We start from the raw sequence: 57,671 nt of genomic DNA on the forward strand, positions 1-57,671 counted from the left end.
TCTTCGCTTCGAAAGTGAAACTTTCAGACAAAGATTTCTTTGAAAGTTTGCCCATCAAAATATTATATTTTGATTCTTTTAATCCCTGATTTATATACCAATCTTTTCAACAAAAAAACCAATCTGGCTTATAAAATTGCGCTCTAACGGTTCGGGGCTTTGCGATGGTGGGGCAATCGAAGCACAAATCTTCAATTTTGCACTAAAGTTCAACCGAAGAACAACCGTTGAACTTTGCAGTTTCGCCCCACTATTGCAAAACCCTTGTTAGCGGCTGGCATTTTAGTGTGCTGCTGATTTTGAGAAAAAATTCATTACGATAACTCCTGTCACAATTAAAATAATTCCAATAATTGCTGGAATGTCTAACGATTGCTTAAATACCACAACCGAAATTATAGCTGTCAAGACAATTCCTAAACCACCCCAAATTGCATAAGCTATTCCCAAAGGAATGGATTTTAAAGCTTGCGACAAAAAGAAAAAGCAAGCAATATATGCCACAATTGTTATCGCTGTTGGCAATAATTTTGAAAAACCGTCTGATGCTTTCATAAAGCTCGAACCTACAACTTCAAGTACGATTGATAATGATAAAAATAAATATTTCATTGTTCTTTTGTTTTAACTGATGCAAAGATACAAAAATTAAAAAGTGCTTTTTTTGACAAATGTCAAAATCGTTATTTCTTTCTAATACGGCTCAATGTTTCTTGCGAAATACCCAAATAAGAAGCAATATGTCCTAAAGAAATTCTTTGCAAAGCTTCGGGTTGGTTTTTCAAAAGCCAATGATAACGCTGTTCTGCGGTATGTGTTTGTAATACAAAAGAACGTTCCTCTAAAATTTTACAATATTCTTCTGCCATTTTTCTACCAATCGTATTCATTTCCTGCGATGATTTGTAGAAACTTTCAAGGTCATTGCTTGAGATATAATATAAAGTGGTGTCTTCTAAAAACTGAATGTTTTCAATTGAAGGTTGGCTAAAAAATAATGGCATTACTGAACCTAAAATTCCGCTCTCAAAACCAAACCAAACATTAATTTCTCTTTCATTGATATTATAAAACGAACGAACAAGCCCTTTTTCAATTACGAATAAATTTGAAACAATTTGTCCTTCTTTGAGCAAAAAATCGCCTTTTTGTTTTATCAGACTTTTAATTTTTTCGTTAAGTTCTGTTTCGATTTCAGAGGTCAGATTTCCGTATTTTTTAAGTTGTTTTATGAGAGGGTTCATTCTTTGTACGGTGTTGGTTTATGCTTGCCGCTAACTCTCAAATATACGCAAGTTTATTAATGCGCCAAATCATTTTTTTCCTTTATCCAAACGACTTTTGAAATAAACTACAGTTTTGACTATTTAAAATGCGCAACAAAAAATATTCAAAATGCGCATATCGAATAAATTTGGCCAAGTCTACCATCACTCCCCCTCAATAATCTTCCGGATCGCCACCTGTGCCGCTTCCAATTGCGTGGGAGTCAGATCGCGGAACTCCTGCAGCGGAAAGGCAGTCGGGCGTTTTGTCCAGTCTTTTAGCGGGTGGTTTTGCAAAGTCGCATCGTCTTCCGGCAGATCAACACGCAGCAGTTCTTTCGGCGTGCAGTTCAGGTAGAAGCATAATTTATAAAGATGATCCGTTTTAATGCTTTTTGCCGTTCCGTTTAGGAAATGATAGGCAGAGCGCTCAGGAATTCCCAGCCGCATTAGTAAAGTAACTTTGGGTTTAATGCCTCTTTGCAAAAAACATTCTCGTATTTGAAGTATAAACATGGGGTAGTATTTCTATCAAAGATAAGCATTAATATCGAAATCTCCTATCTCATGCAGTAAATCTCCTATCTCATGCAGTAAACCTCCTATCTCATGCAGTAAACCTCCTATCTCATGCAGTAAATCTCATATCTAATGCAGTAAACCTCATATCTAATGCAGTAAACCTCATATCTAATGCAGTAAACCTCCTCTTTTATGCAAAAGTACGGCATCTGTACTTCATCAACCTTATGTCAAGGTTAGATAAGGCAAAAAGCTACCGAAGATGAGCCTGTCTAGAGCGAAGTCGGAGGATTCAACAGGTTTTATTTCTTTCTTTTTATTTGTATAAAGGACTTATTGATTATTCATTGATGCAGAGAAAAGCGCAAGTAAGAATAGATTAAAAAGAGATTTCTCTCTTGATTTCTCTACACTCCATTTCTTTCAGAATGACAAAAGTTTACTTGTAAAATATTTACCTTATCTTTGCACCATATTCAGCGGCATTCTTAAGCCATTTCAGTAATTCATTTTTACTCAAATAGAAAATTATTACCTCTACAAGGTTTGCGTTTTCAAGCCCAAAATGTAGAAGTAAAACACTTCATCCGCAATCATTTTTAATACAGAAAATATTGTTATTTACAGACTTAAAATTAATTAAGCCCATCCTTGATGCGCTTAAAACAGAAGGTTACACACAACCAACTCCTATTCAGGAAAAAGCAATCCCAAGCATTTTAGAAGGAAGAGATTTACTCGGAACCGCACAAACCGGAACCGGTAAAACAGCAGCTTTTGCCATTCCAATTTTGCAAAATCTTGCAGAAAAAAATTCACGAAACAATAACATCAAAGTTTTGGTTTTAACACCAACTCGGGAATTAGCGATTCAGATTGAAGAAAGTTTCAATGCGTACGGAAAAAATCTCAACATCAGAAACCTTGTAGTTTTCGGTGGTGTAAAACAAGCGGCTCAAGAAAAAGCATTGAGAAGAGGTGTTGACATTTTGGTGGCAACTCCCGGAAGATTACTCGATTTTGTTTCCCAACGAATTGTTTCCCTTCAAAACTTAGAAGTTTTCGTTTTAGACGAAGCCGACAGAATGCTCGATATGGGTTTTGTGCACGATGTAAAAAGAATCATCAAATTATTGCCTCCGAAAAGACAAACGCTTTTCTTCTCGGCAACTTTTCCCGATGAGATCAGTAAACTGGCGAATTCGATGCTTACAAATCCTGTTAAAGTAGAAGTAGCACCGGTTTCTGCAACAGCGGATACGATCAATCAAAAAGTATATTTCGTTGATAAAGACGATAAACTTGAACTGTTGACGCATATTTTGCAAAACGATATCAAAGAATCAGTTTTGGTATTTTCGAGAACGAAACATGGTGCCGATAAAATTGCAAGAAAATTGCAAAGTCACAAAATTTCGGCAGAAGCCATTCACGGAAATAAATCGCAGAATCAGAGACAAAACGCTTTAAGCAATTTTAAATCAGGGAAAACCAGAATTTTGGTGGCAACTGATATTGCAGCAAGAGGAATCGATATCGACGAATTAAAATACGTTTTAAACTTCGAATTATCTGATGTTTCCGAAACCTACGTTCACCGAATCGGAAGAACAGGAAGAGCTGGAGCAGAAGGAAGTTCAATCTCGTTCGTAGATGGTTTAGATTTATTAAACCTTAAAAATACAGAGAAACTGATTGGTAAAAAAATTCCGGTAGAAAAAGATCATCCTTTCCACACTGATAATTTGGTGGCTCAGAAAAGAGATTCTAACAATAAAGCTTTTACACCACGACCAAGAGTTCAGGGGAAAGACAATGCTGGAAGTAAAAAACCGAACAACAAAAGTAATTTCACGAGAAACAGATAAATTTCTCAAGCAGAATTTTTCACTCAAGTGAAGAAAAGAAAATAGACCGCAATAACCAAATATTGCGGTCTTTTTATGATCCCGAAATTCTTTCGAGGAAAATAAACTTTTTGATGGTCAGAAAATTAAATTAAATTTGCAAGCTATTTTAACAGCGACATTACTCCATGAGAATTATTACCAGAGAAGATTTTTCAGACATTTATATCAAATTTCATCAGCGAGGATTGTCTTTTTTGCTTTCTAAACTCAATCTAAATTCGTTCAAAAGAACACAAAGTGCTTTTAATGATCAAAATTTAGAAGGTTCTAGTTTTTGGATTGTTCCCGAAGTGCGAAAACGGTGGAACAAGCTGATAACAGGCAATGAAGACATGATGTACGAAAAATACCTCACCGAAAAATATTTTAAAGGAAAAGAAAAAATAAAAATTCTCGCATTGGGAACAGGAATTTGCAGTCACGAAATTCGACTTGCCGAATTGAATCCTAACTGTGAGATCGCATGCTATGATTTTTCTGACGATCTGCTAAAAAAAGCCAAAGAAATTGCTGATGAAAAGCAGTTGACAAACATTTCATTTCATGCAGAAAACATCATGAAATATGGTTTTGAAGAGCAACAGTACGATGTTGTTTTCTTTCATGCCTCTTTGCATCATTTTGATAACATTCCTGAATTTTTGCAGCAAGTGGTTATTCAAAATTTAAGACCGAAAGGTTTGCTTATTATCAATGAATTTGTAGGTTCAAGCCGATTGCAATATTCTAAAATTCAGATCAAATATATCAATAAAGCGATTTCGATCATTCCAAAAGAATACCGTAAAATATTTAAAACCAATATTTACAAGAACAACTATTATGGATCCGGAGTTTTGCGAATGATTATTGCAGATCCTTCAGAATGTGTAGATTCTCAATCAATAATCCCTGCAATCCACGAAAAATTTAATGTTGTAGAAGAAAAATTTTACGGAAATAATATTTTACAAAGCGCATTGAAAGACATCTCGCATCATTTTGTAATCCTCGACTCTACTAAAAGAGAAGTTCTGCAACAAATTTTTGCTTTAGAAGATGAGTTGTTAGAAAACCATCCCAGTGATTCTGTTTTTGGGATTTATGAATTGAAGTAAAAAGTATTTTTTCGCAACCCTTTTTTAGGGAGAAAAAATTTTACTTCGAAGCGGAAAACATGCTCATTGCATTCTCTGTTGTAATCCGATCTATTTCAGCAAAATCTTTCCCGTAAATATCGACCAATTTTCCAACCACCAAATCCAGGTAAGAACTTTCGTTTCTTTTTCCCCGATGCGGAACCGGAGCGAGATAAGGAGAATCTGTTTCTAGAACGATTTTATCTAATGGAATTTCATTTAAGAACTGATCAATCTTACCATTTTTAAAAGTGACTACTCCACCGATTCCTAAAATAAATTGTAAATCAATCGCATGTTTTGCCTGTTCTAAATTGCCAGAAAAGCAATGAAAAATTCCTCGCAATTTTGGGTGTTTTTTACGTTCTAAAACTTCAAAAACCTCATCAAAACTGCTTCTGGTATGAATCACGATGGGTAAATCTTTTTCAATGGCCCAATCAATTTGCTGTTCGAAAGCTTTGATTTGGATGTCTAAAGTTGTTTTGTCCCAATATAAATCGATTCCGATTTCTCCGATGGCTGGAAATTTTCTTTCATTCAAATATTTCTGCACCAATTTCAGTTCTTCTTCCCAAGTTTCTGGCTTTACATAACAAGGATGAAGTCCCATCATGGAGAAAATTTGGTTTGGATATTCCTTTTCCAAAGCCAGCATTTTTTCATGCGATTCGGAATCAATTGCCGGAAGATAAAATTTCGAAACGCCTTTTTTTAAAGCTCTTTCGATCATTTCTTTTCGATCTTCGTCGAATTCTTCGGAATATAAGTGAGTATGAGTGTCGATCATTTTTTTGATGTAAAATGTAAAATGTACGATGTAAAAAGTAGAATATTTTGTGTACTTTTTATAGGATACATTTTACAATTAAAAAAATATTTTATGTTTCACCTTTTTTTGCTGTGCCGCAATTCGTTGGCTTAATTTTTCTGCAAATTCCCGATATTTAGGACTATTTTCATCCAAAGAACGATGGTCCAAAGATTTTGCAATTTTCAAATTTTCCTCGATAAAATCCATGCTTTCATTAGAAAAATAAGCATTTCCAAACTTTTCCCAGATATAATTAATCGCCTGATTATTGGGATGAATTAAATCTTCTTTGTAGAATCGGTAGTCGCGTAAATCATCCATTAAAATTTCGTAAACCGGCAGATAATGACAGTTTTCGAATTGTGGCAGAATCTCGTGAATCGCCGTAATTAGTTTCGATTTGCTTAAATTATTTTCCACCATTCCGTCTTTGGTATGACGAACGGGCGAAACAGTAAACAAAATCTGAACATTTTCTTTCGCTATATCTTTTAAATTCTCAACCGTTTCATAGATAGAATCGGTTAATTCCAAATGGGTTAATAATCTTTTTTCAAAATACTTGGCTGGAATTTTATGACAGTTTGCAACAAGTTTCTTCTTCGGAAGAAAGTCATAAATAAAAGACGTTCCGTACGTCACCAGAACCCAGTTTGTCTGCTGCAGAAACTGATTTGCGTTTTCAATCTGGCCATTAATTTTCTCTAAAGTTTGATGAACAAACCGTGAGTTGAATGAAGAATGATGATCCAAGGAGAGAACATCTTCCCCAAAACTTACCAAATCTTCCTCTGTATACAACGCTGCGTTATGAATTTTTTTCACAGCATTATTGATCGAGAAAGGATTGAAAAGCGTGCCGAATGGATTATTGAAAGTCTGCAACTGTCCTGCTTTTAAAAGGTTTGTCATCTCCGTGGAGAAGCAGGAACCGATTGAAAACACGCGGTCATCAGTTTCAATTTTTTTGCCGGAATTTGGAATTTCTACGTCAGTTCTAAATTTCATTGATTGATTTGATGATTTGAAAATTTGATGATTGGTTGATTTGACGATGTGGCGATGTGGAAATTTGGGGATTGAGTTACTTAATAATTTGAAAAATGTTTTATAAAAATCTTACAAAATCTATGCAATAATTCTTTAGACCATTAACAAATTATCAAATCAACGAATCATCACATTGACGAATCATCACATTAAGGAATCATCAAATCAATGAATCAACAAATTAGCTTTCTCGTTGCAATAAATAATTTGCAAGTTCGATAAATGGTTTTTTCTTTGCGTCGGAAACGCTTATTTTATTTAAATATTTCTGGGCGAGTTCATTGTGTTCCTGGATTAGAAGCAATGCTTTTTCATCGACTTTGGTTCGGCGGAAAATCTTTTCTACGCTATAAACCTTATCCACATTATCGGTTTTTTTGGAGTACCAATATTCGAGTTCTTTTCGCTCTTCATCGGTTGCATGTTCTTTAGCTAAAAGATATAGCACGGTTTTTTTATTCTCATAAATATCTCCGGCGTGCTTTTTACCAATTTGCTCCTGATTTCCGAAGACATCTAAATAATCATCCATAATCTGAAAAGCGATCCCAACATGTTTTCCGAAATTAAAAATGGCTTTTGCATCTTTGAAATCTGCACCTGCAATCAAGGCGCCAATTTCGAATGAGGAAGCACTCAAAATCCCAGTTTTATAAGAAATCATTCGAATATAATCATTGAATGTTACCTCTTCTTGGGTTTCAAAATTTATATCATATTGTTGACCTTCACACAGCAATAATCCGGTGTGAATAAAAACTCTCATACAAGCTTTGTACAAATCAGGTTCTAAATTTTCGAAAAACTTTAGCGCTTTAAACATTAAAGCGTCCCCTGAAAGAATCCCTGTATTGATGCCATGTAAGGTATGAATGGTAGGTTTGTTTCTTCGAAGCGGCGCCTCATCCATAATATCATCATGGATCAAGGTGAAATTATGAAAAAACTCAATTGCTAAAGCGGGTTTAAGGGCTTTTTTCAAATTACCATCGAACATTTCGCATGCCATTAAAACCATCATTGGGCGAAGTCTTTTTCCACCGTGTGAAATGATATAATTCATCGGACCATAAAGTTCCTCGGGCTTATCTTTGAAGATATATTTGGTAATTGCATTTGCAACCGTCTCCTGATATTCGTCTAAAAACTGCATAAAATTTCTTGTTTGTGCAAAAATACGATTTATAATAATTATTTAAGTAGTAAAACGGTCATAAAAAAAGCCATTTCAAAAGGAAATGGCTTCATATTAAGGATTGAATTTTTTATTTCACAAACGTAAAAATCAAATAGGTAATTCCGGCAACCATTGCAGAAATCGGTATGGTTAAAATCCATGCCCACAATAAACTTACGGTGATTCCCCATCGAACAGCAGAAACTCTTTTGGTTAAACCAACCCCGATAATTGCACCCGTGATGGTATGCGTGGTCGAAACTGGAATACCGAAATGTTCTGTAATGAACAAGGTTATTGCTCCTGCACTTTCCGCAGCAACACCTTCCAACGGCGTCACTTTCGTAATTCTGGTTCCCATGGTTTTCACAATTTTCCAACCACCGCTCATTGTACCAAGCGCGATCATTAAGAATGAGGTAAAAGGAACCCAATAATAATGTTCTACAAAATAATTAAATTGTTGTGTACCATCTAAAGCTAGATATACAGGATCGTGCAAAGTCTGAACATGATGGAAAATGATGGCAGCACCAATAATCCCCATTACTTTTTGAGCATCGTTTGTACCGTGTCCCAAACTGAACAATGCAGAAGAAACGAGCTGCAATTTCTTGAAAATATGATCCGCTTTCCGAGGACTTGTTCTTTTGGAAATATTTACAATAATAAGTGTAATAATTATTGAAATGATCGAGCCAATAACTGGTGCCAAGAAAATAAACAAGAAAATGGGAATCACTTTCTCATATTTCACCACATTTTGGGTAAAGAGTTGCTTGAATGCGAGTATGAGTTTGTCGAATATTGATAAATCCGGCTGTGCTAAAGCAATAACGTGGTAGTCTGAAACCAAAGCAAACATGAGTGCAGCTCCTAAAAAACCACCAATCAAAGTGTGCGATGATGACGAGGGAATACCGAACCACCATGTTAATAAATTCCAGGCGATTGCAGCTACTAAACCAGAAAATATAACCTCGAGGTTAATAAAATTCTCATTGACAGATTTTGCAATGGTGTTACCAATTTTAAATTCACCGATCACATAAGCGGCGAGAAAAAATGCGGCAAAATTCCAAAATGCAGCCCAAAGAACTGCTTGGAAAGGTGTTAAAACTTTGGTAGAAACAATGGTCGCAATTGAATTTGCAGCATCGTGAAAACCATTGATATAGTCGAAAACTAAAGCTAAAACAATGATTATAATAAGTAAAATAGGTAAATCCATTTTTTTTCTAATACAAATTAGGGAATAGATTAAGCGTATTTGATCAAAATGCTGTCGATGGTATTTGCAACATCTTCGGCTTTGTCAGTCACGTTCTCCAAATACTCCAAAACAGATTTTACTTTCATAATCTTAATGGCATCATCAGTTTCAAACAATTTTACGATTGCCTGACTCAACACATCATCTGCCAAATTTTCGAAGGAATTTATTTTAATACAAGATTCTTTTACCGCCTTAGGATCTTTGAAATCATTAAGGTTAGTAACAGCAATCTGAATTTCAACACAAGACTTATGAATTAGGAGGGAAAACTCTGTATATGCAGGATCTAGAGGTGCTTTGTACAGGTAAATATATTTTGCAGAAGCATACATGAAATCTGCAATATCATCCAAGCGGCTCGCTAAATGACTGATGTCTTCACGGTCGAATGGCGTTATGAAATTTTCACCCAACTGCACAAATATTTCATGCGTCAAATCATCCAATCGGTGTTCGTAATCGCTCATGTGCTGTAACATGGTGTCGTCATTGATATCAAAATCAAGTAAACTCTCGTGAAATTCTTTTGACATGGCCACAAGTTCTTCTGCAACTTTTTCAAACAGTACAAAAAACACTTTGTCTTTCGGCTGGAACATTTTAAAAATATTTCCGATTCCCATTGTTGTTCATTTATTAATTAGTGGTGCAAATTTCCGAAAAACTCTACGAAGTTTGGTGATTTTATATTAAGTTTTATTAACATTGTGAAATTACTTCTCCACCAAAAAAAAATCAGTCCCATTACGAATAATGGGACTGAATATAAGTTAATAAGATCGAAAAATTATTTAGATTCTTCAGCTCTCATGTCTTTTCCTTTAAATTTCTGAGTTTGCAATCCTCTTAGAACTTCATCTTTGAAAGATTTTTCAACTTCAAAGAAAGAGAATTTCTCTAAAATTTCGATTTCACCAATATCTGGTCTTTTTCTAGATTTTTCTGTTGATTTGTTGATGATTTCAAGCATATCAATTTTCTTCAGATTGTCTCTTTTTCCTAAGTTAAAGAAAAATCGAACCATATCGCCATTGTTTTTTCTTGGCTTTCTTTCTCTGAATTCTCTGTTTCCACCATCACGGCTTCCACCATCTCGACTTCCACCATCTCTGAAACCTCCTTCTCGAGAATTTCTAGATCCGCCGTCTCTTCTGTCACCACCGCGATCACGGTCTCTACCGCCACGAGAATCTCTGTCACCTCTTCCTCTATCGCGACCTCCTCTATCACCTCGACCGTCATCAGCATTCAGTTTTTGATCTGCTAAATCATTTTTATCTAAATAATACAGAGCCATATCACGCAATTGCAACTGCAACATTTGGTGAACCAATTCTTCTTTGGTAAAGCCAGATAAATCAGGTATTAACGACGCATCAAATTCAAACAAATTTTCATGCTCTGTCAATAATTTATCAAAAACACCACCAACTTGAGCCGTTATGATCTCTTTTCCGGTTGGTATTTTTTTCTCTACAATATCAATTTTTGTTACAGACTTGATCTGTTTCAATTTTCTTGATTCTTCAGGTTTAATCAAAGAGATTGATATACCATCTTTTCCTGCACGACCCGTTCTTCCACTTCGGTGAACGAATACTTCAGGATCATCTGGTAAAGAGTAATGTACAACGTGTGTTAAAGAATCCACATCTAAACCTCTCGCTGCAACGTCGGTCGCAACTAAGATATCGATGTTTTTAAGTCTGAATTTCTTCATTACAGTATCACGTTGTGCTTGTGATAAATCACCGTGAAGTGCATCTGCTGCATAACCATTTTGCATGAGGAAATCTGCAACTTCTTGCGTTTCCATACGTGTTCTACAGAAAAGAATAGAGTATTGATTTGGATTGGCATCGATCAATCTTTTCAAAGCTTCTTTTTTGAAACGGTAACCCACGACGTAAAATTCGTGTTTAATATTTTTCTTCACTTCATTGATCGATCCAACAGAAATTCTATGTGGACTGGTCAAATAACTTTTAGAAATACGTTCCACCTCTTTATTCATCGTCGCAGAGAATAAATAATTGTGTTTCGTATCTGGAGTTTCGCGAAGAATTGTTTCCAAATCATCTTTGAAACCCATTGATAACATTTCATCAGCTTCGTCTAAAACGAGCCACTGAATTTCAGAAAAATCAAGTGCTTTTCTGTTAATAAGGTCGATCACACGTCCCGGAGTTCCCACAATAATTTGGGGTTTGTCTCGTAGAGAGCGGATTTGGTCGGTAATACTGCTTCCACCATAAACTGCTGTAGTCTTGATGTTGGGCATGTATTTCGAGTAATTTTTAATGTCTTTGGTAATCTGCAAACAAAGTTCTCTGGTTGGACAAAGCACCAAAAATTGGATTTTGCGACTCCCGTCGTCAATCATATCCAAAATCGGTAGCGAAAAAGCCGCTGTTTTGCCTGTTCCTGTCTGCGCAAGTGCGATGAGATCGCGTATATCTGTAGAGATAAAAGGAATAGTTTGTTTTTGGATTTCTGTGGGGCTTTCAAAGCCCAGTTCGCCAATTGCCTGCAAGATTGCCGGACTTAGATTGGTCTCCGTAAATAAATTCATGTAAAAGATCGTCTATAAATTGGGTGCAAAGATACGTTTTTTATTTTTGATAATAAAACAGGTGTTTTATTAAATTTCTGTTAAAGACCAAACGGATTCTCATGATCACCTTATCAAAATTAAATTTCTCTAAATTTGGAATCTAAAAATTGATCAATGGAACAATCTATAAAAACTTCAACTTTAAAATTTCTGAAAACGCTAGAAAACAACAACAACCGCGAATGGTTCAACGAAAACAAGCATCTCTACATCGAAGCGCAGGAAAATATGCTCGTCTTTATCGAAAAACTCATCGAGGAAATTTCAAAATTTGATGAAGAGATTTTAAAAATCGATCCGAAGAAAGCACTTTTTAGAATTTATAGAGACATTCGTTTTTCAAAATTAAAAATTCCGTACAAAACACATTTCGGTGCAAGTTTGGGCATGGGAAAAGGCAACAAAATTTCAGGCTACTATTTACATATCGAACCCGGAAAATCTTTTTTAGCAGGTGGCGTTTATCAGCCAGAACCTTCTGTTTTAAAGGAAATCAGAAAAGAAATCTCCATGAACAGTTCTGAATTTAAAAAAATTCTGGAGCAAAATGATTTCCGAAATAATTTCCGTGGATTGAGTGTTGAAAGCAAATTAAAAAGAGTTCCAAATGATTTTGAAAAAGACGATCCGATGGCAGAAATTCTTAAACTGAAAAATTTTATCGTCACGCATCCAATTTCAGATGAGCAACTTTTCGATAAAAATGCAGCGCAACATTTCGCAAAAATCTTTGAGAGCATTCAACCTTTGAATCAGTTTTTAGAAGCTCCTTTCCTTTAAAATTTTTTCATCTTCAGCTCATCAATAGTTTTTTGAATGGTGGGATCGTTCGGCGAAACAGCGTAATATTTCGCTATTTTTCCACTTTGGTCTACAATCAAAAATCTTGGAACCCAATTCAAATCGACGTAATTGTTGAAATTATTCTTCCAGCCTTCATCAAACCAATAATTTTCCTGATCTGTTAGCTTATGTTTCTCTAGACCTCTCGTCCACTGTTCATGGGATCGATCCAAAGAGAAATACACGAAATCGAGTTCCGGATTTTGCTCCTTTAAAATTTTGGTGGAAGGAAGTGCTTTGATACAATCCGCGCACCAACTTGCCCAAAAATCGATGATCAAAACCCGGCCTTTATGTTTTTCTATAATTTCGGAAACCGCTATTTTCTTTCCTTGAAAAGAAGAAATTTTCTGCGCAACAGCTTCTTTCGAAAATTCGGTTTTGCTGATTGCGGGAATTTTCTGAGCGAAAACTCCGATAGGTAATAATGCGATTGCTACTCTTAAAAAACTTTTCATTCCGGATATTTTTAGATCTGTTCTAGCAAAACGATAGATAATCCCGAGTCGATGGAAACCTTTCCATTTTCTACTGTTACTTTCTTGCCAGAATATCCATCACGCAATTCCGTGCCATTTTCAAAAATTTCCTGAACGGAAACTTCTTTTAAACCTGGTTTTAAATCTAATCCAATTACAACTTTATCGTTGTTTAAAGTTCGTGTAAACCAATAAGGAGAAGAAGAAATCATCTGATGAACTCCGGCTCCAACTGCGGGATGATTGGCTCTGAATTTTCCTAATTTTTGATAGTGAACTAACAATTTTTGGGTTTCAAGATTTGAAGAAATATCGCTCCAATTCATATTCGAACGCAAATTGGCATCACCTTCTGCTCCTTGAATTGTAAGTGATCGTGCAGATTCATCACCATAATAAACTTGAGAAATTCCAGGAGATAATAATAATTTTGTTCCTGCTTCGAAAGTTCTTTTTCGGTCTTTATCGAAAGGAGAACCATCATCATGCGAAGTCAGATAATTCATCACCGTTTTTCCGTTTAAATCGGATTGCAAGAGTTTTGAATAATTAGAAAAAAGTTCTTCGTACGATTTATTGGCATCCCCTTTAAAATCAAAATTAATGAGCGACTTAAATCCATTTTGGTAATAATTCACTTTTTTATCACCGAAATCATAGATTTGTTTTTGCGAAATTCCATAGCCATAAATTTCTCCTACGGTGAAAAACAAATTTTGATCTAGAACTTTCGAAGGATTATTTCTTTTATAAATATCAAAAGATTCCTGACAAACTTTTTGAAAATCTTTCCAAACATCTTCATTCGTATGTTTCACGGTATCAATTCGATAACCATCAATACCGAATTCTTTCACATAATCAGCGAGCCACTTCATGATGTAATATTTGGGTGCTTTTGGATATCCTGTTCTTACAAAAAATTCATTCAGAGACTTCATTTCTGCCTCATATTTCCCTTCATTCTTCCATTTTTCTACTAAGATTTGCGGAAGTTCTTCAGGTTCATCTGATTCTGTTAAAATATCGGGAAGATTAGCAACCAACGTACATGCAGTGGTATTTTCGTAATTATTATACTTGCATTGTGGCGAAGTTCTCACCCACGAATTTGGATAAACCGGATCGATCGGCGTAACTGGACCGGTGTGATTGATCACGGCATCTAAAACAATTCGGATTCCCTTTTCATGGGCTTTCTCTACCAGTTCTTTCAAGTCGGCTTTGGTGCCAAAATTTGGATCAAGATTCGTCCAGTCTTTTGCCCAATAACCGTGAAAAGCATAGGTATTTCCTGTTCCTTCATTGGTTGCGCTGTGAATCTGTTCTACCAATGGTGTCATCCAAATGGCATTGATTCCTAAATCTGAAAAATAATTATCGTCTATTTTTTGGATAATTCCGCGTAAATCTCCACCTTCAAAGCCACGCAAAGTAGCAGCTTTTTCAGTTCTTCCAAAATTGATATCATTTTTATTGTCGCCATTTTGAAAACGGTCGGTAAGCAGAAAATACATATTTGCACCTTCCCAATTAAAGGTCTGCTTTTTTGAATTGTGAAGTGAATTGCAAGAAGTCAGGAACGCAACGCTTAATAAAAAGAGAATTTTTTTCATAGTAAATTTTGAAGGATAAAGGTAGTGTAAATGGAAGTTTTGAGAGAGGAGAATCTTTTCATCGGTAATATTTTAACATTTATTTAACATATTTTTCTATCTTTGCTTCCCAACAAGAAAGTATGTCAATATACCACATCATTACCAATCAACTGCAGTTCATTACTCCGCGATTCTACAAAGAGAGGTATTTCAAAAACCTTAAAAATCTTACGAAAGATAATTATAGCCAAAAAAACATTGAACCTGAGTTAATGTGGATCAAAGATTTCTTGAATGCAGATTCAGTAATGCTTGATATAGGCTCAAATAATGGCAGTTTTCTTTATCAACTCGAAGGTAAACTTTCGCCGAAAAACCTATACGCTTTTGAACCGAATGAGAAATTATACAATCGGTTACGACGAATTTTTCCCAAAATAAAATCATTTTGCATTGCACTATCGGATCAAAACGGAACCGCAGCTTTTAAAATTCCCATTATTAAAGGAAAAAATTATGATTCGCGCGGAACTTTACAAATTGGTTATCGAGAAGAAGACGAAGAGAAACATGTGTTGCATCAGGTGAAAATGCTTACACTTGACGATTGGCAAAAATCTGAAAACCTTACCAAAATTAACTTTATCAAAATTGATGTAGAAGGAAATGAAATGAAAACGTTGGAAGGTGCAAAACAAGTGATCGCAAAATTTCGTCCTACTTTAATGGTTGAAATGGAGCAACGTCATCACTCTGAACCTATTTGGGATTTAATTACACAAATTGAAAGTTGGGAATATGCCGCTTATTTTCTAAACCGAACCACTTTTAACTTGGAAAGACTCAACGAAAACATTATTTTAGAACAAAATAATAACCGTTTGATTAACAAAACTGCCTATATCAACAATATTATTTTTGTCCCAAATCCTCCAAAAACTTTCTAAAAATGAGTGTAATTGCGCGACAAGGATTAAAATATTCGTTGATTGGATATTTCGGTTTTTTACTCGGAACGGTTTCTGCAATTTTTATTTTTCCGTACGATATGGAGTTTTACGGAAAATTGCGATACGTAATGCCTACTGCAGAAATGCTTTTGCCTATTGTTATTTTCGGATTGTCATTTTCTAACGTGAAATTTTTTCATCAAACTCAAAAAGATGGCAAGAATCAAAATATTCTGTCGCTTTCTTTGGGCGGAATTGTTTTTAATTTCCTCGTCTTTTCCCTGCTGTTTTTTCTTTTTTTCCAATTTTTCCCTCAATTCAAAAGCCTGGAACTTTGGAAAATGAAGCGCCTCATTCTTCCGCTCATATTGATTATGGCTTTATCGGCAATTTTCAATAAATATCTTTCCAACTTCAAAAGAATTGTTGTTCCCAATATTTTTGAAAACCTATTTCCCAAAATTGCAAATATTGGTGCATTTTGTCTTTTTTACTTTTTAGGAGTTTCGGAAAAAGGTTCTTATGCGTTTTTCTTAGGAATGTTTGTCCTCGCCTTTTTAGGATATCTTTTTTATGCGAATAATCTCGAAAAAATAAAACCTGATTTCAGTATCGATTATGTAAAAAAAGACCAGCTTTGGAAAGAAATCCTGAACTATAGTTTCTATGGATTCTTAGGAAACATCGGTAATTACATTGCTTTTCGAGTAGATAATTTCATGATTGGTGAATTTTTAAATTTCGAAGAAAACGGAGTTTACAGCATTATTTTATCCATCCTTTCTTTTATTCTCATTCCACAAATGGGATTGTTTAATATTTCTGCACCCATCATCAATAAAACCATTGCAGAAGGCGAATTCGAAGAACTCGATTGTTTTCATAAAAAAACTTCACTCACCCTTTTCTTTCTCGGAGCTGTTTTGTTTTCCTGCATTTTGGTAGGATTTCCTTATTTAACCAATATCATAAAAAACGGAGATCAGCTGAGACAAGCAGAACCTGTAGTTTGGATTTTAGGTTTCGCCATGATTTTCGATTTGGCCACCGGATTTAACGGACATATTATTTCGCTCTCGAAATATTACCGATTTAATATCGTGATCATGCTATTTTTAGCGGTTACTACGATTGTTTTGAACTATCTTTTCTTAACCAAAACAGAATTAGGAATCATCGGAATTGCGATGGCAACCGGAATTTCACTTACGCTTTTCAATATGATTAAAATTTACTTTAATTATTTGAAATTCAACGTTTTCCCATTAACGATTGAGATGATGTATATTTTGATTATCTGCACTTTAGCAATAACAGTGGCGATCATTTTGCCTGAAACTGGAAACAATTTCCTTAATTTCATTTACAAACCAACATTTGTTTTAATGGTGATTTTTGGCGCCAATCATTTTATGAAAATTTTCCCGGTTGAAGAGTACATCAATAAAAAATTCATCAAAAGTATTTTTAAGTTTTAATGAATGTTTGGAGCGTTTTCTCTAGCTCACTTGCTATTTTTTCTTTGTTGAATTTCTTTTGAAAATCATCATTCATCAACTTTCCATAAGTAAATAACTGCTCTTCGATATTGGTGTTCTCTGGAATAATAAAGGCTTGAGAATTGGCATAATTCTCTGGAAAAATAGCAATTTTTCCATATTTGATGGCATCTCCAATATTGCCGCTCATTTTAGTTTTCCCATACCATTCTTTGTTGCTGAAAAAAGCTGTTTCAGTTTGGATTGGGCACCACAAAATTGCCGCTTCTTTCATCCAATCATCAAAAATATGCTGAGAAACTTTTTCTGTAAAATATTTTACCGAAATATTTTGGGGTTTATTCTTTTCAAATTCTCTTAACCACAACAATTCCTTATTTGCTGCTTTTCCTAAAAAAACAAATTGGAAATAAGTTCCATTCTTAAAAGTTTTGATGCTGTTCAAAATATGAAAATAATCTCTTCGTTCCTGCGAAACTGTTCCGGGAATTACAATGACAAACAAAGATTTTCGAGGTATTTCAAATTTATTCCAAAAGAAAACCGGCAGAAATTTCAAATCCAAACCAAGGTCTTCGGCAAGCAAATGATCATCCAAAACCAAAAGATTATTTGCTTTTTTAAAAACTTGCGGTGCTGAAAGCAAACCCTCTTTAAACAACAGTTTCAGACGATATTTAACATCCTTTTTAAAAATATTTTTAAAGAGTTGAAACCTGGAGATTTTTGCAAAATTCAGATTATGAACAATTACAGAAGTATTGAACTGTTGACAAATTGCGGTGAATACATTAAAATAGCGGTGAACGGTTCCGATGATCACCAAATCGTAATTTTGAATCTTTAATTGATTCATCAATTCCGAATTTTTTGTCGAAAAAATATTCGAATTGTGCTTCCCGATTTGTTTTAATATTTTTTCTGAAAAATAATAATCAACAGCAAACTCGTTGGAATCATGCATTAATTCCATAAAATTCGCAGCAATTTCGGCGTGCGTATCGAGTTCGATGTAGACGATTTTTTTCAAATTTTAAAATACTTTTTTTCCATTGCTGTAGGTTTCCAAAACTTTCGTATCCAAAATTTTCACTTCCGGAACGGTCATTAAATCCTGATCCACAATAATAAAATCACCGGATTTCCCAACTTCCAAGCTTCCGATTTCATTTTCCTGAAACGCAGCTTTTGCAGCCCAAATCGTCATTCCACGCAAAGCTTGTTCTCTGGTTAAAGCATTTTCTTTTTGAAATCCACCTTCTGGGAAATGTTTAGAATCTTTCCTCGCAACCGCAGAATAAAAAGTTTTCAACGGACTGATTTCTTCCACCGGAAAATCCGTTCCCAAAGGAAGCCAACTGTTTTGCTTTAATAAATCTTCGTACGCGTAAGAATATTTCAAGCGATCTTTTCCTAACCTTTCTTCCGCCCAATACATATCAGAAGTCGCATGAGTAGGCTGAACAGAAGGAATTATGGAATACTTTCCGAACAGATCAAAATCATTTTTGTCAACAATTTGCGCATGTTCAATTCGCCATCTTCTGTCATTTTTAATTCCTAAAACCTCACCATAAATTTGCAAAATCGTTCGGTTTGCAGAATCACCAATGGCGTGAGTACACATTTGCAAATTACTGTTTTTTAGTTTTTTTACCAAATCTTCAAAATGTTTTCGGTCGCTCAAAAGAAAACCTTTCCATCCTTTTTTATCCGCATAATCGTGGTTTAAACAAGCGCCTCTGGAACCTAAAGCGCCATCTGAATACACTTTGAAACCTCCAACTGTTATATTTTTATTCATGTATCTCCCTTTTTTGATCCATCGATCGTAATAATCTGGATCGTCTTTCATCAAAGCAAAAATTTTCATTTTTAAAACATTTTGGGATTGTGCCTTTTCCAAAAGTTCTAAAGTTTCTTCTGAAATTCCACAGTCATGCAAGGAAGTTAAACCATAAGAAAAGCAGGTTTTTTGCAGATCTGAAAAATACCGAATCGCCAATTCATCATCAATTTCCGGAATGTGTTTTTCTACCAAAAGCATTGCGTTATCGACTAAAATTCCTGTCAGTTTTCCATTTTTTACTTCAATTTCACCACCTAAAATTTTTGAATCTTTGGTAATTCCCGCAATATCCAGTGCTTTTTGATTCGCAACTGCAGCGTGACCGTCGATTCTTTTCAGATAAACCGGTCGGTTTGGAAATAATTCATCCAGCTTTTCCTTGTTTGGAAATTCTTTGACTACCCAATCATTTTGATCCCAACTTCTTCCGTACAACCATTCTTTCGGAGCCGTTTTCGCATATTCTGAAATTTTCTTGAGGATTTCTTCCCAAGATTTGGTACCCCACAATTCACATTTCCACTGATCCGTTGCAAAACCGGTAAAATGACAATGCGCATCGATCAACCCAGGAAAAACAGTATTTCCCAGAAGATTTTGAATGTTTTTCGATTTGAATTTTTTTAGCAGATCCGTAGATTTTCCGATCGCCATAATTTTCCCGTTGGAAATCACCATCGATTCTGCCGTATCAAAATTTTGATTGACGGTGTAAATTTTAGCATTGGTGATGATGAGATCAGCATTTTTTTGCGCCATCAAAACCAGGGTAAAGCAAATTGTAAAAATGGAAAATAATTTTTTCATCATATTTATTTTTTTCGGAACATTTCATTCCAGCGTAACTTTCGGATAAATTTGATTTCTTCATCCGATAATTTTCGTATTCCTTTTTGTTTTAAGTAGGATTTCATCGTGGTAAAAAATTCAGAAAAAGATCGATTTTTTAAAGATGATTTTGCCGATGAAATCATTGTTAATGGTAAATTCAGACCGATATTATAAAAATATTCGCCCAGCTTTTCGGCTTTCTGATTTTTATATTGAAATGCAGTCGGGCGTAAATGTTTCACCCACAAATCTTTTATGGTCAAGATTTCCCACCCATTTTTTTTCGCCAACATCACATCAATATTGTCCCAACCTAAAACCGGTCGCAATCCATTCATTTCCAAGAAACATTCTTTCCGGTACGATTTTATCGGACCACGAACATGATTTTTAGACGAAAGATTTTCAAATTTCCATTGATGCTTTTCATCTTTAAAATCGAAAGCCAGTTTATTTTCGAAAATAGATTTTTTAATCTTCACTAAACCTGAAACCATTCCTGCTTTTGGGTTCGTTTCATAAATGGCATTGAGTTTCATCAAATAATCCGCGGGAAAAATAATGTCTGCATCGAATTTGCAAATAACATCGAAGTCTTTTATATCAACAGATTCTAAACCTTTATTGAAAGTGCGAACGACTTTTGCACCCGGTTCATGCTTTGATAATTCTAAATTTTGAATTTTAAATTTTGAATGATTTTCCACAAAATTCTCAACAATTTCCTTCGTTTTATCAGTAGAACCATCATTCACTATTACGCAGAAAAAATCCTGAAAAGTCTGCTGCTGCAAAGATTTCAAGGTGAAAAGAATGTTTTTTTCTTCGTTGTGGGTGGGAATAATGAGGAGGAATTTCATTCTCTATTTAATTTCGTCGTCCCATTCTTTGATGGTTACTTTGGTGTAAAGACCTTCCGCAGCGAACGGATCGCGGCTCACAAAATCATCGGCAGATTCTTTGTCGATAAAAATTGCCATCGCTCCGTCTCCTGGAATTTTGAAAGCTCCGATTCCTAAAACTTTTCCGGCTTTTACAAATTCATCTTCCACCGCTTGGTGACGCGGAAAAACTTCCATAAATTTCTCCATTGAGGCTCCGGGATTTTCGTATAGAACTACTGTTTTCATTGTTTATATTTTTTTGATTGAAATTGACTCTTTCGTTGCTTCTAAAAATTACGGAGGAATTGTATCTCTGAAGATTAAATTTCCGCTATTCATTTTTTTTAATCTAGAAAATCAAAGATATATTCATTTTTAAAATCTATTTCAAATTTATTCAAAAAACCGATATATTCGTCTTTAAAACTTCGCTTTTGATGATGCTCTTTCTGATTCAAAATGTAATTGATTACGTTTTCCTTTTGGCTTTTTGAATACGAAAAAGCTCCATAACCTTCCTGCCAATAAAATGGACTCCTCAAAAATTTCTTTTCATTGATAAAATTTGTTGATTCAACTTTTACAACTTTCATTAAATCGGGAATTGAAATACTGATATTTCTGTAACAGAAGAAAATATGAATATGATCTGCATTGGCATAAATGGCTAAAACTTTTTGTTTCTTATTATTAAAAATTCCGCAAATGTATTTTTCTACTTCATTCTTCATCTCGTCAGAAATTTTACTTTCGCGGAATTTTACGGCAAAAATAACTTGAATGTAGATTTGTCAATAGGTATTTGCCATTTTTGAAAATATTAATTATGGATTAATTGAGATATCATTCCTACGGAATGCTGCTCGTTATATTCCAATTTTTCTACAGAGATCAAACTCCGCTGGAGTTTATTTTAGTCCTAAAAAATAACGTCATTAAAATTTTGATGATACTTTTTTTTTTAAACCATACATCTTTCCTGCAAATGATGTGAACGTATTTCATTTTTATATTTTTTATAAAATTCCACTGGAATTTTATTGCTGTATCATTACATTTAAGAAGTAAAAGATAACGTTCCTTCGGAATTCATCTTATAATTCATCATGAACATCAAAGGTACTCTCATTTTTGAAACTATTAATCGTGGATTAATTGAGATATCATTCCTACGGAATGCTGCTCGTAATATTCCAATTTTTCTACAGAGATCAAACTCCGCTGGAGTTTATTTCAATCCTAAAAAATAACGTCATTAAAATTTTGATGATATTTTTTTTAAACCGTACATCTTTCCTGGAAATGATGTGAACGTATTTCATTTTTATATTTTTTATAAAATTCCACTGGAATATTATCTCTGTATTAATTGAGATAGCATTCCTACGGAATGCTGCTCGTAATTTTTCAATTTTTCTACGGAGATTTAACTCCGCTGGAGTTTTTTTTAAGCAAAATACAATTGAAAATACTTTAAATGACTAACTCACCTGAATATAAAAATTTAATGCGCTTCCAACCAGTTATTTCCTACGCCTACTTCCACCAATAAAGGAACGGTGGTTTTGTATGCGGATTCCATTTCGGTTTTGATGAGTTCAGAAACCAAGTCGACTTCTTCTTCCGGCGCTTCAAACACCAATTCATCATGAACCTGCAAAAGCATTTTGGTTTTCAGATTTTTTTCGGTGAATTTTTCGTCAATTTTAATCATCGCCAATTTGATCACATCGGCTGCACTTCCCTGAATTGGAGCATTTACAGCGTTTCTCTCCGCATGCGCTTTTACGACAAAATTGGCTGAATTAATGTCTTTTAAATGTCTTTTTCGGTTTAAGATGGTTTCAACATAACCCATTTCCTGCGCTTTGATGACCTGATTCGCCATATATTTTTTCAGCTTCGGATACGTTTCGTAGTAGGATTCAATCATTTCCTTGGCTTCCTTTCGGGACAGTCCGGTTTGTTCCGCTAAAGCAAAAGCTCCTTGTCCGTACAGAATTCCAAAATTGACGGTTTTTGCCTGTGAACGCTGCGTTTTGGTCACTTCTTCTAAAGGAATATTAAACAGTTTTGAAGCGGTAGAAGCGTGGATATCTTCTCCATCCTGAAACGCTTTGATCATGTTTTCTTCTTCAGAAAGGGCAGCAATTAAGCGCAATTCAATTTGAGAATAATCCGCCGCAATCAATTTATTTCCGGGATTGGCGACAAAAGCGCCTCGAATTTGTTGTCCGCGCAAAGTACGAATCGGAATATTCTGTAAATTCGGATTTACACTTGCCAATCTTCCTGTTGCAGCAGTGGTTTGAGAGAAATTCGTATGAACGCGATGATCGTCTTTATCAATTTGTAAAGGCAACGCATCGACGTAAGTAGATTTTAATTTCTGATACGTTCGGTATTCTAAAATATGTTTGATGATCTCATGTTTCGAAGATAATTTCTGCAAAATATCCTCGGAAGTTGCGTATTGACCGGATTTTGTTTTTTTCGCTTTCGGATCGAGCTGCATTTTTTCAAATAAAACTTCACCCAATTGTTTCGGTGAATTCATGTTAAATTCTTCGCCCGAAAGTTCAAAAATTGTTTTTTCAAGATTGCGAAGATCGTTTTCTAAATCTTTGCTTTCTTGTTCGAGCCATTTTTCATCAAGGGAAATTCCCTCGAGTTCCATCTTTGCAAGCACTTTCATTAAAGGCATTTCTACTTTATAATAAAGATCTTCGAGGTTTTCAATTTTCAGCTGTGGTTCGAAAACTTCATATAATCTCCAGGAAACATCGGCATCTTCAGCGGCGAATTTCGTTTGTTCTTCTACAGAAAGTTCCTTGAAACTGATCTGATTTTTTCCTTTTCCAATTAAAGTTTCTATCGCAACTGGTTTGTAACCCAAATACATTTCAGATAGATATTCCATCGCATGACGACCATCTGGATTCAGCAAATAATGCGCAATCATCGTATCGAAAATAGCACCTTCGACTTCGATTCCGTATTGTTTTAGAATTTTGTAATCTGCTTTTAAATGATGAGCGATTTTTACAATTTCTTTCTTTTCGAAAAACGGACGGAAAATTCCCAGGGTTTCTAAGGCTTCCTCACGCTTTTCAGAAAACGGAATATAGTACGCCAAACCTTTTTTATAGCTGAAACTCATCCCGATTAAATCGGCTTCCATTTCATCCAAAGAAGTAATTTGGGTATCGAAACTTACCGCTTTTTGCTGCAAAAGATTCTGTACTAAAACTTTCTGCGCTTTTGGAGAATCGATATATTGGTATAAATGATCGCTGTCTGAAACGGTGCTTTTCGTCGTCGTTGCCTGATCTAATTCTTCGAAATCGGCGAAAAGATCGAGTTGAATGGTTTGGTTGTCGGTTGTCGGTTGTGGGTTGTCGGTATTTTTTTTAGTTGAATTATCTTGATTCTCGGTTCTTGCTACTTGATTCTGATTAAACGCTCTGTACAAATTTTCATACAATCTTCGAAATTCAATTTCATCGAAAACTTCTTTTACCTGTTCGAAATCAGGTTCATCGAGATCATATTGCTCCTGATGAAACTCGATGGGTGCATCGCAAATTATGGTTGCTAACTTTTTGGAAAGGATTCCACGTTCGGCAGAATTTTCTACTTTTTCTTTTATTTTACCTTTAAGATCTGCGGTATTTGCCAAAAGATTTTCGATGCTGCCATATTCTTTTAGAAATTTCTTCGCGGTTTTTTCGCCGACTCCTTCCAATCCCGGAATATTATCAACTGCGTCGCCCATCATTGCAAGGAAATCGATCACTTGTTTGGGATCTTCTATTTCGTATTTCGCTTTGACTTCTTCAACTCCTAAAATCTCGAACTCCGCACCTTTTAAACCGGGTTTGTAGATCTTAATCTTATCCGTAACCAACTGCGCGAAATCTTTATCAGGAGTCACCATAAAAACGGTGTAGTTTTCTTTTTCAGCTTTGCAGGCAATGGTTCCAATCACATCATCAGCTTCAAAACCTTCCAATCCTAAAATGGGAACGTGCATGGCTTTCAGAATTCGGTGAATATACGGAATGGCAAGTTTTATTGCTTCTGGAGTTTCGCTTCTATTGGCTTTGTATTCTGCGAAATCTACGGTTCTAACACTGGCTTGACCAACATCAAAAACAACAGCCAAATGCGTGGGTTTTTCTCTTCGAATCAATTCGATTAATGAATTGGTAAAACCAAAGATTGCAGAAGTATCGATTCCGGTGCTCGTAATTCGGGGACTTCTGATTAATGCGTAATATCCACGGAAAATCATGGCATAAGCATCGATTAAAAATAGGCGTTTGTCGTTATCTGTTGTCATAAAAGCAAAGATAATATTTTTGACGGGAAGCAAGGATGTTAGAGCGCTTAGGTTTTCTAAAACCTTTTAGAAATTTGGAGTTGGGGGCTCATTTGAAAAATAAACATTACCCTTTTACAGAATCATCTTTATTTTGCTTGTGGATGACTTTCAAAGCGAATGTTGAAAACAATCCACCCAATAAAAATCCCATGGCGGAACCCATCAAAATATCTAAAGGAAAATGAACGCCTAAATAAATTCGGCTGTAAGAAACCACGATCGCCCAAAAGAATAGAAAATAGGGCAAGAATTTGTACTTACGATAAAGTAGTCTGCTCAAAAAAGTGACGATAAAAAAAGTATTGGAAGCATGGCTGGAATAAAAACCGAACTGACCACCGCATTTAACTTCACGCATCATGTGGTCTAAAGCAGGATCGTGACAAGGTCTGAAACGACCAATTCCTGTCTTGAAAATCCCTGCAAGCTGATCAGATAAGGTAACTCCTAAACCAAGAAAAATAAGAATAAAGACCAAACTTTTCAGTTTGAAATTTTTGTACAATAAATAAAGGAAGATGCCATAAAGCGGAGCCCAGATCCAAGTTTCGGAAACCATGATCCAAAACTGATCGAAAGGTTGACTCCCCCAATTATTGAGAATAAGAAAAGCCTGTTGATCTTCCTGAATAATTTCGTACATATTATCGGCTTACTGGACCTTCGTGTTGATCGTTTTCTGCAAGATTTTCTTTAGGAATTTCTCTTTCTGCGAGTGCTTCTTTTTCGAGAGTACTCATAGGATTATACTCTTGTGCAGCCTTTTTCACTTTCTCGATTTCCCTTTTAATTTCCGAAACAGGATTATCAGTTTCCTTTAATATTTCAGATTTTACATCTTCCATTGCACCGCGCATTTTTCGTACGCCTTGACCTAAGTCGCGCGCGATTTTGGGTAATTTATCGGGACCGAACAATACTACGATTGCTACGGCGATTAACATCATTTCTCCTATGCTTAATTCCATGGTGTAAAATTACAAAAGTTTATGGTATTGGTTTTCATTAAATCGAGTTAAATTAATCACAAAATATACGGCAGAGTTTACATATTCTCTATCATTAAAGGCACATAAAACACGCAAAACAGCGCTTATCATTGAAATAAGATTCCTTCTAATCTATACGATAAATCTATGAACTTGGTTTCTTTTTATAAACAAAATACACCATTACCGCACTGATCATCATTAAAACAAACCCTAGAAAAAATGGTGCTCCCGCAAACTTGAATGGTGCTTCATCATGCGTGAAATAATAAAAAGTATTGGTCATCAAAGGTGGTCCCACAATCGCGGTTAAACTCACCAAACTTGCCAAAGCGCCCTGTAATTCGCCTTGTTCATTTTTTGGAACCTGAGATGAGATGACGGACTGCAAAGCTGGACCTGCGATTCCACCTAAACCATAAGGTATTAAAAAGGCAAACATCATCCAACTTTCTGTGGCAAAGGCAAAGAGGATCATTCCTAATGCGTAGAGCAGCAAACCATAGAAAATACTTTTTTCGTTCCCTAATTTGGGCTGAATGAACCGGATCAAATATCCCTGCACCAAAGCGGCCATTAAACCAGCAACACCAAGAGAGATACCCACCATTTTTTCGGACCAACTGAATCGGTACATGGTAAAGAAAGTCCAGTTAGATTGTACGGCGTGACCTGCAATATAAACAAATATTAAAGCCGTGATTAATCCTAAAATCTGCGGATATTTTCGAAGTTGCAACAAGGAACCTACCGGATTTGCGCGTCTCCAATTAAAAGCACGCCGATGTTCTTTGTCTAAACTTTCGGGCAGAATAAACAAACCGTAGATAAAATTAACCAAACATAAACCTGAAGCGGCATAAAAAGGAACTCGTGCACCGAATTGTCCCAATAATCCTCCGATAACTGGTCCGATAATAAAGCCTAAACCAAAAGCGGCACCGATCATTCCGAAATTTTTTGCACGATTTTCTTCCGTAGAAACATCGGCGATATAAGCACTTGCGGTGGTGATGCTTGCACCGGTAACTCCAGAGAATATTCTGCCGACAAAGAGCCAAAATATCGTGGGAGCAATTGCTTGAATAAAAAAGTTAAGGGAAAATCCTAAAAGGGAAAAAAGGATGATTGGTCTTCTGCCAAATTTATCGCTTAAACCGCCTAAAATAGAAGCAAAAATAAACTGCATTCCGGCGTATGCAAAACTAAGCCAACCTCCGTATTGGGAGGCAACACTAATATCAGAATTATGAATCAATTCCTGGATCAATTTCGGAACTACGGGTATCACAATTCCCCATCCCGTAATATCGATGAGTAAAGTGATGAAGATAAAACCTACGGCGGCGGATTTTTGATTTTTTTTCATTGCGGGTGTAAAGATAGGTTTTTTGGGGAAAAATTGTTGGTTGTTGGTTGTTGGTTGATGATTTTAAGTTGATGGTTGTCGGTTGTCGGTTGTCGGTTGATCCGAGATGAAAAGTATCGGTAATCCTTGCTTTGTAAAAAAAGGACGTGTGCTATTGATTAACATCACGCGTACTCTTGATTGACTTCACGTGTGCTGTTGGTTAACTTCAAGTGTGCTGTTGAAAAATACTTGGTGTGGTTTTGAAGATGACTACGCGTGATGCTTTCTTAACCTGCGGTAAATTTCTTTTAAAACATATGATTTATTGACTTTTGCGAAGTTTTTATAATTTAAAAAAAGTGTTGCTAATTTTCAATCTACGATCCGATTCTTCTTTATAAACTGGTGTTTTATTTTGAAAATTCTCGTTACAGCACGACTTGACTTAAACAGACAACCCTTTCAGCCTTTGAAAGGCTGAAAGGGTTTTTCATTGGCAAAAAAAATAGTCCCTCTTTCGAAGGACTATTTATTATTTTTAGAACATTTATTTCTTAGTTCTCTTGTCAATAATTTCTACATCAACAGATGTTCTGCCATGTGGATTTTCTTCTTTTCCTTTTCCTCTCAGGAAATCGTAAGCAATTGCTGACGAAATAAAGATTGATGAATAGGTTCCAAAAGCAATACCCAAAAGTAAGGCGAACATAAACCCTCGTAGATTATCACCCCCAAAAATGAAGATGGCCAAAATAACCAAAATGGTAGTAAGTGAGGTATTGAAGGTTCTTCCTAAAGTACTGGAAATAGAATCATCAAACAAACCAGCCAAAGTGATGGATTTTTTCTCTCTTAAATACTCCCGAATTCTATCGAATACAATTACAGTATCATTGATGGAATAACCCAAAACGGTTAGAATTGCCGCGATGAAATCCTGATTGATTTCCATATTAAACGGCATGTATTTGTGAAGGAACGAATAGGCTCCCAAAATAATAATTGCATCGTGAGCAAGACCTGCAACTGCTCCCAAAGAGAACTGCCATTTTCTAAATCTCACTAAAATGTAAAGGAAAATTCCAGCCAAAGCTGCAATTACCGCGTACAATCCACCTGTTTTAATGTCATCTGCAACAGTTGGTCCCACTTTAGTAGAGGAAACGATCCCTGCATGATTCACGTCTGCAGCTTTAAATTGTGCTAAAGTTAAATTTTGCGGAAGATTCTGTTTCAGACCATCGAATAATTTTTGTTCAATTATTTGATCAGCCTTTAATGATTCATCGTCAATTAGATAATCTGTTGAGATTTTTAACTGATTACCACTACCGAAAGTTTTTGCTTCTACCGCAGAGTTTTTACCATCTGCAGTTTGGAATAATTTAATTAAAGATTTTTCAGCAACCTCTGCATCAATAGGTTTATCAAATTTTACGACGTAGTTTCTACCCCCAGTAAAATCAATCCCATATTTAAATCCATTTACTCCAATAGAAATAAGACTCGCAACGGTTAAGAAAGCCGAAAACAAATATGCATATTTTCTTTTTCCAATAAAATCAATCCAAACATTTCTAAAAATATTTTTGGTTAAAGGAGTCCAAACTGAAAGAGATTTCCCTTTATTCAAACGGGCAAAAATCATTACTCTTGATAATAAAACAGAAGTAAAGAAAGTCATTAAGATACCAATAATCAATGTTACAGCGAAACCTTTGATTGGTCCGGTTCCGAAAACATACAATACCAATGCGGTAAGAATAGTAGTTGAGTGACCATCGATAATCGCAGAAAGAGCGTGTTTGAAACCATCTTTGTAGGCTTCTAAAATAGTTTTACCAGCGAAAAGTTCTTCTTTGGTTCGTTCGTAAATAATAACGTTCGTATCTACCGCCATTGCCATGGAAAGTACGATACCCGCGATTCCTGGAAGGGTAAGTGTTGCATCAACAGAATCCATAATTCCGAAAATGTAGAACAAGTTGATGACCATTGCAATGACTGCAAAAACACCGGCACCACCATAATAGAAAATAATATATGCAACAATTACTAAAAATGCGATAACGAATGAAAGCATTCCTGCATTAATTGATTCCGTTCCCAATGAAGGTCCTACAACATCTGCCTGAACAATTTTAGCACTTGCCGGAAGTTTTCCTGCACCTAAAACATCAACTAAATCCTGCGCTTCTTGTTGTGAGAAATTTCCAGAGATTTGTGTTCTTCCGTTTGGAATTTCATTAACAACATTTGGAGCGGTATAAACGATATTATCTAAAGTTACTGCAACAGGTTTGTTCACATTTTTCCCAGTCATGGTTTTCCAGTCTTTGGAACCTTTAGAATCCATTTGCATATCTACAACTACTCTACCCATTTCGTCGTAGTTAACTCTTGCAGATTCAACTGCACCATCAACAGGAGCTTTCTGATTGATGTTTCCTCTGATCGCGTATAAAACCAAATTATTTTCGTCATTCGCTTCAGGTTTGTAACCCCAAACAAATTGCGAATACTTCAGGTTTGTAGGACGAAGTTTTTTAGCTAAATCAGAATTTAAAACTTTGTTAACAATCGCAGTATCTGAAAGTTTGATATTTCCTACTCCATTTGCTCTCAAAGAATTCAATTGCATCAAGTTCACAAAATTTGTGTTTTTAGGAACACCCATAGAATCTCCCTTTGCAGCAATCAAGGTACTAAGTTGCTCGAAGTACGGTAAAATTTCCTGTGGTTGCTGAACTTCCCAGAATTGTAATTTTGCAGAAGTTTGAAGCATTTTCTTCACACGGTCAATATCTTTACTTCCCGGCATTTCCACAGAAATTCTTCCTGTTCCCGGAACTTTTTGCACGTTTGGTTGCGTAACTCCCATTTTATCGATACGCGTTCTGATTACTTCATAAGCAGCGCCTTCTGAAGCTTCAATTTTTTTACGGATGATATTTTTTACTTCAGCATCAGTAGAATTATATTTAATCTCGCTTAGATTGGTGTTCCCGAAAATCTCCGGATCTGCAAGTTTAAGGTTGGTTTTCTTTTCTGCATTTACAGCGTCGAATTCTGTAAAGAAATTCTCGATGTACGCTTTGGTAGAATTTTTCTGATCTTTATCCGTTCTGTCGAGTGTTTCGAGCAAAATTGGATTGGTAGAATAGTTGGTCAAATCGTTGACCAAATCTCTGTGGTTGATTTCCAAAAGAACGTTGATACCGCCTTTCAAATCCAGCCCCAATTTCATTTCTCTCTCTTTCGCTCGGGAATAATACAATTTTGTAAAACCGAGATTCAGAGTGTCTTTAGAAAGACGATCGAGTTCTTTCTTATATTTTACGGGATTGTTCCCTGCAAACTCGGTGGCTTGTTTTTCGATTTTACTAGCGTACCAAGTTGGTAACAATTCGTTAAGACAGATAAGTCCCAGAATAACCGCAACCAGCGTAATAAGTCCTTTTCCTTGCATTGTTAATAGTTTACAACATTAAAATTATAGTCGGCAAATATAATGATTTTCACTACAATTAAGAATTATTTAACAATTGATTTTAAAATTTCCTTCTGTGTTGTTGAGGAAAGCTTATATGTTTGCTCAAAAAAGGATATAAATAGGTACATTTTCTCACGAATTCGTGAAAAAATCGAAATTGTAGAACTTGTTTTTTGAGTAGAATATTTTATTATTCGAATGGTATTCTAAAATCCTGATTGGTAAACTGAAGTTGAGGTGGAAATTTCATGAAAATCCTTAAACATTAACACCGAATAAATAACCAACAAATGCTGATAATCCCATCGCAATTGTTCCCCAAATCGTCACTCTTAAAACGGCTTTCATAATACTTGAACCACCGGTTTTCGCGGCAAGAGCACCCAATAAAACCAGAGAAATAATGGTGAAACCATACAGCCAATATTCCATTCCTTTGAGAGGTGCAAAAAGCACGACCAAAAGCGGCAAAACACCACCTGCGATGAAAGAACTTCCTGAAGCCAAAGCTGCCTGAATCGGATGAGCCTGACTGATTTCGTTGATTCCCAATTCATCACGAATATGCGCTCCTAAAGCATCATGTTGCGTTAATTCGAGGGCAACAGTCATTGCCGTTTCTTTTTTAAGGCCTCGCTTTTCATAAATTTGTGCGAGCATTTTCAGTTCCTCTTCCGGCATTTCTTCTAATTCCTTTTGCTCCCTTTCAATATCTGCTTTTTCGATGTCAGTTTGGGAACTTACAGAAACATATTCTCCTGCAGCCATCGACAAAGCACCTGCAACCAAAGCAGCAACCGTTGCCAAAACAATAGGCTCCACCGATTTGCTTGCAGCTGCAACACCAATTGCTAAACTGGAAACGGAAATAATCCCATCATTTGCACCCAAAACTGCGGCTCTTAACCAATTACTTCGGTGAATAAAGTGGGAATCTAAGTAAGTATCGAGGTTTGCCATTTTGTATTTTTTTATTTGAAGTTGTACAGAGGGTCAATTAAGAAATCTTTCAAGGAATCAAATTCGCAATATTTTAGGTTCAGCTCCTTATTATTTAGACAAAACTTTTCTAATCGAAGGTACCGAAAATTTAGAAGACATTTTGAAAATTGAAATTTTCATCCTGTTTCAAGGTTTCATTTTTATTTCTTTCAGGTTTTCAAGAACTCACGAATTTGCCTTTTTTGGGGCTTTGAAGATTCCAATTGAGGATTATAAATCTCTTCTCTTTCAGAATTCAAATTATAAAAAAACGCGCTCAAATCTCTTTTTTCACTTATATCGTCATCGAAAAAATTCGGGTTTCGGGTTTGTTTCTCATCATTCTTAAATCAAAAGTCATGGCCACATTTCGGGTGAAAGCACGACCTTTTTCTGTGATTTTAATGGTGTTTTCGGAAATTTCTACCAAACCGTCTTTTTCCATTTCTTTTAATGATTCTAAAGCGTTTTCGATTTCCGGGAAAGTATTTTGCAAATCCCACGAAGTTTCTAAACGGCACATTAAATTCAAAATATGTTTGCGAATAATCAAATCTTCCTCATTCAAAATATGTCCTTTAACAACGGGAATAATTCCTTGTTCCACCAAATTTTGATACTCTTCCACACTTTTATCATTTTGCGCAAAAGCATACCATGAATCGGAAATTGCAGACATTCCCAAACCAACCATCAATTGGGTTTTGCTGGAGGAATATCCCATGAAATTTCGGTGAATATCGCCGGAAATCATCGATTGATAAAGGTCATCATGTTCCAAAGCAAAGTGATCCATTCCTACTTCGATGTAGCCTAATTCTTCTAGAAGTTTTTTTCCGTTCGTATAGAGTTTTCTTTTTTCTTCACCACTTGGCAAATCATTTTCATCGAAACCACGTTGCCCAACTCCTTTGATCCAGGGAACATGCGCGTACGAATAAAACGCCAATCGATCGGGTTTCAATTCTAAAGTTTTGCGGATGGAAAATTCCATTTTTTCCCAAGTATGAAAAGGTAAACCGAAAACCAAATCGTGGGAAACGCTTTTGTAGCCAATTTCTCTTGCCCATTCTGTCACATTTTTTACGTTTTCGAAAGGCTGAATTCTGTTGATGGCTTTTTGAACTTTCGGGTCATAATCCTGAACCCCAAAACTGCATCGACTAAAACCTAAATCGAATAAAGTCTGCAAATGTACTTTCGTGGTATTATTTGGATGTCCTTCAAAGGAAAATTCTGGATTTTCCGCAATTTCGGCTTTAGAAAAAATTCCTTCCAATAATATTCTCAAATTTTCTGGGGAGAAAAACGTTGGAGTTCCGCCTCCTAAATGAAGTTCTTTAATTTTTGGAGTTCTGCCGAAAAGATTCACGTACAAATCCCACTCTTTCAAAACGGTCTCTAAATACGGAGTTTCTACGGAATGTTTTTTCGTGATTCTTTTGTGACACGCACAAAACGTACATAAAGCTTCGCAAAAAGGAAGGTGAATATAAACTGAAATTCCTTCGGAATCATTGGTTTCATTAAAACTTTTAATGACGGATTGTTGCCATAATTCACTCGAAAACTGAGTTTCGTCCCAAAAAGGAACGGTAGGATAAGAAGTATAACGCGGTCCGGGAATATTATATTTGTCGATTAGGGAATTCATGCGGCAAAATTAAGGATTAAGTCTGAGTTATGAAGTATGAGTTTTATTAGTTTAAAAACTCATTTTCATTTTCACAATTCTGTTTTTCCCCGCGAAAACAAGGGTGTTTTCATCAATCCATTCGCAAACGAATAATCCTTTTTCTTCGGAAATGGTTTTCCAGGTTTTGCCATAATCTTGGGAGAATTCGATGTTTTGATCACCCACTGCGATGATGTCTTTTCCTTTTGATTTTGGTCGAAATTTTACACAGGTTTTGTAACCGCCGTTTTTTCCAGATGCTTGAATTTGCCAGGTTTTTCCGCCATCATTGGTGGTTGCGATATTGTTGATGTTTTCGGCTTGTTTGGTGTAATCTCCGCCGACTGCGATTCCGAAATTTTTGTCGAAGAAGTCGATGGAATAAATTCCTTGGGAAGAAGTTCCTTGGATGAATGGGGTTTCGAAAACTTCCCATTTGCATGATTTAATATTTTGTCTAAAAATTCTCGAAGACAAACCGCCAGTTGCAAACCACATCTGTTCTTTCGATGAAGCAATATTGGTATTACTTGCAGCAAATGCCGCTTCGCCAATTATAAATTCCGGCAAACAATTTCCACTACATTTTTGCCAAACTTTACCTCCAATTCTCAGGGATGAAATAGCAGCTTCTTTTCCGTTTGGATCACTTAACGCAAAACCGAATCCATCTTTACCAAAATGAAGCGCATCATAAAAAGCAGTTTTTGCAGTATCTTTAAATACGATTTCAGATTTTAAAGACTTCTTATCAATCTTAAAAAAATTAGCCGGGCTTAAAATATTAATTGTATAAAAATTTTTTGAATCCTGCGCTAATGTTCGAAATTCCAACTTTTTATCAGAAAGTTTCATCTGCTTCTTATCCGCAGAATCTTTTAAACTGACATATCCAAATTTAGAATGGGTACCGGAATACCACACTTTTCCATCATAAATCTGAAATGCGCGAATGGAGATATCATCTTTCAATAAAGTTTGAATCTCCACTTTCTGCGCAAGAGCAAAATTTAAAAAAAATGAAATTATTAGAAAACAAAAGAGTTTTTTCATTGGATTTTAATTTAATCAAAAATAGCAAAAAAAATCCCGCCATAAAAGACGGGATATTGAGTTGTTTATTTGTTGAATTTATTTTTTGTTGTCTATATCAATATCAAATTCTTCCAAAGGTTGTTGTTCGGCAGTGAAAGTTTCTCCGTAACCACCATTTTGTAATTTCGAATTTCTTTTACTGTACACGAAATAAATAATGAATCCTAAAATCAACCATGCAATTGAATACATCTGCGCTTCTTTACTTAAATTAAAAATTAAATAAATATTAATTACAATTCCCAAACAAGCGATAACAGGCAAAGCCGGAACTTTGAAACTTCTCTCTAATTTAGGCTGTTTCACTCGAAGAACCCAAACCGCCACGCAAACCATTGTAAATGCAAACAATGTCCCAAAACTTGTCATGTGAGCCAATTCATTAATCGGTGTAAGCGATGCCACAACAGCAATTATTGCTCCCAAAATCATCAGATTTTTTTTAGGTACGCCCGTTGTAGGATTTACTTTAGAGAATGTTTTTGGGATTAAACCATCTTTGGACATTCCAAGGAAAATTCTCGATTGTCCCATAATCATTACCATCAATACAGAAATTAATCCTATTGTTGCTGCAATGGTGATAATATAACCTGCCCAAGCTTGTCCTGCAATATCAAATGCGTAAGCAACTGGAGCTTTGATTGCGTCTGGATATTTACCTAAAGGATTGAAATCAGTATAATGCATCATTCCTGTTAATACCAATGAAACCAAGATATACAAAACTGTACATACTATTAATGAAGTAATAATAGCAAATGGAACGTCTTTTTTAGGATTAATGGCTTCGCCAGCTTGCGTAGAAACCGCATCAAAACCAACATAAGCAAAGAATATTGCTGATGCACCGGCTACAACTCCGCTAATTCCGTATGCGGGATGAGAAACCCCATTCTCGGTAATGGTTGTCGCTGCAGGAATGAAAGGCATCCAATTATCAACATTGATAAAGAAAATTCCGGCAATAATTACAAAAATAATTGCGGAAACTTTTAAAACTACAATAAAGTTATTGGCTTTTGCAGCACCTTTTGTACCTCTTATCAAAATTGAAATCACAAACAATACAATACATAAAGCCGGAAGATTTAAGAAAAGCTTCATATTGAAAAGCTCAGGTGCTGCATTGAAATTGCTTATTGTTTCTTGAAAAGTTTGCAATTTTTCTAAAGATAAATTTCCTGCCGCGATTTGTCGGGATGCTTCGCCGAATGCTTTATTGGCAGTTCCGGGATCGGTGGTCATCCAATAAGGCAAATGAAGACCTACCATTTTCAACATTTTCGCAAAATAGCCAGACCAAGAAACAGCAACAGTCATTGATCCCATTGCATATTCTAAAATCAATCCCCATCCGATGATCCATGCGAAAATTTCACCTACCGTTCCGTACGCATAAGCATAAGCCGATCCTTCGACAGGAAGAATAGAAGCAAATTCAGCATAACATAAAGCCGCAAAAACACAAGCAATCCCAGCAATTACAAAAGATAATGCCAAAGCAGGACCCGCATTATAATAAGCTCCAGTACCGGTAAGAACGAAAATTCCTCCTCCGATAATTGCTCCAATACCAATAGCAGTAAGACTCCATTTTCCAAGAACCCTTTTTAATTCACTTTTTTTAATGTCAGCTTCATAAGCTTCCATTGGTTTTTTCATCCAAATATTTGACATACGATATAATTATTTTTAAGATTTCCAAAAATATAAAAATTTAGTAATTATTAACTATTCTTTCTCAATTTCTTTTTCAAAAACTCTTTTAAAAATCGATAAAAAACTGACTTTCATAATAAAAACATAAAAAGTTTAAAAATTAATAATGCTTTTTTAAATATACATTTCGTCTTATTTGTAAAATTCCCTTTTTAAAACCTTTGAAACAAAGTGCTGGAAGATAAAATTGATTACCTTTAAACCATGAATTTAAAAGATATTTTCCAGTCCGATTTGGTGAAAGAAATTGAAAATTCTGGTAACCTGAAACATTTCGAAGCGGGCGATACCATTGTGAATATGGATTCTTATATCAAACATATTCCTGTGGTGATTTCGGGCAGTATGAAAGTCATCAGAACCGAAGAAGATGGCCGCGAAATCCTCCTCTATTATCTGACGCCCGGAGAAAGCTGCATCGTTTCTATTTTGGCAGGAATGAAAAATGAAACTTCGAAAATCAAAGCCATTGTGGAGGAAGATGCTGAAATTATGTTGATTCCTGCCGACAAAGCCAAAGAATGGGTAAGAAAATATCCGGAGTGGACAGATTTTATCTTTAACCTTTATCAAAAGCGGTTTGAAGAATTATTAGAGGTCGTGAATTCTGTGGCTTTTCAGAAAATTGACACCCGACTTTTACACCTCATCAAGCAGAAAACACAGCTTTATCAATCCAAAGAAATTTCGGTAACGCATCAGCAATTAGCCGATGAACTGGGAATTACGCGCGAAGCGACAAGTCGTGTCCTCAAACAAATGGAAAAAGAAAACCTCCTCATTCTTTCCCGAAATAAAATTGAGCTTCTGTGATATTGATTACTGAAGTCTTCATTTCCCTGACTTAAATTTGCAGTATCAATCAAATACGCAAACTTATGTTAGATACAATTAATCAATTTTTCGGCTTCACGAAAACCGATTACGCAGACTTGGTAAAAAAAGGGGCAATTATCCTTGATGTTCGCAGCAAAAGAGAATTTGCAGGTGGTCATATTAAAGGTTCCATCAATATTCCTGTGGATCAACTTCAAAATAATCTTTCAAAATTAAAAGACAAAAACAAGACGATTATTACATGTTGTGCATCCGGAATGAGAAGTGGTTCGGCAAAAACAATTCTTTCAAAAAATGGTTATACCGATGTGCACAATGGTGGCGGTTGGGGAAGTTTAAACGGTAAAATTTAAAAATATGGAACCTCATTTATATAACGTAGATATTTCGTGGACCAAAGAGCGACAAGGAGAAATGTCTTCTCCGGAACTTTCCACAGTGATAGAAATCGCAACTCCCCCTCAATTTCCCAATGGTGTAGAAGGAATATGGTCTCCAGAACATTTGTTTACTTCTGCGGTTGCAAGTTGTTTAATGACGACTTTTTTATCCATCGCAGAAAACTCAAAATTAGAGTTCACGGCATTTTCCTGTAAATCTCATGGAAAATTAGAACAAATAGAAGGTAAATTCTTAATGACTGAAGTTATTTTAGAACCTACCGTAACCATTGCCAATGAAAGCGACCGTGAAAAAGCAGACCGTGTTTTGCAAAAATCAGAGCAGCACTGTTTGATCTCTAATTCGATCAAATCAAAAGTGACTATGAATACAAACATCATTTTAAAGTAAAACATATTTTCATCACTTTTTTTTAAACCTCGAGCAATTGAGGTTTTTTTATGTAAAATCTTCAAAATCCTCACTATTTTTTTAGCTGTGTAACCTTTGTCACTGTGCAGGATTCTTTACTGCAATACTTTTGTCATCAAATTAATAAGACATGAAGAAAGTACTATTTCTACTATTTATTTCAACAAAATTTTTCGGTCAAGATACCATTCAAATTTCAAAAAAAGATCTGGAAACCAGAATTGAAGGACAAAATTTATCTCTCAAATTAGCAAACGATGATGTAAATATTGCCAAAGCAAGTCTGCTAGAAAGTCGCGCCATGTACTTACCTAACATTACGGCTTCCTACACGGGAGCTGCTACAAACAGTCCTTTGATGGCTTTTGGTACAAAACTTAACCAATCAAGAATTACGATGATGGATTTTAATCCAGAGCAGTTAAATAAACCTGATAACATTTTCAATTTCGCCACGAAATTAGAAGTTCAGCAACCGATTTTTAATAAAGATGCCATTTATCAGAAAAAAGCGGGCGAAGTGAAACTAGATGTTTTGAAAATAAAAGCAGAACGTACGAAAGAATATCTTCAGTTCGATTTGAATAAAGCATATCTACAGTTACAAATGGCATATAAAGTAGTGAAGGTTTTAGAAGAAGCCAAAAACACCACTCTTGCCAACAAAAAAGTAATCGACAATTATTACAAAAACGGCATGATTCAGAAATCTGAAGTTTTGTATATGAATGTTCGTGTTTCTGAAATTGAAAGTCAAATTCAATACGCCAAATCAAATGTGAGAAATGCCTCCGATTATCTTTATTTTTTATTGAATGAAGTTTCGGAAAATAAAGTATTCAAACCGATGGATGAATTTTCTTATCAGGAAAATATCGTGGAGCAAAACCCAAGTTTAAACAAAAACAGAAAAGATTTACAAGCCTACGAGAAGTCTTTGGAAGCTTATGATTATATGATGAAATCTGCGGATGCGAAATTTTTACCAAAATTAAATGCCTTCGGAAGTTTTGAATTAAATGATAACAAAGTGTACCGATTCAATGGCAATGGTTATTTGCTTGGATTGCAATTATCCTGGAATGTTTTCGATGGTTTAAAAGCCAAAAGCGAAAAGGAAAAATACAGAGCAGATCTATCAAAAGCACAAACGGAAATTCAGCAATATCAAAAGCAAAATCAGTTAGAACTCAACAAATCTTACCGACAGGTTTTAGATGCTGACAAAAAAGTTTCTTTGACCAAATTATCCTGGGAACAAAGTGCAGAAGCCTACAGAATCCGAAAAAACAGATACAATCAAGGTTTAGAAAAATCCTCTGATCTGCTTTCTGCAGAGACCATGATGTCACAAAAAGAACTGGAACATCAACAAGCAATTTTCGAATACAATTCGGCTTTAGAATATTATAAATTTTTACGATAGAAGTTAGATATGAGCAGTTAGACATTAGAAAATGCCTAAGAAAAGCAACTTTTAACTGCTAACCCCTAAAATCTAATTTCTAAAATCTAACCTCTAAAATCAATACAATGAAAATATTAGTTTACTCCGTCCTACTTTTAGGATTATCGATAAGTTGCTCTGCCGACGAAAAAGATGCAACACTCTCTCAGAAGCCCATTCAAGTAGCTGTCAATCAATCCGGAAATAATTCCGAAGGAGCTTATGCAAGCGCGAGTGGAAAATTAGTCGCAAAAAACGCAGTCAATGTAAGTACCAGAATGATGGGTTATATCACTGGAATGAAAGCCGAAGTTGGCCAAAACGTCAATGCAGGTCAACTTTTGGTAAGTATTAATTCTACCGATATTCAGGCAAAAGGCGGACAAGCCAATGCGCAGATTTCTCAAGCACAAGCAAATTATAATATCTCTAAAAAAGACTACGATCGCTTTTCTAATTTATATAAAAATCAAAGTGCTTCCCAAAAAGAACTCGATGATATGAGAGCGCGCTACGAAATGGCAAAAGCTGGATTAGATGCTGCAAACGCAATGAAAAGTGAAGTCAATTCACAATACCGTTACACCAATATTACCGCACCAATTTCTGGAGTAATCACTGCAAAATTTGCAGCACAAGGCGATATGGCAAGTCCAGGAATGCCTTTGTTAACCATAGAATCACCTTCAACTTTGCAAGCACAAGTTTTGGTTTCGGAGCAGAATATTACTTTAATAAATCAAGGAATGCCAGTAAAAATTACCTTAAAATCCACCAACCAAGAAATAGCAGGAACCGTTTCCGAAATTAGCAAATCATCAGCAAACACGGGTGGTCAATATATGGTGAAAGTGAATGTTTCCAACAGTGCGAATTTATTATCGGGCATGTTTGTGAATGTACAATTTCCTTTTAAAAATGCGGGAAAAGTGAATCAGGATTTCCAGGAAAGCGTGATGATTCCAAAATCAGCTTTGGTAGAAAAAGGACAGTTAACGGGAGTTTACACGATAAGTTCAAACAATACCGCAGTTCTTCGTTGGGTGAAAACTGGGAAAGATTTTGGCGACCAAATCGAAGTTTTATCGGGATTAAATTCAAAAGAATCTTATATCGTTTCGGCGCAAGGAAAATTATACAACGGAGCGAAAATAACAACAAAGTAATGTAACGATGTAATAATTGACCTATGTAACGATGATATCAGTTTTTAAAAATTGTTACACTCTTACATTAACAGATTGATACATTAAAAAATATTTTTTTATGGAAAAAGGATTTGCAGGGCGCATCGCCGAATTTTTTATCAATTCAAAACTAACCATTTTGTTAATGATTGCGTTGATGATTATTGGCGCATACAGTTCCACCTTAATACCGAGAGAAGAAGAACCACAGATTATTGTTCCAATGGCCGATGTAATGGTCGGTTATCCAGGAGCAAATCCTACGGAAGTAGAAAACCGCGTGGTGAAACCTTTGGAAAAAATCATCTCCAACATCAAAGGAGTTGAGCACGTTCACAGCATGGCGATGAACGGAAAAGCCATGATTATTGTCCAATTTTTCGTAGGTGAAGACACAGAACGTTCCTATGTGAAACTCTACGATGAGATGATGAAAAATAAAAACATCTTCCCAAAAGGAGTGTATGAACCTTTGATTAAAACGCGTTCCATCGATGATGTTCCAATGTTGGGATTAACACTTTGGAGTGAAAAATACAATGATTTTCAATTAAGACAAATGACGGAAGAACTTTCTTCGGAAGTTAAAAAAATTAAAGATGTTTCTCTAACCAACGTGATTGGTGGAAGATCCCGACAATTAAAAGTGATTGTGGACAAAGATAAAATGGCCGAATCCAATGTGGATGCGTTGGGAATTATGCAAATGATTCAAGCCGGAAACGGAAGTTCCCAATCTGGAAGTTTTAATAGTAATGACCAAGAATATTTAGTAACAACGGGTGAATTTTTAAGTTCAGCAGATGATGTTGGAAATTTAGTGATCGGAACTTCGCAAAATATGCCTGTTTATTTAAAACAAGTCGCTAAAATTGAAGATGGACCCGCTTCTTCAACTAATTATGTGAACTTCGGTTATGGAAACGCAACGGAAAAAGGAAAGAATTTTTTATCAGAATATCCTGCTGTAACGCTTTCTGTTTCGAAAGTTAAAGGTGCAGATGCAATGCATATTTCCGAAGAAATTTTGAATAAAGTAGAAACGTTAAAGAAAACTTTAATTCCAAATGACGTTCACGTAGAAGTCACCAGAAATTACGGGGAAACTGCTTCTCATAAAGTATCAGAATTAATGAGCCACTTGGGAATCGCAATTGTTGCGGTAACTCTTTTGGTGATGCTTGCAATGGGATGGAGAGGCGGATTGGTCGTATTCTTTTCCGTACCCTTAACTTTTGCATTGACGCTTTTCGCGTATTATATGTTGGGTTATACACTGAACAGAATTACGCTTTTTGCCCTCGTTTTCGTAGTGGGAATCGTCGTCGATGACAGTATTATCATCGCAGAAAATATGCACCGCCATTTCCATCTAAAGAAATTGCCTTTTAAACAAGCCGCTATTTTCGCCATTAATGAAGTTGGAAATCCAACAATTTTGGCAACATTTACCGTAATTGCCGCGATTTTACCCATGGCTTTTGTCTCCGGAATGATGGGACCTTATATGTCCCCGATGCCGATTGGTGCTTCAATTGCGATGCTGCTTTCTCTTTTTGTGGCTTTAACGATTACGCCTTATCTCGGTTTCCATTTATTAAAAGTAAAAGACAGCGAGGAACATAAAGAAGAGCAAGGTTTAGAAATAGGTCTCATCTATAAAATTTATAAAAAAATTGAGCAACCTTTATTGGATAATGGTAAGAAAAGATGGACCATGCTCGGAATTACCAGTGTTTTGCTAATGATTTCGATGATTGCTTTTGCGGCAAAATGGGTCGCGGTGAAAATGCTCCCTTTTGATAATAAAAATGAAGTACAAGTTGTGATCGATATGCCGGAAGGAACGACTTTGGAAAGAACTTCTGCGGTAACGCAAGATATTGCACAATATTTAAAAACCGTGCCGGAAGTCGTGAATTATCAATCTTATGTTGGTTCTGCCTCTCCTATTACTTTTAATGGTTTGGTTCGTCATTACGATATGCGCGGAAGCAGCAATACTGCGGATATTCAGGTAAATCTTTTGCACAAAGAAGACCGAAATAAGCAAAGTCATGATATCGCAAAAGTGATTCGTCCAGAAATTCACAAGATTGCCAAAAAATACAGCGCAAATGTAAAAATTGTAGAAGTTCCACCTGGACCACCCGTTTTATCAACTATTGTTGCTGAAGTTTACGGTCCCGATTATGAAACACAAGTAAAAATTGCAGATGAAGTTCAGAAAATCCTCATCAATACTGATGATGTTGTCGATGTAGATTGGATGGTTGAAACACCACAAAAAGAATTCAAAATAGTTCCAGATAAAGAAAAAGCGATGCTGAATGGTGTTGCCTCACAACAAATTGTCGGAAATCTGAATTATTTATTGGGAGAACATTCCATTGGAAACCTGTTTGATCCAAAATCAAATGACGCCGTAGATATCGTAATGAAATTACAAGATGGCGAAAAAACAAGCATTGCAGATCTCACCAATTTAAAAGTAAAAGGTGCAGCAGGAATGGTTCCGGTAAGTGATATTGTAAAAGTTCAGCGCGAAACTTTAGAAAAATCTATTTACAGAAAAGACCAGAAACGCGTTGTTTACATTCTCGCAGACATGGCAGGAGGATTAGAAAGTCCTGCTTATGCGATTTTGGGAATGGATGAAAAATTGAAAAACATAAAACTTCCGGCAGGTTATTCCTTGAACGAATTGTATATGAATGCACCGAAAGATGAATCAGATTATACGGTGAAATGGGATGGAGAATGGCAAATTACGTTGGAAGTTTTCCGCGATTTGGGAGTTGCATTTTTAGTCGTAATCATCATTATTTATATGTTGATTGTGGGTTGGTTCCAAAACTTCAAAACGCCGATTATGATGATGATCCCTATTCCACTTTCCTTAGTGGGAATTGTACTCGGACACTGGTTATTAGGCGCTTTCTTTACGGCAACCTCCTTTATAGGAATGATCGCTTTAGCAGGAATTATGGTGCGAAACTCGATTCTTTTGATCGACTTTATCGAAATTCGTTTGAAAGAAGGTGCACCTATAAAAAGAGCAATCATAGAAGCTGGAGCAGTAAGAACCACGCCGATTCTATTAACAACCGGAGCCGTAGTAATCGGAGCAATCGTGATTTTATTCGACCCGATTTTCCAGGGATTAGCAATTTCACTGGTTTTCGGAGCCATTGTTTCCACACTTTTGACTTTGATCGTCATTCCTTTGATTTATTATATGTCCGAAAAGAATAATTGGAAACAAAATGAACCTGTGCATACTGCTTCTATCGAAAACCAAATTGAAGATTAATTAACCCAAATCTCTGCCGACAACTATATCGGCAGAGAATTTATAAAACGATACAAATGAAACTTTTACTCATCACCGCAATTAAGGAATTTGAAAACGAAATCAAAAATATATTGGTAAAATCGGGTGCGAAATCTTTCACCTATAATTCCGTAAAAGGCTATAAAAATGGTACCGAAAGCAATGTTGCAGACAATTGGTTTGCATCTTCTCACGCCGAAATCGATTCTTTGCTTTTCACCGTTTTTGTTCCGGCAGAAAATACGCCCTTAATTTTAAAAAAAATCGAGGAATTCAACGCAGGACAGGAAACACTTTCCAAAGTTCATATTGCATTAATCAATTTGGAACAACAATTTTAAATTAAAAATAACAGTAAAATAAATAGTATGAAATCGCCATTAACAGATTTTCTTGCTAACAAACACCCATGAAGATAGGCGATTGCATATGACAAATAAAAAACAATAAAAAAACAATAAAAAACTACATATGAAAAATAAAATCATACACGCTTTTGCAGGAGCTATGATCTTAGTAAGCATCCTTTTGTCCGTTTATGTAAGCCAAAATTGGCTCTGGTTGACTGGATTTGTCGGTGTAAATTTACTTCAGTCTTCAATGACAAATTGGTGTTTGCTCGATAAGATTTTAGGCAAAATGGGATATACCAATGAGGGGAATTCTTGTCGAGTTTAAGCAGAAATTTTAAAATGATAAATCCTTGCAATACATTTTGCAGGGATTTTTTTCTTTTCACGAATTTTGAAGATGGTGCAGATTCTTTTAACAATTGACAAATAAATAGAAAATGTCTAAGAAATAGCTGTTAACAAAGTTAAACCCATTTTATTTACCGAAATTATTATCTTTGAACGCATGAATTTCCATGATCTTTTTCTCAAACCTTACGATTCCTACGAAACTTACCAAATTTTTTTGGAAGCGATTGCCACCATTTTCGGTTTGTTGAGCGTTTATTTCTCCATCAGAAAAAATATTTGGGTTTATCCCACAGGAATTATTTCTACCGTACTTTACGTTTATATTCTCTTTAAATTCGGACTTTTAGGAGATATGATGATCAATTTTTATTACAGCGTCATGAGCATTTACGGCTGGATTCTCTGGTCCAAAAGTTCCGAAGATCACATTCATGTTGAAGTTTCCTGGGCGAGCAAAAAAGAATGGTTTTTATCGGGAATTTTATTTTTTCTGAGTCTGATTTTAGTAACCATTGTTTATTATTACAAACCTTTTATCGACAATCATTTTTCGATGATTAATGTTCAATTGGGTTTATATCACTTAGATTGGGCGAATTGGCTCGATATTTTTACCACTGCAATTTTCCTCGTCGGAATGTGGCTCATGGCGAAACGCAAAGTTGAAAACTGGATTTTCTGGATCATCGGTGATCTGATTTGTATTCCGATGATGATTTACAAAGGTTTAGGAATCACTTCCCTGCAATATTTGGCTTTCACGGCGATGGCGATCATTGGCTATTTCGAGTGGAAAAAAGACCATCAAACCAATCAAATCAACTGATTTAAACTATTGGGTTTTACATTGCTTCCTAAAGTTTTCATTACCTTTACGCACCCAAACATTTTGGGTTAATAACTGCTTAGTTTTATGCAAAACACCATAGAATTTTTTAAATATCAAGGGACAGGAAACGATTTCGTAATGATCGACAACCGTGATGAGCAATTCCCGAAAGAGAAAGAAATCATCGAAAAACTCTGCGACCGCCGTTTTGGCATTGGTGGCGATGGTCTTATTTTATTGGAAACTGATGAAAAAACTGATTTCAAAATGGTCTATTACAATTCCGACGGAAATGAAAGTACCATGTGCGGAAATGGTGGAAGATGTTTGGTCGCCTTTGCTCATTTTCTGGATATTTTTGAAGATCAAACCACCTTTACTGCAATCGACGGTTTGCACGAAGCTCAAATCAATAACGGAATTATCAAAATCAAAATGATCGACGTAGATTCCATTAAAAATAGGGAAGGAAATTTCGAACTCAACACGGGTTCTCCACATTATGTTACTTTCGTTGAAATGTTAAATAATTATAAAGTTTTTGAAAACGGTAACAAAATCCGAAATTCAGCGTCTTATCGTCAAGAAGGAATCAATGTGAACTTCGTGGAGGAAATTTCTGCTGATCAAATCTTTGTGAGAACTTACGAACGAGGCGTAGAAGATGAAACTTTCAGTTGTGGAACAGGAGCAACAGCTTCAGCTTTGGTTTTTTTGAAAGATAAAAATGAAACTTCTGTGAATGTAAAAGTTTTGGGTGGAAATCTAAAAGTGTACGCAGAACAAGACGGCGAAACTTTCAAAAATATTTGGTTAGAAGGACCTGCAAAACAGGTGTTTAAAGGTAAAATTAATTTATAGCATATTCAGATCATTTTAATGAAAAAGTCTTTAGGAATTATTTCAGTCCTCTTATTTCTAATTTTTGCAATCGGAAGTTTTTTTGGCTACAAATACTACAAAAAGTTTTACGGTAACAATGTTGAAAAGGAAGGTTACATATTAATTCCACATTCTGCCAATTATAATTCGATCCTCGATTCTATCGCGCCTTATATTAAGAATAAAGAAAATTTTGCGGAAGTTGCAAAAAGTAAAAATTTACAAAAATTTTTCAATGCTGGTCGATACCGAATAAAATCGGGAACCAACAACAGCGATTTGGTCAATATGATCAAAGCCGGAAACCAAACCGAAAACACCTTCCGAATTGGAGATTTCTTCTCCGTTTATCAAATGATCGGTAAAGTGGTAAAAAAGACGGAACTGGATTCGTTGAAATTTGCTACTGATTTGAATAAAATTGCAACAGAAAAAGGATTCAACAATGCAGAAGATCTTAAAAAATATTTCTTCATCGATACCTATAACTTTTTCTGGACAGTTACTCCGAGAGATTTCTTTAAAAAATTTGAAGCAGAATACAACAGTTTTTGGACGGCAGAAAGAAAAGCAAAAGAACAACAATTGGGTTTAAGCCGAGATCAAATTTATGCACTCGCTTCATTGGTCTATAAAGAAACCGGCGGAAAACAAGATGAAATGGAAACGGTTGCAGGATTATATTTGAACCGATATCGAAAAGGCATGAAATTGCAAAGCGATCCTACCGTCATTTACGCGGTGAGCAAAGCCAATAATTTTCAGGGAGAACCGCTGCGCAGAGTTTTCTTTAAACATTTACGGGAACCTTCTCCATACAATACTTATTTCTCCGCAGGAATTCCACCAGGACCTATATGTGTAGTTGATAAAAATTCGGTTGATGCAGTTCTAAATGCTCAAAAAAGTGATTATATCTATATGTGCGCTGATCCTAAAAGATTTGGTTTTCACAAATTCACAGCGAGTGCTGCAGAACATGCAGTTAACGCCAAAGAATATCAGCAATGGCTGAATTCTAAAAACATCAAATAATTGCTGAATTCTCCAACATCAATAACAAAAAATTCTTAGGATATTTTTTGAATTTAATAATTTCCAAACAAACATTTAACTTTTGTTAAATAAAACAATCAGTATAGTTTAAACTAAAAATATGAAGAACAGAATTGAGATTTCATCAATTATCAAGAGAAGAACATTGGGACTAACTTTTGTTCTTGGTGCAGCTAGTTTGGCTTTTGCGCAGCAAAAAGCAAGTGTGACGGGCAAAATTATCGATAAACAAAACAATGCGGTTCCTTATGCTTCCATCACCTTCAGTAACAAAGCGAATAAACTGTATAGTGACGCTGTATTGAGTGATGATAAAGGAATCTACAAACTCGACCTTACTCCAGGGAATTACGATATTACTATTGAAGCCATCGACTTTAAAAAATCAACATTAAATAAACAAATCTCTGGTCCATTAAATCTGGGAAATTTTATAGTTGAATCTGAAAGCTCCATCACAGGAACAAAAACTTCTGACATTCAAGGAGTTGTAATTACTGCAACCACTAAACCTGTCAAAGTAGAAATCGATAAGAAAGTGTACGATGTAAAAAGCGATTTAACAGCAATTGGCGGAAATCTTCAAGATGTTTTGCAAAATGTACCGTCTGTAAGTGTTGATCCAGATGGAACGGTTTCGATGAGAGGAAGTTCTAATGTAAAATTTTTGGTGAACGGGAAACCTTCTGCACTATTAGGAATTGATGATGGAGCCAATGCTTTGCAGGCAATTCCAGCTGATCAGATTGATAGAATTGAGGTAATTACCAATCCTTCCGCAAAATATGACGCTTCAGGAACAGCCGGAATTTTAAATATTATTTTAAAGAAAACCACCAAGATGGGTTTCAATGGTAGTATTGTAGGAAGTGTAGGTTTCCAACCGAGAACTTCTCTGAACACAAACTTGAGCTGGAAAAAAGGCAACTGGACCTGGTTTGCAACCGGAGGAGGCGGTTATACTGAAAATAAAGGTAAAAACTGGACCGACACCAATTTTGCCACGCCAAACAGCGATGGATATTCTAGAGTTTACCAAATAAGCAACAGTAAAAACACCTCGAAAAATTACAATGGATCCGCAGGAATCGTTTATGACATCAATGATAGAACCTCGGTGAACGCTTCCGGAACGATTCGCAGCTTTAATTCGGAGAGCGATCAACCCGTAGAGTATAGCAATTATGATGCTTCAGGAAAACTTATTCCTGGTTTACGAAGCTCTACCGGAAATAATAAAAATACCGGAATGCAGGGAGATTTTGGCTTAGATCATAAATTTAATGATCAAGGACAGAACATTTCCCTTTCATTAAGCCTTCAAAAAAACGACTCAGAAGGAGACTCGAATATCGAACAATCATTGGGAAGTACTTTTCAACTTGCCGATAAAACCAACCAAAAAACCGTCAACAAATCGGTGGTTGGAAAAATTGATTACGAATTGCCTATTGGCGAAAACTCATCAATCAACGCGGGTTACAAATTAGATTTAAACAGGAATGACTACGATTTTGGTGTTTTTGAAAAAAAAGCAAGCGATCCTGATTTTCTTCCTTTGGCGCGATACAACAGTACCACGAAATACGAAGAAGCCATTAATGCTGCATATATTCAGTTCAAAAGTAAAATCGGAAATTTCGGATATCAACTGGGTTTAAGAGATGAATTTTCGAACATTAATATCAATTATAACAATCTTACCGGAAATCCAGCCGAGCAAATTAATGACAAAAAGAAAAGCTATAACGGACTTTTCCCAAGTGTTTTCTTGAGTTATAATTTCTCTAAAGACAACCAGTTTTTGTTAAATTACTCGCGAAGAATCGATCGGCCACGATCTTTCTTTCTGGTTCCATTTATGTCTTATACCGACAATCAAAACATTTTCAAAGGAAATGTAGACTTAGATCCAGCCTATATCGATTCATTTGAATTGGGATACAACCTGTCGAAAAAGAAATTCACACTGAATCCTACGTTATATTTCAGAAATGAAAATAATGATGTGAAAATGACGGTTGCGTATGTCTTCGATAATTTCGAACAACGATTTGTTTTCAACACTACACCTTTAAACCTTGGAAATGACAGAAGATTTGGTTTAGATTTAAACTATTCTTACGATCCATTTGCTTGGTTAAAAATTTCTGGCGAGATCGATATTTATGGATATAAAACTACTGGAGAATATCATTATTCATATCAGGATCCAAACAATGCATCCAACATCATCTCTAAAAATATTTCGTATGATGGAAATGGGATTTCAAATAGATTAAGATTAGCAACAACTTTCAAAATCGATAAAACATTCAACGTACAGTTGCAAGGACAATTTCGAGGAAGACAGATCGAAGGTGCAAATGATCAGAAAGCCATGTATTTCATGAATCTCGGTGCCACAAAAACAATCTGGAAAGGAGACGGAACACTCGCCTTTAACATGCAAGATGTTTTCAATACAAGAGCCAGAGAAGTTTCGATCAACACCGCAGAATATACACAAGAAAGATATATGCAATGGCAACCGCAACAGGTTTCGCTTTCTTTAACCTACCGTTTCAAACAAGGAGAAAAAGTAGAGGCACCGAAGCGTAAAAAAGACATCAACTCCAACAGTCAAGGAGGTGATGATCAAGGTCCACCAATGTAATTTTCTTTTGGTATGAGTTAAGTACAAAAAAATCCTGAAATTAAATTTTCAGGATTTTTTTTTGATTTTCGTAAAGATTTAATTTTTGGTTTGCAAATATTTTTGCCACTCCCAAGTTGTTCTCAACGCTTCTTCCAGAGAAGTATCTGCTTTCCAACCGAGCTCTCTTTCTGCTTTGTCAGGATTGGCGTAAGCAATGGTAATATCTCCTGCTCTTCTTTCACAGATTTGATAAGGAACTTTCACCTCATTGGCTGTTTCAAAAGCTTCCACGACTTCTAAAACGGAAGAACCTTTTCCAGTTCCGAGATTGTAAACATCAATCAAGGTTTCGGACTTTTCATTCATCAATTTTTGTAAAGCTTTCACGTGTGCTTTTGCAAGATCAACGACATAAATGTAATCCCGAACTGCGGTTCCATCAGGAGTTTCATAATCATTTCCCCAAATCGATAATTTTTCCCGAATTCCAGACGCAGTTTGGGTAACATAAGGAACCAAATTATTTGGAACACCAATTGGCAATTCACCCAAAAGTGCAGTAGGGTGCGAACCGATGGGATTAAAATATCTTAGTAAGGAAACTTTTTTCTGATATGCGATTGCGTAATCCTTCAAAATTTCCTCGCCCATTTGCTTCGTTTTCCCGTAAGAAGATTCTGGCATTTTCAGCAGTGTATTTTCATCAATCGGCTGTTTATCAGCTTGCCCATAAACGGTGCACGAAGAACTGAAAATAAAGTTTGAAATATTTCTAGCCTTAAATTCTTGTAAAACATTAATCAAAGAAAAAAGGTTATTTTCGTAGTAATCCAAAGGTTTTTCCTGGCTCTCTCCCACTGCTTTATACGCAGCAAAATGAATACAACCATCAATCTCATAAGCATCGAAAACTTGAGAAAGCAATTCTTTTCTTCTTAAATCAAATGGAAAAAAAACGGGTCTTTTTCCGCCAATTTTTTCAATATTATCGAGAATAAATTTTTCAGAATTCGACATATCATCTACGATGATAACCTGAAAATTATTTTGAAGCAGTTCAACTACGGTATGTGAACCGATATAGCCGAGTCCGCCTGTTACGAGTATGGTCATGTTAATTTGATTCGAGATTCGAGATTCGAGATTTGAGATTTGAGATTTGAGTTATTTCATAAACTCCAAAACAGCATCAGTAATATATTTCAACTGCTCTTCATCCAATTCCGTATGCATCGGTAATGAAATAACCTGTTCTAACAATTTATCCGTGTTTACAAAATCTTTCGGATCACTTTCCTGGAAATAAGCTTTCTGTTTTCTCAACGCTACCGGATAATAAATCATGGCCGGAACTTCTTTTTCGGTTAAAAATTTCTGAAGTTCATTTCGCTGACCATTCAAAATTCTCAAAGTATATTGATGAAAAACATGCGTTGAATACGCAGCTCTTTTTGGGCTTAGAATATTTGGATTTTCTGCAAAAGCTTCGTCATAATAATCGGCCGCTTTTCTTCTAGCCTCATTATAACCGTCTAAAAGTGGCAGTTTCTTTCTTAAAATCGTCGCTTGTAAACTGTCTAAACGAGAATTTACACCAACCTCATCGTGGTAATATCTTTCGTACATTCCATGATTTACAATTCCGCGCAATTTGTGGGCAAGCTCATCATCATTGGTAAAAATCGCACCACCATCACCGTAACAACCCAAATTTTTGGAAGGAAAGAAAGAAGTTGTTCCCAAAATCCCCATCGTTCCGGATTTTTTTACTGTTCCATCTGAAAATATAAAATCAGAACCAATTGCTTGTGCATTATCTTCAATAACGAATAAACCATGCTCTTTCGCCACTTTCAAAATCTCTTCCATATTCGCGCACTGACCAAAAATATGAACAGGAATAATCGCCTTTGTTTTCGGAGTAATTGCAGCTTTCAATTTTTCGATATCAATCGTAAAAGTATCATAATCCACATCGACCAAAACCGATTTTAATTTTAATAAATGCACTACTTCTACGGTTGCTGCAAAAGTAAAATCTGCGGTGATGATCTCATCGCCTTCTTTCAAGTCGAGCGCCATCAAAGCAATCTGCAATGCATCGGTCCCGTTTGCACAAGGAATTACGTGTTTTACGTCTAAATATTGCTCTAGTTCTGTTTGAAAAGATTTCACTTCAGGTCCATTAATAAAAGCAGCGGAATCAATTACGTTTAAAACCGCGTTATCAACATCGGCTTTTATCTTATAATATTGACTTTGCAGGTCAACCATCTGAATTTTTTTCATAAAAAAATATTTGTTCAAATTTACTAAAATTAAGTTTTTGAAAAAACTAAATCCCTTTAATGTTTTTCTTTAATCAATTATTCAATCTGTTGTTTTTTCATCACCAATAATTTTAGAAAAGCTTTTAACCTAATTTCAATAAAAATTGCCATCATTAAATTTAGGAAATGAACATTTTTTTCAACTGAATAAATTTATCGCAGACATCAAATTCAAATTGTTTTAAAAGGCGGAAAAGTCGAGATTAATAAAAACGAAAACAAAACGTATATTATATAAGACTCTTAAAATATTTCCCCTAAAAACGCTTACAATCTTCAGTATTTTTTTTACTTTTGCTTCAATCTAATAATTTAAATATGAAGAAAATATTATCCGTTGTTATTCTGGTAGCCTATGGTTTTGTGAGTGCACAAACCGAACTTGTTTTTGTGTATTTCAAAGATAAACCTAACAAAGCAGCTTTTTATGCCAATCCAACATCAGAACTTACACAGAAATCTTTGGACAGAAGAACACGCCTCGGAATTGCACTGAATGATCAGGATGCACCTTTGGAACAATCTTATGTGCAAAATATTCGAAATTTAGGATTTACGGTCACGGATTATTCGAAATGGATGAATGGTGTTGCTGTAAACGCTACTGCTTTACAGATTACCCAACTACAAAGTCAACCTTATGTAAATACGGTGGAAAGATTCATCAAACACGGCGGAAAAATTGGTACCCCTGTAAAGCGGAATAAGTTTGAAAAATTTAACAACACAGAAGGAAAAATCGATTTTAATTACGGACAAGGTTTAGCGCAAATTAATCAGATCAATTTGAGACCACTTCATATTGCAGGTTTTACTGGTGCAGGTATGACAATTGCGGTTATTGACACTGGTTTTCCGACCGTAAATACCGGTTCAGCTTATTCAAGAATAAGAAATAGCGGTCAAATAAAAGGCGGTTACAATTTCATTAACAAAAGCACAGATATCTACAACACCTCTCTAAATAATCACGGATCTTATTGTTTGGGAACAATTGCAGGATATGTTGCGAACAGCTACGTAGGTTCAGCTCCAGATGCAGATTTTTATCTCTATGCCACAGAAGATGCTGTAAACGAAATTCCTGAAGAGCAATTGTACTGGACAGAAGCCGCAGAAGAAGCCGACCGAAAAGGAGTTGATTTAATCTCGACTTCTCTGGGATATTATGATTTTGATGATGCGCGCTACAATTTGCTTTATTCTGACATGAACGGCACCACTTCTTTCATCGCAAGAACCGCTCAAATCGCAACTGAAAAAGGAATTTTTGTTTTAGCAGCCGCGGGAAACGAAGCTCAAAATTCTTGGCACTACATTATTACTCCTGCGGATAATAGCAAAGTTTTCACCGTTGGAGCAGTGACTTCGACTGGAGCAAGCTCTAGCTTTTCTTCGTATGGACCAAATTCTGTTGGTGTTATTAAACCCGATGCAAGTGCAAGAGGAACTTCTACGTTTATGGGGTATAATAATGGGGTAACTTCGAGCAGTGGAACTTCTTTCGCCACACCACTTGCTGCAGGTGCAGTTGCATGTTTACTGCAAGCAACCCCAACGAAATCACGATCTGAAATTAGAGATCTTCTCCGACAGAATTCATCTCTTTTCCCGAATCATACCGATCCTATGGGTTACGGAATTTTAAATTTAGGAAAAGTACTAAATGCGACTTTAGGAACCGCTGAAAGCAGTACTAAAAGTAATTTAAATATTTATCCGAATCCTGTAAAATCAAGTTTTACGATCACGACTTCAGAAAAAATTCTTTCTATGGAATTGTATGATACATTAGGAAGAAAATTAAAAAGCCTGACGAACGAGAAAACAAACAATATCGAAAATCTTGAAAAAGGCGTTTATTTCGTGAAAGTAAAAACGGAGAAAAACGAGTATATCGAAAAATTGATGAAGCAGTAAATGGAGAAAAGAAAAAAGAATAAAGAATAAAGAGAAAAGAGAAAAGAGAATAGACTTCGAATAAAATAGATCAATTCTTTACTATCAAAATACTTAAAATAACATCAAAAAAAACGCTTCTATTGGAAGCGTTTTTTTGGTAAAAAGTTTTGAAAAAGGTGAACATTTAAGCCGAATTTCGACTCGCATTAATATTCCCAAAAAGTGACCGCGTGACGAGTTTTTCATACGCTTCCATTTTTCCCTCTTTTTTCTGAATTTTCATTAAAGCATATTGCTGAATGCTCAAAAGAGGCAAAACAATTTTCTCCCGAATTTTGACAGATTTTCGCGAAAGTGGTTCTTCTTCCATCAACATTTTGAAGCCGGTTAATTCTAACATCATTGCTTTCGAGAGTTCATATTCCTCAAATAAAACACTCCAGAATTCACCAAACTTCGGATTATTTTTCATGTAATACGTAAGCGGAAAATAGGATTTATTCATACTCATCATGGAGTTTAAGACCAATGTTTTGAAGAAATCTGAACCTTTGTACAATGCAAGAACTTCATCGAAGCGACCTTCATTTTTCAAATCATGCAGCGCAAATCCGAAACCGAAAAATCCCGGAACATTTTGTTTCAATTGACTCCACGATCCTACAAAAGGAATCGCACGCAAATCTTCAAATTTAATTTTGTTTCCAGCTCCACGTTTTGAAGGACGACTGCCAATATTGGTTTTCCCGTAATATTCGAGTGTACTCATTTCTTGCAAATACGGCACAAACATTGGGTGCGCTTTCAAATCTGAATATTTTTTGAAACTGATATTTGCTAATTCTTCAATTAATTCCCGCTCTTTTTGACTTAAATCTTTTTTGGAATTTTTGAAAACATCATTTTCAATTCCGGCGGTTAATAGTTGTTCAAAATTATATTTCGCCTGATCTTTATTCCCGAAAACACTTGTTATCGTTTGACCTTGAATGGTAATTTCAATTTTGTTATTGGCAATTGTTTTTCCTTGAGAGGCATAAAAATCGTGCGTTTTACCACCACCTCTTGCAGGAGGACCACCTCTTCCATCAAAGAAAATTACTTTTATATCATAATCTTCCGAAACTTTGGTGAGTTGTTCCTTGGTTTCATAAATTTCCCAGTTGGCTTTCAAATAACCCCCATCTTTGGTCCCATCAGAAAAACCAAGCATGATCGTTTGTTCATTGCCGCGTCGTTCAACATGTCTTCGATAAATAGGAAAATTGTACAATTCTTTCATTACATTTTCACCCGCATCCAAACCTTCCATGGTTTCAAAAAGTGGGACAATATCAATATTGATTTCCTCTTCTTGATATCCACATAATTTGAAAAGTGCAAAAACATTCAAAACTTCTTTGATGTGATCTGAATTTGAAATAATGTACCGACTCATTCCTCTTTCGCCATTTCTTCTCTGAATATTTTTAATGTTATTGATGTTTTCCAGCGTGTCTTTTGTAATTCCCTCAAAATCATTGGGATCAAGAACCAAATTTGTATTCAGAAGCCAATTCAATTTCTCTTCTTCTGAAATTTTTTCTATCTCTAAACCCGATTTTTTAGTAAGAATATCATCAATAATTCCCTGATGAACGCGGCTGTCTTGGCGAATATCTAAGGTTGCGAAATGTGTTCCGAAAATTTTCACACGGTCTTCAAAATCTTCCAATAAATGAAGAAATAGACCATTGTTTTTCTCGACGATTATTTTTTTAGCCTCATTCAAATATTTTAAAATTTCGTCGGAGTGAATGCTTTGATCTTCTTTAAAAATAGCGTCGTACAAATGATGACTCAGTTTTTCTAAAATTTCAGAAACTCCACGAAAACTTAATCTTCGACGCACATTTTTTAAATGTTCATAATAAGATTTTAGAATAGAAAAATGCAATTCTGCCGCAACTTTCTGCGTAATTTCTGCCGTAACAAATGGATTTCCATCGCGATCTCCTCCCGGCCAAAAACCGAGTTGGATCATTTCCTGACTGGGCACAAAAGAATCGGTGGCAAAAGCATTTTTTATTTTTTTGTACAATTCTCCGATCGTGTCGTAATACACATAGCGCAAATAGAAGATAATGCTCATCGCTTCGTCTAAAGGCGTGGGTTTTTCTTTATTAACGAAAGGCGTTTTTCCCAACTGCTGCAAAAGCATATCGATTTCGGTAACCGAATCTTCCATAATCGCTGAACGTAAATCGTGCAGAATTCTTTGAACGGAATTGGGATAAAATTGCGTTGGATGCGCGGTGAAAACTACTTTTATCGCAAAATTTTTCATTTTCTCACGAGTCTCTTCCAAAAGATGTTCTTGGGTAGCTCGCTCCTGAAGTTGCATCACCGTTCCGGAATCATTTTCTGAATGAAGTTCTGCAAAAGCAGCATCTTCAATACTGTCAAACAAAACAACTTGCCTCTCAATATATTGGATGATTTTGAAGAGCAATTCGGTTTTCTGATCATCGGTTTGAAGTTCGGTATGTTTCGCAAAAAATTCCTCCATAATTTCTTCAGGATTTTTCCCTTTCTCATAACCTACCCTACTTTCTTCATACAAAAAAGGCAGCAACATCCCAATATTGCTCATTTTATCATAAGGCAAACTCATGAAAAGAGAATTGTAAATCTGAAATTTATTCTCGACCAATTGGCGGAACTTTTCTGTTTTTTCGTCGTGTCTCATCTAACAAATTTAGGTAATTTATAATTTTAAAGCATTGCTATTTTAAAAGATTAAAGCGGACGCTCTTATTTTTTTCCTCCTAGATTTAGGAAAAATTTGTATCTTCAATTCATGAAATTGATAAGCATCCTATTTCTCGCATTTTTTTCCTTGACTTGGGGACAAAATGAGTTCAAAATCACCCATCATAAGAAAACGGTGATTCCTTTTCAATTCATCAACAATCTTATTTTTGTTCCATTGAATATTAATGGAGTTGACCTTACTTTTTTACTCGATTCGGGCGTGAATGAGACGATTCTCTTTAGTTTAGAAGATAAAGAAATTAACTTTAATGATATCGAAAAAATAAAATTTTCAGGACTGGGCGAAAGTAAAAATATTGAAGGTTTGAGGTCCGATAATAATGTCGTAAATATTGGAAAAGATTTTCAGGATTTAAAGCATACTGTTTTTATTATTTTAGACGAAAGCATCAACTTTTCTTCTCATGTCGGAATTCCGGTGAATGGGATTATCGGTTATCAGTTTTTTAAGGATCATGCGGTACAGATTGATTTTGTTTCCAAAAAAATTACCGTTTTCAATGATGATAAGACTTTTAAAAAATCAAAA

47 protein-coding genes (1 of these 47 running past the window's edge) are annotated in these 57,671 nt (G+C 35.5%); 19 read left to right on the plus strand and 28 right to left on the minus strand.

Annotated features, from left to right (window positions below):
* Positions 1 to 282: 282 nt before the first annotated feature.
* The 3 genes from BW932_RS07455 to BW932_RS07465 form a co-directional block, all read right to left on the minus strand.
* Positions 283 to 612, minus strand: coding sequence for a DMT family transporter (locus BW932_RS07455; protein ID WP_076386871.1), 330 nt, complete (start codon positions 610 to 612; stop codon positions 283 to 285).
* A 71-nt stretch (positions 613 to 683) separates the two neighbouring features.
* Entirely contained in the window at positions 684 to 1,244 is a 561-nt protein-coding gene (locus BW932_RS07460) for a Crp/Fnr family transcriptional regulator (RefSeq protein ID WP_076386872.1), read from the minus strand.
* A gap of 186 nt (positions 1,245 to 1,430) precedes the next feature.
* Complete coding sequence (locus tag BW932_RS07465; protein WP_076386873.1) at positions 1,431 to 1,781, minus strand: helix-turn-helix domain-containing protein; 351 nt, start codon at positions 1,779 to 1,781, stop codon at positions 1,431 to 1,433.
* 620 nt (positions 1,782 to 2,401) lie between these two features.
* Between BW932_RS07465 and BW932_RS07470 the strand changes: the two genes are divergently transcribed.
* Both BW932_RS07470 and BW932_RS07475 read left to right on the plus strand, forming a co-directional pair.
* Positions 2,402 to 3,655: a DEAD/DEAH box helicase gene (locus BW932_RS07470; protein ID WP_076386874.1), complete on the plus strand. Its 1,254-nt coding sequence runs from the start codon at positions 2,402 to 2,404 to the stop codon at positions 3,653 to 3,655.
* A 167-nt stretch (positions 3,656 to 3,822) separates the two neighbouring features.
* Positions 3,823 to 4,794 (plus strand): class I SAM-dependent methyltransferase, encoded by a 972-nt coding sequence (locus BW932_RS07475; protein ID WP_076386875.1) that lies wholly within the window; start codon positions 3,823 to 3,825, stop codon positions 4,792 to 4,794.
* Between the two features lie 40 nt (positions 4,795 to 4,834).
* Here the strand turns inward: BW932_RS07475 and BW932_RS07480 are convergent, their stop codons facing one another.
* From BW932_RS07480 to BW932_RS07505, 6 genes are all read right to left on the minus strand, one after another.
* On the minus strand, positions 4,835 to 5,605 hold the full coding sequence (locus BW932_RS07480; RefSeq protein ID WP_076386876.1) for a TatD family hydrolase: 771 nt from the start codon (positions 5,603 to 5,605) through the stop codon (positions 4,835 to 4,837).
* 78 nt (positions 5,606 to 5,683) lie between these two features.
* Positions 5,684 to 6,637: a GSCFA domain-containing protein gene (locus tag BW932_RS07485; protein ID WP_076386877.1), complete on the minus strand. Its 954-nt coding sequence runs from the start codon at positions 6,635 to 6,637 to the stop codon at positions 5,684 to 5,686.
* A 223-nt stretch (positions 6,638 to 6,860) separates the two neighbouring features.
* A complete protein-coding gene (locus BW932_RS07490) occupies positions 6,861 to 7,832 on the minus strand; it encodes a polyprenyl synthetase family protein (RefSeq protein WP_076386878.1) in 972 nt (323 codons plus the stop codon).
* Positions 7,833 to 7,944: 112 nt separating this feature from the next.
* Positions 7,945 to 9,087, minus strand: a complete 1,143-nt coding sequence (locus BW932_RS07495) for an inorganic phosphate transporter (RefSeq protein ID WP_076386879.1) — start codon at positions 9,085 to 9,087, stop codon at positions 7,945 to 7,947.
* A 29-nt stretch (positions 9,088 to 9,116) separates the two neighbouring features.
* Positions 9,117 to 9,755 (minus strand): DUF47 domain-containing protein, encoded by a 639-nt coding sequence (locus tag BW932_RS07500; RefSeq protein WP_076386880.1) that lies wholly within the window; start codon positions 9,753 to 9,755, stop codon positions 9,117 to 9,119.
* A gap of 164 nt (positions 9,756 to 9,919) precedes the next feature.
* Positions 9,920 to 11,704 (minus strand): DEAD/DEAH box helicase, encoded by a 1,785-nt coding sequence (locus BW932_RS07505; RefSeq protein ID WP_076386881.1) that lies wholly within the window; start codon positions 11,702 to 11,704, stop codon positions 9,920 to 9,922.
* 156 nt (positions 11,705 to 11,860) lie between these two features.
* Here BW932_RS07505 and BW932_RS07510 point away from each other — a divergent pair, with 156 nt between their 5' ends.
* Positions 11,861 to 12,526, plus strand: a complete 666-nt coding sequence (locus BW932_RS07510) for a DUF2461 domain-containing protein (protein WP_076386882.1) — start codon at positions 11,861 to 11,863, stop codon at positions 12,524 to 12,526.
* On the opposite strand, the gene BW932_RS07515 is transcribed toward BW932_RS07510, so the two are convergent.
* Together BW932_RS07515 and BW932_RS07520 are read right to left on the minus strand one after the other, a co-directional pair.
* Positions 12,523 to 13,047: a TlpA family protein disulfide reductase gene (locus tag BW932_RS07515; RefSeq protein ID WP_076386883.1), complete on the minus strand. Its 525-nt coding sequence runs from the start codon at positions 13,045 to 13,047 to the stop codon at positions 12,523 to 12,525. The two genes, BW932_RS07510 and BW932_RS07515, sit on opposite strands and share 4 nt — an antisense overlap.
* Positions 13,048 to 13,058: 11 nt before the next feature.
* Entirely contained in the window at positions 13,059 to 14,684 is a 1,626-nt protein-coding gene (locus BW932_RS07520) for an alpha-amylase family glycosyl hydrolase (RefSeq protein WP_076386884.1), read from the minus strand.
* A 122-nt stretch (positions 14,685 to 14,806) separates the two neighbouring features.
* On the opposite strand from BW932_RS07520, the gene BW932_RS07525 reads away from it, so the two are divergent.
* Both BW932_RS07525 and BW932_RS07530 read left to right on the plus strand, forming a co-directional pair.
* On the plus strand, positions 14,807 to 15,613 hold the full coding sequence (locus tag BW932_RS07525) for an FkbM family methyltransferase (RefSeq protein WP_076386885.1): 807 nt from the start codon (positions 14,807 to 14,809) through the stop codon (positions 15,611 to 15,613).
* Between the two features lie 2 nt (positions 15,614 to 15,615).
* Positions 15,616 to 17,094, plus strand: a complete 1,479-nt coding sequence (locus BW932_RS07530; RefSeq protein WP_076386886.1) for a lipopolysaccharide biosynthesis protein — start codon at positions 15,616 to 15,618, stop codon at positions 17,092 to 17,094.
* Here the strand turns inward: BW932_RS07530 and BW932_RS07535 are convergent.
* From BW932_RS07535 to BW932_RS07600, 14 genes are all read right to left on the minus strand, one after another.
* The gene (locus tag BW932_RS07535) at positions 17,084 to 18,145 is read right to left on the minus strand and encodes a hypothetical protein (RefSeq protein ID WP_076386887.1); all 1,062 of its coding nucleotides are present in this window, start codon (positions 18,143 to 18,145) and stop codon (positions 17,084 to 17,086) included. The two genes, BW932_RS07530 and BW932_RS07535, sit on opposite strands and share 11 nt — an antisense overlap.
* A gap of 3 nt (positions 18,146 to 18,148) precedes the next feature.
* Positions 18,149 to 19,774, minus strand: coding sequence for an amidohydrolase (locus BW932_RS07540; RefSeq protein WP_245820684.1), 1,626 nt, complete (start codon positions 19,772 to 19,774; stop codon positions 18,149 to 18,151).
* Between the two features lie 2 nt (positions 19,775 to 19,776).
* Entirely contained in the window at positions 19,777 to 20,655 is an 879-nt protein-coding gene (locus BW932_RS07545) for a glycosyltransferase family 2 protein (protein ID WP_076386888.1), read from the minus strand.
* Between the two features lie 3 nt (positions 20,656 to 20,658).
* Complete coding sequence (locus tag BW932_RS07550) at positions 20,659 to 20,925, minus strand: YciI family protein (RefSeq protein ID WP_076386889.1); 267 nt, start codon at positions 20,923 to 20,925, stop codon at positions 20,659 to 20,661.
* Positions 20,926 to 21,023: 98 nt separating this feature from the next.
* Positions 21,024 to 21,467 (minus strand): transposase, encoded by a 444-nt coding sequence (locus tag BW932_RS07555; protein ID WP_245820690.1) that lies wholly within the window; start codon positions 21,465 to 21,467, stop codon positions 21,024 to 21,026.
* 716 nt (positions 21,468 to 22,183) lie between these two features.
* Positions 22,184 to 25,021: a DNA polymerase I gene (polA, locus tag BW932_RS07560; protein ID WP_076386890.1), complete on the minus strand. Its 2,838-nt coding sequence runs from the start codon at positions 25,019 to 25,021 to the stop codon at positions 22,184 to 22,186.
* Between the two features lie 106 nt (positions 25,022 to 25,127).
* A complete protein-coding gene (locus BW932_RS07565; RefSeq protein ID WP_076386891.1) occupies positions 25,128 to 25,706 on the minus strand; it encodes a phosphatase PAP2 family protein in 579 nt (192 codons plus the stop codon).
* Between the two features lies 1 nt (position 25,707).
* Positions 25,708 to 26,031 carry a Sec-independent protein translocase subunit TatA/TatB gene (locus BW932_RS07570; protein WP_076386892.1) on the minus strand — a complete coding sequence of 108 codons (324 nt, stop codon included), beginning with the start codon at positions 26,029 to 26,031 and terminating at the stop codon, positions 25,708 to 25,710.
* A 166-nt stretch (positions 26,032 to 26,197) separates the two neighbouring features.
* The gene (locus BW932_RS07575) at positions 26,198 to 27,421 is read right to left on the minus strand and encodes a TCR/Tet family MFS transporter (RefSeq protein ID WP_076386893.1); all 1,224 of its coding nucleotides are present in this window, start codon (positions 27,419 to 27,421) and stop codon (positions 26,198 to 26,200) included.
* A gap of 529 nt (positions 27,422 to 27,950) precedes the next feature.
* Entirely contained in the window at positions 27,951 to 30,872 is a 2,922-nt protein-coding gene (secD, locus tag BW932_RS07580) for a protein translocase subunit SecD (protein WP_076386894.1), read from the minus strand.
* Between the two features lie 282 nt (positions 30,873 to 31,154).
* A complete protein-coding gene (locus BW932_RS07585) occupies positions 31,155 to 31,856 on the minus strand; it encodes a VIT1/CCC1 transporter family protein (RefSeq protein ID WP_076386895.1) in 702 nt (233 codons plus the stop codon).
* A gap of 316 nt (positions 31,857 to 32,172) precedes the next feature.
* Positions 32,173 to 33,531, minus strand: a complete 1,359-nt coding sequence (hemN, locus tag BW932_RS07590; RefSeq protein ID WP_076386896.1) for an oxygen-independent coproporphyrinogen III oxidase — start codon at positions 33,529 to 33,531, stop codon at positions 32,173 to 32,175.
* Between the two features lie 51 nt (positions 33,532 to 33,582).
* A complete protein-coding gene (locus BW932_RS07595; protein ID WP_076386897.1) occupies positions 33,583 to 34,605 on the minus strand; it encodes a WD40/YVTN/BNR-like repeat-containing protein in 1,023 nt (340 codons plus the stop codon).
* A 78-nt stretch (positions 34,606 to 34,683) separates the two neighbouring features.
* Positions 34,684 to 36,327 carry an APC family permease gene (locus BW932_RS07600; protein WP_084566474.1) on the minus strand — a complete coding sequence of 548 codons (1,644 nt, stop codon included), beginning with the start codon at positions 36,325 to 36,327 and terminating at the stop codon, positions 34,684 to 34,686.
* A 246-nt stretch (positions 36,328 to 36,573) separates the two neighbouring features.
* On the opposite strand from BW932_RS07600, the gene BW932_RS07605 reads away from it, so the two are divergent.
* The 12 genes from BW932_RS07605 to BW932_RS07660 all read left to right on the plus strand — a co-directional run bounded on the left by BW932_RS07605 (position 36,574) and on the right by BW932_RS07660 (position 50,114).
* The gene (locus BW932_RS07605) at positions 36,574 to 37,182 is read left to right on the plus strand and encodes a Crp/Fnr family transcriptional regulator (protein ID WP_076386898.1); all 609 of its coding nucleotides are present in this window, start codon (positions 36,574 to 36,576) and stop codon (positions 37,180 to 37,182) included.
* A gap of 65 nt (positions 37,183 to 37,247) precedes the next feature.
* Positions 37,248 to 37,559, plus strand: a complete 312-nt coding sequence (locus tag BW932_RS07610; protein WP_076386899.1) for a rhodanese-like domain-containing protein — start codon at positions 37,248 to 37,250, stop codon at positions 37,557 to 37,559.
* Positions 37,560 to 37,563: 4 nt separating this feature from the next.
* Positions 37,564 to 37,998, plus strand: a complete 435-nt coding sequence (locus BW932_RS07615; protein ID WP_076386900.1) for an OsmC family protein — start codon at positions 37,564 to 37,566, stop codon at positions 37,996 to 37,998.
* 151 nt (positions 37,999 to 38,149) lie between these two features.
* Positions 38,150 to 39,445, plus strand: coding sequence for a TolC family protein (locus tag BW932_RS07620; RefSeq protein ID WP_076386901.1), 1,296 nt, complete (start codon positions 38,150 to 38,152; stop codon positions 39,443 to 39,445).
* Positions 39,446 to 39,552: 107 nt separating this feature from the next.
* On the plus strand, positions 39,553 to 40,632 hold the full coding sequence (locus BW932_RS07625; RefSeq protein WP_076386902.1) for an efflux RND transporter periplasmic adaptor subunit: 1,080 nt from the start codon (positions 39,553 to 39,555) through the stop codon (positions 40,630 to 40,632).
* A gap of 100 nt (positions 40,633 to 40,732) precedes the next feature.
* Positions 40,733 to 43,966: an efflux RND transporter permease subunit gene (locus BW932_RS07630; protein ID WP_076386903.1), complete on the plus strand. Its 3,234-nt coding sequence runs from the start codon at positions 40,733 to 40,735 to the stop codon at positions 43,964 to 43,966.
* Between the two features lie 56 nt (positions 43,967 to 44,022).
* Positions 44,023 to 44,328, plus strand: a complete 306-nt coding sequence (locus BW932_RS07635) for a hypothetical protein (protein WP_076386904.1) — start codon at positions 44,023 to 44,025, stop codon at positions 44,326 to 44,328.
* 130 nt (positions 44,329 to 44,458) lie between these two features.
* Positions 44,459 to 44,665 carry a YgaP family membrane protein gene (locus BW932_RS07640; protein ID WP_076386905.1) on the plus strand — a complete coding sequence of 69 codons (207 nt, stop codon included), beginning with the start codon at positions 44,459 to 44,461 and terminating at the stop codon, positions 44,663 to 44,665.
* Positions 44,666 to 44,845: 180 nt separating this feature from the next.
* Positions 44,846 to 45,517: a nicotinamide riboside transporter PnuC gene (gene pnuC / locus BW932_RS07645; protein ID WP_076386906.1), complete on the plus strand. Its 672-nt coding sequence runs from the start codon at positions 44,846 to 44,848 to the stop codon at positions 45,515 to 45,517.
* Between the two features lie 87 nt (positions 45,518 to 45,604).
* Complete coding sequence (dapF, locus tag BW932_RS07650) at positions 45,605 to 46,381, plus strand: diaminopimelate epimerase (protein ID WP_076386907.1); 777 nt, start codon at positions 45,605 to 45,607, stop codon at positions 46,379 to 46,381.
* 18 nt (positions 46,382 to 46,399) lie between these two features.
* Positions 46,400 to 47,437 carry an endolytic transglycosylase MltG gene (gene mltG, locus BW932_RS07655; protein ID WP_076386908.1) on the plus strand — a complete coding sequence of 346 codons (1,038 nt, stop codon included), beginning with the start codon at positions 46,400 to 46,402 and terminating at the stop codon, positions 47,435 to 47,437.
* Positions 47,438 to 47,558: 121 nt separating this feature from the next.
* Complete coding sequence (locus BW932_RS07660) at positions 47,559 to 50,114, plus strand: TonB-dependent receptor (protein ID WP_076386909.1); 2,556 nt, start codon at positions 47,559 to 47,561, stop codon at positions 50,112 to 50,114.
* Positions 50,115 to 50,192: 78 nt separating this feature from the next.
* On the opposite strand, the gene galE is transcribed toward BW932_RS07660, so the two are convergent.
* On the minus strand, positions 50,193 to 51,209 hold the full coding sequence (gene galE / locus BW932_RS07665) for a UDP-glucose 4-epimerase GalE (protein WP_076386910.1): 1,017 nt from the start codon (positions 51,207 to 51,209) through the stop codon (positions 50,193 to 50,195).
* 51 nt (positions 51,210 to 51,260) lie between these two features.
* Positions 51,261 to 52,385, minus strand: coding sequence for a DegT/DnrJ/EryC1/StrS family aminotransferase (locus BW932_RS07670; protein ID WP_076386911.1), 1,125 nt, complete (start codon positions 52,383 to 52,385; stop codon positions 51,261 to 51,263).
* A gap of 359 nt (positions 52,386 to 52,744) precedes the next feature.
* Here BW932_RS07670 and BW932_RS07675 point away from each other — a divergent pair, with 359 nt between their 5' ends.
* Positions 52,745 to 54,346 (plus strand): S8 family peptidase, encoded by a 1,602-nt coding sequence (locus tag BW932_RS07675; protein ID WP_076386912.1) that lies wholly within the window; start codon positions 52,745 to 52,747, stop codon positions 54,344 to 54,346.
* Between the two features lie 166 nt (positions 54,347 to 54,512).
* Here the strand turns inward: BW932_RS07675 and BW932_RS07680 are convergent, their stop codons facing one another.
* Positions 54,513 to 57,056 (minus strand): phosphoenolpyruvate carboxylase, encoded by a 2,544-nt coding sequence (locus BW932_RS07680; RefSeq protein ID WP_076386913.1) that lies wholly within the window; start codon positions 57,054 to 57,056, stop codon positions 54,513 to 54,515.
* A 111-nt stretch (positions 57,057 to 57,167) separates the two neighbouring features.
* Here BW932_RS07680 and BW932_RS07685 point away from each other — a divergent pair, with 111 nt between their 5' ends.
* A protein-coding gene (locus tag BW932_RS07685; RefSeq protein WP_076386914.1) for a PDZ domain-containing protein crosses the window boundary here: on the plus strand, positions 57,168 to 57,671 show its 5' portion. 831 nt of this gene lie beyond the right edge of the window; 504 of the gene's 1,335 nt are visible here — the first part of the coding sequence; the start codon lies at positions 57,168 to 57,170; its stop codon lies beyond the right edge, outside the window.

Origin of the sequence: Kaistella chaponensis (assembly GCF_900156725.1) — a bacterium.
GTDB lineage: Bacteria > Bacteroidota > Bacteroidia > Flavobacteriales > Weeksellaceae > Kaistella > Kaistella chaponensis.

Excerpts from the sequence above, each read along its gene's own strand:
- BW932_RS07455 (WP_076386871.1), bottom strand. The coding sequence starts at position 612 with ATGAAATATTTATTTTTATCATTATCAATCGTACTTGAAGTTGTAGGT.
- BW932_RS07460 (WP_076386872.1), bottom strand. The coding sequence starts at position 1,244 with ATGAACCCTCTCATAAAACAACTTAAAAAATACGGAAATCTGACCTCT.
- BW932_RS07465 (WP_076386873.1), bottom strand. The coding sequence starts at position 1,781 with ATGTTTATACTTCAAATACGAGAATGTTTTTTGCAAAGAGGCATTAAA.
- BW932_RS07475 (WP_076386875.1), top strand. The coding sequence starts at position 3,823 with ATGAGAATTATTACCAGAGAAGATTTTTCAGACATTTATATCAAATTT.
- BW932_RS07480 (WP_076386876.1), bottom strand. The coding sequence starts at position 5,605 with ATGATCGACACTCATACTCACTTATATTCCGAAGAATTCGACGAAGAT.
- BW932_RS07485 (WP_076386877.1), bottom strand. The coding sequence starts at position 6,637 with ATGAAATTTAGAACTGACGTAGAAATTCCAAATTCCGGCAAAAAAATT.
- BW932_RS07490 (WP_076386878.1), bottom strand. The coding sequence starts at position 7,832 with ATGCAGTTTTTAGACGAATATCAGGAGACGGTTGCAAATGCAATTACC.
- BW932_RS07495 (WP_076386879.1), bottom strand. The coding sequence starts at position 9,087 with ATGGATTTACCTATTTTACTTATTATAATCATTGTTTTAGCTTTAGTT.
- BW932_RS07500 (WP_076386880.1), bottom strand. The coding sequence starts at position 9,755 with ATGGGAATCGGAAATATTTTTAAAATGTTCCAGCCGAAAGACAAAGTG.
- BW932_RS07505 (WP_076386881.1), bottom strand. The coding sequence starts at position 11,704 with ATGAATTTATTTACGGAGACCAATCTAAGTCCGGCAATCTTGCAGGCA.
- BW932_RS07510 (WP_076386882.1), top strand. The coding sequence starts at position 11,861 with ATGGAACAATCTATAAAAACTTCAACTTTAAAATTTCTGAAAACGCTA.
- BW932_RS07515 (WP_076386883.1), bottom strand. The coding sequence starts at position 13,047 with ATGAAAAGTTTTTTAAGAGTAGCAATCGCATTATTACCTATCGGAGTT.
- BW932_RS07520 (WP_076386884.1), bottom strand. The coding sequence starts at position 14,684 with ATGAAAAAAATTCTCTTTTTATTAAGCGTTGCGTTCCTGACTTCTTGC.
- BW932_RS07525 (WP_076386885.1), top strand. The coding sequence starts at position 14,807 with ATGTCAATATACCACATCATTACCAATCAACTGCAGTTCATTACTCCG.
- BW932_RS07530 (WP_076386886.1), top strand. The coding sequence starts at position 15,616 with ATGAGTGTAATTGCGCGACAAGGATTAAAATATTCGTTGATTGGATAT.
- BW932_RS07540 (WP_245820684.1), bottom strand. The coding sequence starts at position 19,774 with ATGATGAAAAAATTATTTTCCATTTTTACAATTTGCTTTACCCTGGTT.
- BW932_RS07545 (WP_076386888.1), bottom strand. The coding sequence starts at position 20,655 with ATGAAATTCCTCCTCATTATTCCCACCCACAACGAAGAAAAAAACATT.
- BW932_RS07550 (WP_076386889.1), bottom strand. The coding sequence starts at position 20,925 with ATGAAAACAGTAGTTCTATACGAAAATCCCGGAGCCTCAATGGAGAAA.
- polA (WP_076386890.1), bottom strand. The coding sequence starts at position 25,021 with ATGACAACAGATAACGACAAACGCCTATTTTTAATCGATGCTTATGCC.
- BW932_RS07565 (WP_076386891.1), bottom strand. The coding sequence starts at position 25,706 with ATGTACGAAATTATTCAGGAAGATCAACAGGCTTTTCTTATTCTCAAT.
- BW932_RS07570 (WP_076386892.1), bottom strand. The coding sequence starts at position 26,031 with ATGGAATTAAGCATAGGAGAAATGATGTTAATCGCCGTAGCAATCGTA.
- BW932_RS07575 (WP_076386893.1), bottom strand. The coding sequence starts at position 27,421 with ATGAAAAAAAATCAAAAATCCGCCGCCGTAGGTTTTATCTTCATCACT.
- secD (WP_076386894.1), bottom strand. The coding sequence starts at position 30,872 with ATGCAAGGAAAAGGACTTATTACGCTGGTTGCGGTTATTCTGGGACTT.
- BW932_RS07585 (WP_076386895.1), bottom strand. The coding sequence starts at position 31,856 with ATGGCAAACCTCGATACTTACTTAGATTCCCACTTTATTCACCGAAGT.
- hemN (WP_076386896.1), bottom strand. The coding sequence starts at position 33,531 with ATGAATTCCCTAATCGACAAATATAATATTCCCGGACCGCGTTATACT.
- BW932_RS07595 (WP_076386897.1), bottom strand. The coding sequence starts at position 34,605 with ATGAAAAAACTCTTTTGTTTTCTAATAATTTCATTTTTTTTAAATTTT.
- BW932_RS07600 (WP_084566474.1), bottom strand. The coding sequence starts at position 36,327 with ATGTCAAATATTTGGATGAAAAAACCAATGGAAGCTTATGAAGCTGAC.
- BW932_RS07605 (WP_076386898.1), top strand. The coding sequence starts at position 36,574 with ATGAATTTAAAAGATATTTTCCAGTCCGATTTGGTGAAAGAAATTGAA.
- BW932_RS07610 (WP_076386899.1), top strand. The coding sequence starts at position 37,248 with ATGTTAGATACAATTAATCAATTTTTCGGCTTCACGAAAACCGATTAC.
- BW932_RS07615 (WP_076386900.1), top strand. The coding sequence starts at position 37,564 with ATGGAACCTCATTTATATAACGTAGATATTTCGTGGACCAAAGAGCGA.
- BW932_RS07620 (WP_076386901.1), top strand. The coding sequence starts at position 38,150 with ATGAAGAAAGTACTATTTCTACTATTTATTTCAACAAAATTTTTCGGT.
- BW932_RS07625 (WP_076386902.1), top strand. The coding sequence starts at position 39,553 with ATGAAAATATTAGTTTACTCCGTCCTACTTTTAGGATTATCGATAAGT.
- BW932_RS07630 (WP_076386903.1), top strand. The coding sequence starts at position 40,733 with ATGGAAAAAGGATTTGCAGGGCGCATCGCCGAATTTTTTATCAATTCA.
- BW932_RS07635 (WP_076386904.1), top strand. The coding sequence starts at position 44,023 with ATGAAACTTTTACTCATCACCGCAATTAAGGAATTTGAAAACGAAATC.
- BW932_RS07640 (WP_076386905.1), top strand. The coding sequence starts at position 44,459 with ATGAAAAATAAAATCATACACGCTTTTGCAGGAGCTATGATCTTAGTA.
- pnuC (WP_076386906.1), top strand. The coding sequence starts at position 44,846 with ATGAATTTCCATGATCTTTTTCTCAAACCTTACGATTCCTACGAAACT.
- dapF (WP_076386907.1), top strand. The coding sequence starts at position 45,605 with ATGCAAAACACCATAGAATTTTTTAAATATCAAGGGACAGGAAACGAT.
- mltG (WP_076386908.1), top strand. The coding sequence starts at position 46,400 with ATGAAAAAGTCTTTAGGAATTATTTCAGTCCTCTTATTTCTAATTTTT.
- BW932_RS07660 (WP_076386909.1), top strand. The coding sequence starts at position 47,559 with ATGAAGAACAGAATTGAGATTTCATCAATTATCAAGAGAAGAACATTG.
- galE (WP_076386910.1), bottom strand. The coding sequence starts at position 51,209 with ATGACCATACTCGTAACAGGCGGACTCGGCTATATCGGTTCACATACC.
- BW932_RS07670 (WP_076386911.1), bottom strand. The coding sequence starts at position 52,385 with ATGAAAAAAATTCAGATGGTTGACCTGCAAAGTCAATATTATAAGATA.
- BW932_RS07675 (WP_076386912.1), top strand. The coding sequence starts at position 52,745 with ATGAAGAAAATATTATCCGTTGTTATTCTGGTAGCCTATGGTTTTGTG.
- BW932_RS07680 (WP_076386913.1), bottom strand. The coding sequence starts at position 57,056 with ATGAGACACGACGAAAAAACAGAAAAGTTCCGCCAATTGGTCGAGAAT.